We start from the raw sequence: 57247 nt of genomic DNA, 5'->3' as shown, positions 1-57247 counted from the left end.
TCCGAAGTGCTCTAAGCCGCTTCGACCGATCACCGCCTACGGAGTCACGCCATGTCCGCGCCCGCCAAAAGTGTTCTGAACGAATCCAAGCAAATCGAACGTGCTGCCATGCTCATCCAGATGGGTGCCCGCATGCAGGTGTTGGAGTCGGAAACCACGCTGTCCTACGAACGCCTGATCCGTCTGTACAAGGAGATCGCCGGCAAGTCGCCCTCCAAAGGCCAGCTGCCTTTCTCGACCGACTGGTTCCTGACCTGGCAGGAAAACATCCACAGCTCGCTGTTCCTGAACATCTATGAATACCTGTCCAAGGGCGTGGATGCCGACCCTGTCGAGGTGCTGACCAAGGCCTACCGCCTGTACACCGAGCAGGTCACGGCCTCGCAACTGGACTGCCTGCTGTCCTTCACCCGCGCCTGGCGCCTGGTGAAGTTCGTGGACGCCAACATGCTGACCCGCACCAAGTGCAGCAAGTGCGGTGGCATGTTTGTCTCCGAACTGTATGAAAACGCCCGCCATTTCGAGTGTGGCCTGTGCAACCCACCCGCCCGCGCTGGCAAGAGCAAGAGCGCAGGCGCCCTGATGCTGCACTGATCCGCAGCCGCAATCCTTTCCCCTTCTTTGACAGCCCGGCCATGCCGGGCTTTTTTTGCGCCATCGCCCCCGCAGGCTGTCGGCTTTTTGCGGGGGCATGCCCGCCGCCCGTGACGCGCGCCAGGCGCATACGGGACAATAGCGCCAGTGTCCATTCCCCAATCCTTCATCCAAGAGCTGTTGTCCCGCGTCGATGTCGTCGACGTGGTGGGTCGCTACGTGCAGCTCAAAAAAGGCGGCGCCAACTTCATGGGGCTGTGCCCCTTCCACGGCGAAAAGTCCCCCTCCTTCAGCGTCAGCCCGTCCAAGCAGTTCTACCACTGCTTCGGCTGCGGCAAGAACGGCAATGCCATCGGCTTTCTGATGGAGCATGCGGGCATGGGTTTCGTGGAAGCCGTGAATGACCTGGCTGGCCAGGTCGGCATGGTCGTGCCACAGGAGGACATCAGCCCGCAGGAGCGCGAACGCCAAGCCGCCGCCAAGCTCAAGCAGGCCACCCTGAACGACGTGCTGGAACGCGCCGGCAACGCCTACCGCCACCAGCTCAAGGAGCACGCGCACGCGGTGCAGTACCTCAAGCAGCGCGGGGTCTCGGGCGCCATCTCCAGCAAGTACGGACTGGGCTATGCCCCGCCGGGCTGGCGCAACCTGGCCAGCGTGTTCCCGGAATATGACGACCCGCAGTTGCAGGAAAGCGGCCTGGTCATCGTCGGCGAGGACGACGACAAGCGCTACGACCGCTTCCGCGACCGCATCATGTTCCCCATCCGCAACGTCAAGGGCGAATGCATCGGCTTTGGCGGGCGCGTGCTGGGTGATGAGAAACCCAAATACCTGAACTCGCCCGAAACCCCGCTGTTCCACAAGGGGCGCGAGCTGTACGGCCTGTTCGAGGCGCGTGATGCCCTGCGCAGCATGGGCTACGTGCTGGTCACCGAAGGCTACATGGACGTGGTCGCCCTGGCGCAGCTGGGCTTTCCGAATGCCGTGGCCACCCTGGGCACGGCCTGCACCAACGACCACGTGCAGAAACTGTTCCGCTTCACCGACTCCGTGGTCTTCAGCTTTGACGGCGATGCCGCCGGCCGCCGCGCCGCGCACAAAGCGCTGGAAGCCGCCCTGCCCTACGCCAACGACACGCGCAGCGTGAAGTTCCTGTTCCTGCCGGCCGAGCACGACCCCGACAGCTTCATCCGCGAGCACGGCAGCGACGCCTTCGCCCGCCATGTCGCCAATGCCCTGCCACTGAGCCAGTTCCTGCTCGAGGCGGCCAGTGCCGAGTGCGACCTGGGCCAGGCCCAGGGCCGCGCCAAGCTGTCCAGCCAGGCCCGTCCGCTGTGGAACCTGCTGCCCGACGGCGCCTTCAAGCGCCTGGTGCTGGGCGAGCTGGCCGCCAAGATCCAGATCGACACGCGCGAGCTGTCGGAGCTGTGGGCCCAGGCCGAAGCCCAGGACAAGCGCTTCCAGCGCGGCGGCTCCCGGCCCGCACCCAACCACAGCCCGTACGACGCGCCACCCCATGCCCCTGCCGCGCCCGACTGGGTGCAGGAATTCGCCCCCAGCGGCCATGCCAATTCGTATGGTGACCGCTGGCGCGGCACGGGCAACGGCAACCGCAACGGTGCTCCCCGTGGCGAATGGAAGCGTGGCAGCAAGTTCGGCCGCCCGCAGGACAGCTGGCCCGCGCCCTCCCTGGGCCCGCGCGTGGCCCCGTCCACCGCCCCCGACCAGGCGGTGCGCCTGCTGCTGTCGCAGATGAAGTTCCTCGAGCAGCTGGACAACGACGACCTGGACACCCTGGCCCACCAGCCCGCGCCGCACGGTCCGCTGTTCGCCTGGATCGAAAGCCAGTTCCAGGAACATGGCCCCCAGCCTTGGGCCGTGCTGCAGGAGCGCCTGCGCGACAGCGTGCATGGCACCTTCGCGCTGCAGCTGATGCAAGGGCCGCACGGCCACCCCGAGGGCGAGGAAGCGGAACAACTGCAGGAGCTGCGCAACATCCTGGCACCGCTGCTGGCCAAGCGCATTGAAATCCTGGAGACCGAAGCCCTGAAGGCCTACGCCGCCAACCCGTCGGACAGCGCCATCAAGGCCCACTACCTGGCCCTGGTGGAGCGCCGCAAGCTGCTGCGGGATCGTGTCACTTCCAGGCCTGAGTAAGGACACTCGGTCCTTCTGACTTCCAAAAGCAGAGCTGTTAGCGCTTGTGAAAGCTTCACTTCCAATTGATTTCATAAGGAAACGATGAATTGGCAAGCGCTGGCAGCTCTTATTTTTGAAAAACAGTTTTGATTTGCCCTACATCTCCCTCTGACAGCCACCGATTTGGCCGGGGTACGAAAAATATTTACAGAAAACACGCGCCAACCTCTTGCAATTTGGCGCAAACGCTATAATTAGGCATTCATCGGCAAGAGCGACAGCAGCACCTCCGGTCCGGGCCCCGTGATAGACGTCACGTGTCAGCAGCAACTGCATGGCCCAATTCCCGCAAGGACTGCACACCAAATGATCGCCCAGACATCTTGCCTTGGGAGCTGTTCGCTCCCGGCATGCCCCAGGCATGCTTGTGCGCCGGGTTAGGTGGCGCTTGCATTTTTCCTTTGTGTGTCCGCTTTTCACCAAGAGGTTTTCATGCCCGTTGCAAAGTCCGCGAAGATGTCCAAGCAGGCGCCCGACGCTACCGCGAAGCCCAAAACTTCCAAAACCACGGCCGCTGCCAGCACGGCAGCCACCGTGAAGAAGTCTGCTGCCACCTCCACCCAGGCAGCCGCTTCCAAGAAAGATTCCGATATGGCGACTTTGTCCCAAGCTGAACTGAAAGCCATGGCCGACGCCCTGCTGGCCGAAAGCACTCCGAAACGCGGTCGCAAGAAAGCGGCCGAAGGCGACGAGGCCCCCGCCGCCAAGAAGCCTGCGGCCAAGAAAGCAGCCGCCCCCAAGGCCGAGGCCGTAGAAGCCAAGCCCGTGGCCGCCAAGAAGGCCCCGGCCAAGGCAGCCAAGGCCCCCGCCGAAGCCAAGGTGCCCGCCAAGCGCGGCCGCAAGCCCAAGGCCAAGGAAGAGTCCGAGATCGACGAAGATCTGGGTGACTTCGACGCCGATGCCGACATCGAAGCGGATGCCGAGACCGAAGTGGAAGTCGAAGCCGAAGTGGTCGAGACAGGCACCACCGAGAAGGCCAAGCCCCTGCGCATGAAGATCAGCAAGGCGAAGGAACGCGCCTTGATGAAGGAATTCGGCCTGGACGAAACCGTCCTGACCGAAGAGGAAATGAACACCCGCCGTCAGCGTCTGAAGATGCTGATCAAGCTGGGCAAGACCCGCGGCTACCTGACCCACGCAGAAATCAACGACCACCTGCCCGACAAGCTGGTCGATGCGGAGACGCTGGAAGTCGTGGTCTCCATGCTCAACGACATGGGCGTGGCGGTGTACGAGCAAACGCCCGACGCCGAAACCCTGCTGCTGAACAACACCGGCCAGTCCGCCACCACCGAAGAGGAAGCGGAAGAGGAAGCCGAAGCCGCCCTGTCCACCGTGGACTCGGAATTCGGCCGCACTACCGACCCCGTGCGCATGTACATGCGTGAAATGGGTACGGTGGAACTGCTGACCCGTGAAGGCGAAATCGAGATTGCGAAGCGCATCGAAGGCGGCCTGATGGACATGATGGAGGCAATCTCCGCTTCCCCCGCCACCATCGCTGAAGTGCTGGGCATGGCCGCCGAAATCCGCGAAGGCAAGGTCGTGATCTCGGCCATCGTTGACGGCTTCGTGAACGCCGACGAAAACGACGACTACGTGGCCGAAGAAGACTTCGACGAATACGACGAAGAGGACGACGACGACGGCAAGGGCGGCTCCAAGGCCATGACCCGGCGCCTCGAAGAGCTGAAGAACGAAGCCCTGTCGCGCTTCGACAAGATCGCCGAGCATTTCGAGAAGCTGCGCAAGGCCTACGACAAGGACGGCTGGGGTTCGCCCGCGTACAACAAGGTGCAGAAGGCCATCACCGACGAGCTGATGACCATCCGCTTCACGGCCAAGACCATCGAGAAGCTGTGCGACCTGGTGCGCGCCCAGGTGGACGATGTGCGCAAGAAGGAACGCGAGCTGCGCAAGATCATCGTCGACAAGTGCCGCATGCCGCAGGAAATCTTCATCAAGGAATTCCCGCCGAACCTGCTGAACCTGAAGTGGGTGGAAGAGCACGCCTCGGCCGGCAAGGCCTGGAGCAATGTGCTGTCGCGCAACATCCCACCCGTGCAGGAGCTGCAGCAGAACCTGATCGATCTGCAGGCCCGCGTGGTCGTGCCGCTGGAAGAGCTCAAGAGCATCAACAAGCGCATGAACGAAGGCGAGCGCAACAGCCGCTTCGCCAAGAAGGAGATGATCGAGGCCAACCTGCGCCTGGTGATCTCGATTGCCAAGAAGTACACCAACCGCGGTCTGCAGTTCCTGGACCTGATCCAGGAAGGCAACATCGGTCTGATGAAGGCCGTGGACAAGTTCGAATACCGCCGCGGCTACAAGTTCTCGACCTACGCCACCTGGTGGATCCGCCAGGCCATCACGCGCTCGATCGCCGACCAGGCCCGCACCATCCGTATCCCGGTGCACATGATCGAGACCATCAACAAGATGAACCGCATCAGCCGCCAACACTTGCAAGAGTTTGGTTTTGAGCCCGATGCGTCCATCCTGGCCGAGAAGATGGAGATTCCCGAGGACAAGATCCGCAAGATCATGAAGATCGCCAAGGAACCCATCTCGATGGAAACCCCTATCGGCGACGATGACGACAGCCACCTGGGCGACTTCATCGAAGACCAGGCCAACACCGCGCCGATCGACGCGGCCATGCAGGCCGGCCTGCGCGACGTGGTCAAGGACATCCTGGATGGCCTGACCCCGCGCGAAGCCAAGGTGCTGCGCATGCGCTTCGGCATCGAGATGTCCACCGACCACACGCTGGAAGAAGTGGGCAAGCAGTTCGACGTGACCCGCGAACGCATCCGCCAGATCGAGGCCAAGGCGCTGCGCAAGCTCAAGCACCCCAGCCGTTCGGACAAGCTGCGCAGCTTCATCGATTCGCTGTAAGCGCGTACGGCCCAAACGGCGCCACCCACCTGTCCTCGCGGCAGGTGGCGCCCAAACCAAAGGAGACCCGCGGGTCTCCTTTTTTCATGCCTGCTCACTCAAACCATAGCAGCCAGCGCTGGCTGCATAGGCGCTGCAGGCCGATTTCGTTCACATGCCCAACACGGGCATCAGGCCACGGCCTGCTGCTGGCGCATCACCTCGATCTCTACTGCGCTGTAGCCCAGGCTGGCCAGCAGCTCGGCCGTGTGCTCGCCCGCCTTGGGCGGGTTGCTGCGCACCGGCAGGCGCTCGCCATCCATGCGCAGCGGCAGCAAGGTGGTCTTGGCCGTCTGGCCCGCCTTGTCGCCATCGCTCAGCACCACCTCGGCCAGGCCACCCGTGGCCAGCAGGTGCGGGTCGTCAAACAGCTGCTCGGGCCGCGAGATCGGGGCATAGGGCAGTTGGTGATCTTCAAACACCTGGGCCAGGTGCGCCGCGCTGTGCTGCGCCAGGCGTTGGCGCAAATCGGGCATCAGCGTGGCACGCGCCCGCACGCGGTCGTTGTTGGTCTGCAGCGCCGGATCGGCCAGCAGGTCGTCAAAGCCCATGGCCGTGCAGAAGGTGCGCCACTGCGCATCGCTCACGGCCGCCAGGAAGATCTGCGCCCCGTCCTGGACGCTGAACACGTCGTACAGGCCCCAGGACGAGATGCGCTCGGGCATGGGCGCTGCCGGCTGGCCAGTCACCGCGTACTGCATCATGTGCTGGCCGACCAGGAAGACGTTGTTCTCGAACAGCGCCGCATCGATCTCCTGGCCTTGGCCGGTTTGCGCGCGCTGCATCAGCGCTGCCATGGCGCCGATGGCACCGAACATGCCGCCCATGATGTCGTTCACGCTGCTGCCCGCGCGCAGCGGATCGCCCGGGCGGCCGGTCATGTAGGCCAGCCCACCCATCATCTGCACCACCTCGTCCAGCGCGGTGCGGTGCTCGTAGGGGCCAGGCAGAAAGCCGGTGTGGTTCACATAGATCAGGCCCGGGTTGAGCCGCGACAGGCTGGCATGGTCCAGGCCGTACTTCTTCATCACCCCGGGCTTGAAGTTCTGCAGCACCACGTCGGCACTTGCGGCCAATCGGATGGCGGCCTGCACGCCCTCGGGCTGGCGCAGGTCGATGGCCACGCTCTTCTTGTTGCGGTTGAACATGGGAAAGAAACCCGCTCCGGCGCCCAGCAGGTGGCGCGTGCGGTCGCCGCCCACCGGCTCCACCTTGATCACCTCGGCCCCCAGATCCGCCAGCACCATGCCGCACGCCGGCCCCATCACCATGTGGCTGAACTCCACCACGCGAATGCCTTGCAACGGCAGGGGTTTCGACGGTGCGGGGATGGCGCCGTGGGGCGCTAGGTCGGAGGGGGTGGTGTCGGTCATGTTCACAAAAAAATAGCAGAGATGGACGCAGTACGGCCGCGCCTAGGGTTTCCCCTGGAATCCGGGCATTCTAGAAAGCCCCCCTGGGCCCTTCACCCATGTTTTGGGCAATCCGGGCATCCCGGAACGTGATTCCCCCGGTGTGGGAACGTGGCAGCGCTACAACAAAAGCAGCGTTTTTGCGCACTTTTGGGCTTTACAGCCTAGCGATTCTTTGTCCCGAGCTACTAAACTTGTAGCAGACAGCATTCACAGCTATAGTCGATTCACGTTGGTTCGGGGCCAGCCTACCGCCCGGCCCATCCCCCATCTCAGCGCAAGGAGAAGCGTCCATGAGCTCTAAGGAAAACGCCGCCATCAACCAGTTGCTCGAAAAACTCGAGCGCCGCTACGCATTGCGCGTGCTGTGGGCACTGCGTGATGGGCATCCGCAAACCTTCCGTTTGCTGCAGGACAGCGTGGGCGGCATCACGCCCAACACCTTGAACACCCGCATCAAGGAACTGCGCGAAGAAGGCTTGATGGAGCATGGCAACGACGGCTACACCGTCACCGCGTCGGGCCAGGACCTGCTCAAGCGCCTGAGCGATCTGCAGGCTTTTGCCACACGCTGGGCAGCCGCACGCGCGAAGAAGTAATCTACGCGCTGCCGCTGCGGCAACCGCGACAGGCACCCGAGGTTTTGGACCGCCGGTGCCTTTTGTTTTTCTGTTTCGTCCACACAAGGAATTTTTCATGGCACTGACCACCACTGCCTCTGGCCTGCAATACGAAGACACCGTTGTCGGTCAGGGCGCCGAAGCCATCAGCGGCGCTGACGTCAAGGTACATTACACCGGCTGGCTGTACCTGGATGGTGAGCAAGGTGCCAAGTTCGACTCCAGCAAGGACCGCCGCGAGCCTTTCGAGTTCACCCTGGACGACGGCATGGTGATCCGTGGCTGGGACGAAGGCGTGCAAGGCATGAAGGTGGGCGGCAAGCGCACCCTGATCATCCCCGCCGAGCTGGGCTATGGCGCGCATGGCGCCGGCGGCGTGATCCCACCCCACGCCACACTGAAGTTCGAGGTCGAGCTGCTCTCCACCAAGGCGGCCCCCGTGCTGCAGATCGAGGACACCGTGGTCGGCGAAGGTGCCGAAGCCACCCGCGGCAAGCGCGTGACCGTGCACTACACCGGCTGGCTGTACAAGGACGGCCAGCAAGGCGCCAAGTTCGACTCCAGCAAGGACCGCAACGACCCCTTCGTGTTCCAACTGGGCGCGGGCATGGTTATCAAGGGCTGGGACAAGGGCGTGGAAGGCATGAAGGTCGGCGGCAAGCGCACCCTGATCATCCCCCCGGAAATGGGCTATGGCGCCCGCGGCGCCGGCGGCGTGATCCCGCCCAACGCCACGCTGAAGTTTGACGTGGAACTGCTGGCCGTCTGAGCCCGCACACACCCCGCACAACACGGCCTGTCATCGACAGGCCGTTTTTTATGCCCCAGAGAGAGATGCCGTGGCCGCCACGGCCTCAGGCAAACAACGCCTGCTCCAGCGGCACATAGGCCTGGGGGCCGACCGCGTCGCGGATCTTGGGGGCCACAGCGGCCAGCTGGTCAAAGCTGGTGGCGGCCTCCACCGACAGGTTCAGACGAAAGCCCGACAGGCCCAGCTTGCCCGTCAGCGCCACGGCCACCGGGTAGGCGTCGCGGTAGCGCTCCTGGGCAGAACGCGCCGAAGGGCTGGCGGCAGGCGCTGCTGCCGGCGAACTGTCCGGGGCCTCGGCCAGCAGGCCGGCCTGCACCAGGGTGTCGATGTCCGCCGCTCCCAGTCCCAGGCCTTGTGTGGCCTGCAGCACCTCGTCGACCGTGCGCACGCCATCGAACAGCAGAAAGGCCGAGCGCAGCTTGCCGGCCAGCTGTGCGCTGCGCGCCTTGAACGCCTGCTGGCCTGCCTCGGTCTTGATCAAACGCCGTCCCATCGCGCATCCCTCCGTTGCCCTTGTGGGAGACAGCATGGCACAGGCCTGCAGCGGGCCCCATTGGGGCAATCCAGGGACTGGGCACAGCAGGCGCTCATGGAAACATGAGCGTGCTGCGCGCGACAGCTCTTGGTTTTCAGCCATTTTTATTCCGAAAACCGCACCAGGCAAGCGCCAGCAGCTATCGTTGCAGCGATTCGCGCGGCCCCACCCAGCTCCACAGCAGGGTCACAGCCATGCCTGCCGCCACACCGAACACGCCGGAGGACACCGGCTGGATGCCCCACCACAGGCCATCGGCCAGCAGCACGGACGGCAACCAGTGCTGGACCATGGCGGTGTGCGACAGCATGTAGTACAGCGCCACGCCCAGCCCGGCCAGCATGCCGGCCAGCGCCGCATAGCGGGTGACGCCACGCCAGAAGATGCCCAGCACCATGGCCGGCACAAAGGCCGAGGCCGCCAGCGAGAACGACGCCGCCACCATGGGCAGGATGTCGGACGGCCGCTGCCCCGCCACCAGCGCCGCCAGCAGCGCCACCGCCATCAGCACGAACTTGGAGACGATGACCCGCTGCTCGGGCGAGGTCTTGCGTGGCCGGTCCTGGAAGTACAGGTCGCGCACCAGGGCGTTGCTGATGGTCAGCAGCAGGCCGTCGGCCGTGGACAACGCCGCCGCCAGCCCGCCGGCGGCCACCAGGCCCGCCACCACATACGGCAGGCCGCCGATTTCCGGTGTCGCCAGCATGATCAGGTCGGCGCCCAGGCGCAGCTCGCCAAACTGCAGCACCCCGTCGCCATTGACATCCTCCACCGACAGCAGCGAGGCATCGACCCGCGCCCACTGCGCGATCCAGTTCGGCAGCTCGTCAAAGCGCACGCCCACCAGGTTGTTCATCACCTCCAGCTTGATCAGCGCCGCCAGCGCCGGGGCCGTCAGGTACAGCAGGGCGATGAAGAACAGGGTCCACGCCACCGAGGTGCGCGCCGCCGACACCGAGGGCACGGTGTAGTAGCGCACCAGCAGGTGGGGCAAGCCGGCCGTGCCCACCATCAGGCAGAACATCAGCGCCAGGAAGTTGTTACGCTCGTCGTTGAACTGCGCGCGCTCCTCGGGCGTGCCGTCCGGGTCGCCGCCAAACGGCTGGCTGTGGCGCGGCAGGCCGGACAGTGGCCGCGCGCGTTCGCGGTACTCCTCCAGCTGCTGGCGCCAGCGCAGCTCGGCCTCCTGGGCGTTGCGCGGCAGGTTGGCGTATTCGCGGCTGGTGGCCACGATCTGGCCCACATCGCTGTTGACCGAGCGCAGGTAGCGGATGCGTTCGTGCAGCACCAGCCGGTCACGCTCCAGCGACAGCGGCACATCCACCAGCTTGGCCTCCAGGGCCTCGACCCGCGCCTGATAGGCCTGGCGCACCGCCAGCTCCTGCGGCGACTGCAGCAGGGCATCCTCCAGTTCGGTGATCTTCTGCAGCTGGCTGGCATAGGCCACAGCCGCCACCGGATTGCCCAGCTGCTTGTACGCCAGCCAGGACACGGGAATCAGGAAGGCCAGCAGGATCACCACGTACTGCGCGACCTGGGTCCAGGTCACGGCGCGCATGCCGCCCAGGAACGAGCACAGCAGCACCCCGCCCAGGCCCAGCATGATGCCGATCTCGAACTGCACCCCGGTCAGGCGCGAGGCAATCAGCCCGACGCCGTAAATCTGCGCCACCACATAGGTGAACGAGCACAGCACCGATGCCAGGGCCGCCACCGTGCGCGGCCAGCGACCACCAAAGCGGGCCTGGAAGAAATCCGGCAGGGTGTACAGCTGCATGGCGCGCAGGTGCGGGGCCACCAGCATGGCCACCAGGCAAAAGCCCCCGGTCCAGCCCAGCAGATAGGCCAGGCCGCCCGGCTGGCCGGCGGTGCCGCCAAAGCCCTGCAGGTACAGCGCGCCCGACAGGCTGATGAAGGAGGCCGCGCTCATCCAGTCGGCGGCGGCGGCCATGCCGTTGTAGACCGGGGGAATGCGGCGGCCGGCGACATAGTATTCGTCGGCATCGCTGGTGCGCCCCCAGATGCCGATGGCGGCATACACCATGACCGGGACGAACAGGAAGATGGGGCCGATCCAGTGGCGCGACAGGCCGTGCTCTTCGGCCCAGGCCATCAGCAGCAGAAAGCCGATCACGGCCAGGCTGTACAAGGCGACCCAGCGATGGACACGCCACCGGTAGGCGCGGGCACGCGAGGAGGAGGAAGTGGCGCTAACGCCGGAGGGGGTGGGCATGGGTGGTACGGGCAGCTGGCAAGGTGGCATCAGGTGCCGAGGCGCTGTGGCACTCGAACCTGTCCATGACCACACAGTAAACCAGCGCGATCAGCATGAACATCAGGACAGCCCCTTGGGCGGCCATCCAGTAGCCCAGCTGCCAGCCTTGCACCCATGCCTGCAAGTCCCGCGCAAAAAAGCACACGCCAAACGAAAACACCACCCAGACCGCCAGCAAGATTGCCTTGAGCCACAGGTGGTGGGTGTCGTGCAGGTCGGGCGGCATCTGCCCCCCGCCTGCCGCCGGCCTGTCATGCACATCGTCGTGAGAAAACTGCATCACAGGCCTTTCGCGGTCTTAGCCCGCCAGTTGCTGCCAGGTGTCGATCACGGTGTCGGGGTTCAGGGAAATCGACACGATGCCCTTGTCCGCCAGCCACTGGGCGAAGTCGGGGTGGTCCGAAGGGCCCTGACCGCAAATGCCGACGTACTTGCCCTGCTTCAGGCAGGCGTCGATGGCGCGCTCCAGCATCTTCTTGACGGCGGGGTCGCGTTCGTCGAAGTCGGCGGCCAGCAGCTCCAGGCCGGAGTCGCGGTCCAGGCCCAGGGTCAGCTGTGTCAGGTCGTTCGAACCGATGGAGAAGCCGTCGAAGTACTCCAGGAACTCCTCGGCCAGGATGGCGTTGGAAGGCACCTCGCACATCATGATCAGCTTGAGCTCGTTCTCACCGCGCTTGAGGCCGTTGTCGCCCAGCATGGTGGTCACGCGCTCGGCCTGCTTCAGGGTGCGCACGAAGGGGATCATGATCTGCACGTTGGTCAGGCCCATGTCCTCACGCACGCGGCGCAGTGCTTCGCATTCCATCTTGAAGGCTTCGCCGAAGTCTTCGGAGATGTAACGCGCGGCACCGCGGAAGCCCAGCATCGGGTTCTCTTCCTCGGGCTCGTAGCGGCTGCCACCGATCAGCTTGCGGTATTCGTTGGACTTGAAGTCCGACATGCGCACGATCACGGGCTTGGGCCAGAAGGCGGCGGCAATCGTGGCCACGCCTTCGGCGACCTTGTCGACGTAGAAGGCGCGGGGCGAGGCGTGGCCACGCGCCACGGATTCCACGGCCTTCTTCAGGTCGGGATCCACGGCGGGGTAGTCCAGAATGGCCTTGGGGTGCACGCCGATGTTGTTGTTGATGATGAATTCCAGGCGGGCCAGACCCACGCCGGCGTTGGGCAGCTGGGCGAAGTCAAAGGCCAGCTGGGGGTTGCCCACGTTCATCATGATCTTGGTCTTGATCTCGGGCATTTCGCCGCGGGTGACTTCGGTCACTTCGGTCTCGATCAGGCCGTCATAGATCTTGCCAGTGTCGCCTTCCGAGCAGGACACGGTCACCAGGGTGCCATCCTTCAGTCGGGCGGTGGCGTCGCCGCAGCCGACCACGGCAGGAATACCCAGTTCACGCGCGATGATGGCGGCGTGGCAGGTGCGGCCGCCACGGTTGGTCACGATGGCGGAGGCGCGCTTCATGACGGGTTCCCAGTTGGGATCGGTCATGTCGGTCACCAGCACGTCGCCAGGCTGGACCTGGTCCATCTGCGAAATGTCGGACACCAGACGCACGGGGCCGGTACCGATCTTCTGGCCAATCGCGCGACCTTCGGCCAGCACATTGCCGGTGCCCTTGAGCTTGTAGCGCAGTTCGGCCTGGCCCTTGGACTGGCTCTTCACGGTTTCGGGACGTGCCTGCAGGATGTACAGCTGGCCGTCGGTGCCGTCCTTGCCCCATTCGATGTCCATGGGGCGGCCATAGTGCTGCTCGATCACCAGCGCGTACTTGGCCAGTTCCTGCACTTCGGTGTCGGTCAGCGAGTAGCGGTTGCGCAGCTCGGGGGCCACGTCGGTGGTCTTGACCAGCTTGCCGGAGGCAGCCTTCTCTTCGGGCGAGGAGAACACCATCTGGATCAGCTTGGAGCCCAGGTTGCGGCGGATCAGCGCGCTCTTGCCAGCCTTGAGCATGGGCTTGTGCACGTAGAACTCGTCGGGGTTCACGGCGCCTTGCACCACGGTTTCGCCCAGGCCATAGCTGGAGGTGATGAAAACCACCTCTTCAAAGCCAGACTCGGTGTCGATGGTGAACATCACGCCGGCCGCGCCCAGGTCGGAGCGCACCATACGCTGCACGCCGGCGGACAGGGCCACCACGTCGTGGGCAAAGCCCTTGTGCACGCGGTAGGAGATGGCGCGGTCGTTGTACAGCGACGCGAACACTTCCTTCATCTTGTGCAGCACGTCGTCGATGCCCACCACGTTCAGGAAGGTTTCCTGCTGGCCGGCGAACGAGGCGTCGGGCAGGTCTTCCGCGGTGGCGGAAGAGCGCACGGCGAACGAAGCGGCGTCGTTACCGCCTTGCAGCGTGATGAAGGCCGCACGGATGGCGGCTTCCAGATCGGCCGGGAAAGGCTGGGCTTCCACCAGGGCACGGATTTCGGCACCCACCTGGGCCAGGGCGCGCACGTCTTCCACGTCCAGCGCCGCCAGCTTGGCGGAAATCTTGTCGGCCAGGCCTTCGTAGGCCAGGAATTCGCGGAAGGCGTGGGCCGTGGTGGCAAAGCCCGTGGGCACGCGCACGCCCTGGGGCAGCTGGGAAATCATTTCGCCGAGCGAGGCGTTCTTGCCGCCTACGACTTCGACGTCGCTCATACGCAGTTGTTCGAAAGGCACGACCAGAGCGGTCGCTTCGAAACGGTTAGACATGGGGAGGCTCCAAAGTTAAAAACCGGTATGTCCCGCATGCCTGCCCACCACATCTTGGATGTTCTGGTTGTCGGCGGTCGACCTGCATGCGAGCGAAATTTGGGAATAATGGGCGCCATTGTAGGCCCGGGGCACGATTTCCGCCGTGACCCCGGGTGTTTGATCTGATTGGATAAGCCTGCCCATGCACACGCGCACCGTATTCGTTATTTCGGATGGCACAGGGATCACTGCCGAGACCTTTGGCACCGCCCTGATGACCCAGTTCGACATCAAGCCCCGCATCGTGCGCATCCCCTTTGTTGACACCGTGGACAAGGCCCACCAGGCGGTACGCCAGATCAACCACACGGGGGATGTGGAAGGCAAGAAGCCGATCGTGTTCAGCACCCTGGTCAACCAGGAGGTGGTCACCATCATCAACGCCCATTGCAAGGGCCTGCTGATGGACATGTTCGGTACCTTTGTGCAGCCGCTGGAAGACGAGCTGGGCATGAAGAGCCAGCACCGCGTGGGGCGCTTCTCGGACATCAGCCAGAGCAAGGAATACCTGGACCGCATGGAGGCCATCAACTACACGCTGGCCCACGACGACGGCCAGACCAACCACGACCTCAGCGGCGCCGACGTGGTGCTGGTGGGCGTGAGCCGCTCGGGCAAGACCCCGACCAGCCTGTACCTGGCCATGCAGTTCGGCCTGAAGGTGGCCAACTACCCGCTGATCCCCGAGGACTTCGAGCGCAAGAAGCTGCCTCCGGCGCTGGAGCCCATCCGCAAGAAGCTGTTCGGCCTGACGATCGACCCCGTGCGCCTGTCCAGCATCCGCAACGAGCGCCGCCCCAACTCGCGCTACGCCAGCCTGGAGAACTGCCGCCACGAAGTGCACGAGGCCGAGGCCATGATGCGCCGCGCCGGCGTGAGCTGGCTGTCGACCACCACCAAGTCGATCGAGGAAATCTCGACCACCATCCTGCAGGAAGTGCTGCCCCACCGCCTGGGCATGGGACACGGCCACGGCTGAGGCCCGCAGGCGGCGCCCTGCCCAGCCCCGCCGCCTTCACATTCCGCATAAAAACAGCTGCCAGCGCGCATACAGCAAGCGCTGGCAGCTATTTTTTTACAAGCAGACCTCGGCCCCAGGACGGGATGCCGGGGCAAACAGGTACTGCAGTGCCCCATCCTGCATGTGCACCGCTTCGCTGTGGATGCCCCAGACCCGGGCCATGCAGTCCGGCGTCAGGATGTCGGCCACGGCGCCCAGCTCGGCCGCACGGCCCTGGCCGGGCACCAGCAGCACCTCGTGCGCATAGCGCAGCGCCAGGTTCAGGTCGTGCAGCACCGCCACCACCCCCAGGCCCTGGGTCTGCGCACGGATGCGCAGCAAGGCCATCACCTGGTGCTGGTGCTGCAGGTCCAGCGCGGCGGTCGGCTCATCCAGCAGCAGCCACTGGCTGCCCAGGCCGTGGGGTTGCCACAGCTGGGCCAGCACCCGTGCCAGCTGCACGCGCGCGCGCTCGCCGCCGGACAAGGTGGTGACTTCGCGCCGTGCCAGGTGGGCCACGCCCATGCTGTCCATGGCGGACTGCACGATCTGCGCCTCCTGGTGCGAAGGCTGCTGGCGGTGGGGGTAGCGCCCCATCTCCACCACTTCCTGGGCAGAAAAGGCAAAGGCCACCTGGGTTTCCTGTGCCATGAAGGCCATGCGCCGCGCCAGTTGGGCCGCCGGCAGCCGGTGCAGGGGCTCCGCCCCCAGGCACACCCGGCCCGCCGCCGGCGGGCGCAAGCCGGCCATCACCGCCATCAGGGTGCTTTTGCCGGCCCCATTCGGACCGACGATGGCCGTCAGCCGCCCCGGTGCCAGCGCAGCCTGCACAGTCGCTAGCAGCGGACCGTGGGCCGAGGCCCGCACCTGCAGTCCGGCGCACACCAGCGCCTGCGATGCCGCCGGCCCGCTCATACCCGCCCCCGGAACTGGCGCAGCATCCACAGGAACAGCGGCACGCCGATGCAGGCCGTCAGCACGCCCAGCGGCATCTCGGCCGGCTGCACCAGGGTGCGCGCCAGGGCATCGGCCGCCAGCACCAGGGCCGCCCCCAGCAAGGCCGAACACGGCAGCACCACCCGGTGGTCCGGCCCGGCCAGCAGCCGCACCCCGTGCGGGGCCACCAGGCCGATGAATCCGATCACGCCGGTCGCCGTGGTCACCACGCCCACGGCCAGCGCCGCGACCACGATGGCCCAGCGCTTGGTGCGCTCCACCGCGACGCCCATCAGCTGGGCCTGCGCCTCGCCCAGCGCCAGGGCATTGAGCGCCCGGGCCAGCAGCAGCGCTGCCGCCAGGCACACCGCCACGGCACCGCCGACCAGCAGCACCGTGGGCCAGCGCGACTGGCCCAGGCTGCCCATCAGCCACAGCTGCACATTGCGCAACTGCTCATCGTTGGAGACATAGCTCAGCCACCCCAGGCCCGCCCCGGCCAGGGCGTTGATGGCAATCCCGGCCAGCAGCATCAACGCGATGCGCGTGCTGCCCTGGGTCTGCGCCAGCCCGTAGATCAGCCCGGTCACCAGCATGCCGCCCGCAAAGGCGCTGCATGCCAGGGTCCAGCTGCCCAGCTTGAACCCCAGGTCGGGCCACCATTGCGGCCCCAGCACGATGGCCCCGGCCGCCGCCAGGGCCGCGCCGCTGCTCACGCCGATCAGGCCGGGGTCGGCCAGCGGGTTGCGAAACAGGCCCTGCATCAGCGCGCCGGCCACCCCCAAACCTGCGCCTGCGGCCGCACCCAGCAGCAAGCGGGGCAGGCGGATGTTCAGGAACACCAGGTGCTCCGGTCCCTGTGCGGCGTGCCCGCCCAGGGCGTCGCGCAACACCACCAGGATCTGCAGTGGGCTGATGGCATACGCCCCCTGCGCGCCGCTCCACAACAAGGCAAGCATGGCCAGCACCACGCCACCGCCCACCGCCAGCGCGGGCGGCAGGCGCCCGGCCACGCCCGCATGCGGCCTCATGCCGTCACCTGCAGCATCTGGCGGTGCAAGGCCTGCACGGCAGAAGGCAGGCGCGGGCCGAAGCCCAGCAGATGGCTGGCCTCCATCGTCACCAGGGCCTTGCGGGCAAACGCCGGGGTCAGGGCCAGCTCCGGCCGCTGCCAGAACGCCGCCACCCCGCCCAGGGCTTCAATCCCCTGGGTGCTGTTGATGAGGACCTGCGGCGCCGCGGCGGCCATGGCCTCGGCCGTCAGGGGGCGGTAGCCGGCGAATGCCGTCACCACGTTGTCGGCGCCGGCCAGTGTCAGCAGGGCATGGGCGGCGGTGTCCGTGCCCGCCACCATGGGTGATCCATTGTGCGAAAGGATGAACAGGGCGCGCGGACGCCGCGTGGCCTGGGCCACCTGCCGGCTCACCTGGGCCCACTCCTGCTGCAGGCGCTGGGCCAGTTGCACAGCCTGGGCCTCGCGCCCGGTCACCCGGCCAACGGTCTCGACCTTGCGCAGCACCTCCTCGAAGCTGTGCTGCGCAGGCACCAGTTCCACCCGCACGCCGGCCGCGCGCACCTGCTCCAGCACCACGGCCGGCCCGGCATCGGCCGCGCCCACCAGGGCGTCCGGCTGCAGGGACAGCAGCCCCTCGGCGGACAGCTGGCGCAAATACCCCACCTTGGGCGTGCGGGTGGCGGCCTCGGGGTACAGGCTGGTGGTGTCCGTGGCCACCAGCAGCGATTGCGCCCCCAGGGCATAGACCACTTCGGTCAGGGCGCCGCCCACGCTGATCAGACGGCGCACGGGCCGGCCACGCGGCTGCGCCCACGCCGGCCAGGCCGCCGCCATGCCCGAGGCGGCCAGGGCTGCCAGCCACTGGCGGCGCGGCCAGGTCTGCGGTGCGAACTGTGGGTGCATTTCCCGTCTCCCCTCAGGCACGTGGCAGGCTTTCAGCCAGATCACGCCAGGCGGGCAGCTCCAGCTCGCCCGGATGGCGCACCCCGAAGAACATGGCCACCACATCGCCGGAGGCATCGAACAGCTCCACCGAGGTCACCACGCCGTCGCTGGTGGGCTTGCGCACCAGCCAGGCCGCCGTGATCAGGTCGCGGCGCAAGTGCAGGTTGAAGCCAGGGTCCAGCACATTGATCCAGTCCGCGCCACCGGGTGTCTGCATGGGCTTGATGTGGTGCACGGTCCCGGAGTGGATCTGGATGCAGCCCTTGCTGCCGACGAACACCATGATGGGCACGGCCGCCGCCGCGGCCTGCTGCAGCAGCGGGGTCACGGCCCCCAGGTGCAGCGGTTCGCAGAACTCCCCCCGGGTCAGGCGAAAGCTCTGCTGGCGCTCGCACTCAAAGTGGCGCAGCATGCCGAAGAACTCGTGCGTGTCCTGCATGTTCGCCCAGGCCTGGCGCAGGCCTGCGGCGTCGATGCTGGCATCGTCCTTGACCACGGCCCGCGGCTTGGCCGGCACGAAGCCATAGTCCTGCTGTGCATCGGCAAAGCGCTGCACCACGGCCTCCCAGGCCTGCAGGTCGGTGCTGGGGCGCACATAGATCTTGTGCACCGCTACGCCATGCTGGTTGAAGAACTGCAGGCTGCGCTGCGCTGCCCCGCCCTGGCCCGGCTCGGTCACGGCGAAACCGGCATGCCACTGGAAGAACAAGAGGCGCAGATCGATGTCGTCGTTGTTGCACAGGGCCACCTGCCCCTCGCGGCTGAAGCCCTGGTAGATGCCATCCTTTTCGTGGACGACGGACTCGTTGCGCGTCAAGGCCATCAGCGTGCCGCAAGGCGCCAGCGCCGACAGGATTTCGAACCACTGCGGCGCCAGCGCCAGGGCTTTGAGGGGCTGCGCATGCGTCCCCACGTGGGCGGCGACCACCGCCCCCTCACTCAGGCCCACGGATTGGGCGGCATCCTTGGCGCGCAGCCCCTGGGCGCGCGCCTGGGCAAAGGCCTGGCGTATCGCGGCGTGATCGGCCAACTGTTGTTCCACTACGGCATTCATGGTGTTGCTCCTGGTTTGGAAAAAACGGGCGCCATGCCGACCGTGCGGCATGGCGAGGGGGCTGGCGGAACCGGCCTCAGAAGTCAGCGACCAGCGAGACGCGCAGGTTGCGCCCCGGGTTGCTGTAGGCGTCGATGGCGGCACGCTCGGTGGCCGTCGTCACACCGCGCACATCGGACCAGTTCCAGTACTTCTTGTCGGTGAGGTTGAACAGGCCCAGGTTCAGGCGCACGCCCTTGCGCAGCTCCACCTGGCCGCTCAGGTCCAGCACCTTGGACGCAGGGCTCAGGAACAGGGCCGTGCTGCTGGACGGCACATCGCGCGGCTTCTTGGCTGCGGTGTAGGTGGCCGCCAGCTCCCAGTTCCAGCGCGCCGCCTTCTGGCTCAGGCCCAGCTTCAGCTGGTGGGGCGAGATGCTTTCCAGGCCTTGGCCGTCCTCGCCAGTGCCCTTGGTGTAGCCATAGCCGCCGCGCAGATGCCAGGCCCCGCCCCAGGCCCGACCCAGCTCGGCCTTGGCCTTCAGCTCCACGCCCTTGATCGTGGCCTGCGCCTGGTTGCGCGACTGCTGCAGGCTGATCACCGGGGCGGTGCCCACCGAGCCGGCGTTGGCATAGCGTTCGATGAAGTTGCGGTAGCGCCCGTAGAACGCCGCAGCCTCCCACTGGAAGGCGCCCTCGGTCTGGCGCAGGCCCAGGTCGAAGTTGTTGCTGGTTTCCGCCTGGAGGTTGGGATTCGGCAAGATGTAGTAGCCATAGAACGGCGTCACATTGCCAAAGAAGTTGTTCAGCTCGCCCGCCGTGGGTGCACGGAAGCCGCGCGCATAGTTGGCATACAGCTGCAGGCCCCCGGCCAGGTTCCACTGCGTGCCCAGCTGCGGCAGCCAGGCATCGAAGCGCTTGGACACCGGTGTGGCCCCCGTGGCCCCCATGTTGATGCTGCCGGCGTCGGCGTCGATATCGACCGATTCGTAGCGCAGGCCCGGTTTGACCAGGAAGGCACCCAGCTCGATGTTGTCCTGCACGAAGGCGCCCCAGCGCGTGGTGCGGGTGTCCGGCCCCTTGGGCACCGAGGTGGTCACACCGTTGTCGGTGGACAGGCTGTCGAAATCGTTGTCCAGGCGGCTCAGGTCCAGCCCATAGTGCAGCGCATGCGCCCCCCACTGCTTGCGCGCCTGCACGCCGGCCTGCAGCATGCGTTCGTCGTAATGGTGGTCGCGCACACGCATGCCATTCGCCGTGCTGGTGTCCAGCCGCAGCTGCTGGCGGCTGCTGCTGCCCTGCCAGGCCAGGTAGCTGCTCAGCAGGTCGGCGGCCGCGCTGCGCACCCGGAAGTCCGACTTCAGCGACACCCGGCTGCGCGTGCTGTCGTTGTCGTCGATGTGGCTGCGGGTGGTGCCGTTGGCAAAGTCGTGCAGGTTGTTGACATGCACGTCCTGGCGGCGGTGTTCGGCCGTGAAGACATGGGTCTGGTCGGCATCGGGCTGGAAGACCAGCTTGGCCAGCACCGACTGGCGGCGGTTGTCTTCCGGATTGGGCTGGGTGCGCTGCAGGCCCGTGCCGCCCACGGTGCCCATGTTGTCGATCTCGTCGCTCCACTCGCCGTTGACGGACAGCAGCCACTGCCATTGCTCCGAGGCCCTGCCCGCCAGCGCGGCGCCAGCGGTCAGGCCCTGGTTTTCGCTGCGCCAGCCCAGCAGGGCCCGTCCGCCTAGGGTCTTGCCGTCCTTGAGCAGGTCGGCCGGCAGCAGGGTGCGCATATGGACCACCCCGGCAATCCCGCCGGCCGGCAGGCTGACCGGCGACACACCCTTGTGCACCTCGATGGCCGACAGGGTCAGCGGGTCGACATGGTCGCGGCCGAAGCTGTGGCTGTTCATGAAACTGTCGGCCTCGGGCTGGGCAATGCCGTCGATCAGCATCTGCACCCGGTTGCCACCCAGGCCGCGGATTTCAAACCCGGTATTGCCCTCGCGCCCGGTGGTGCCCGAGATGCCGGTGCCACGCTTGGGCTGGCGTGGCACCTCCACGTTCACCATGTCCCGGGTCGCGTCGCGGATGTCCAGCACCTGCTGGCGCTCCAGATCCGCCTGGTTCAGGGCCTCCACCCCATAGGTGGTGGACAGCTCCGAGGCTTGCTCGGTCACCACCGTCGTTGGCAACTGCGGCTCGGCCGCTTGCGCTGCTGCACACACCCCAGCCCACATGGCCGCGCACGCCACTGGGCGCAGGCCTCCCCACAACTGTGTCATAGCTCGTTCTCTCTTCCTTCATTTGGTGATATCCAAACGCTGGCGAACCTCGGAAGAACGAAAACGACCTGGGGGTGGCTGGCTGTGCGCGCATTATATGAGAATAATTCTCATTAATTGACGCAAGACAACCGTTGGTCCCTTGGACTGGATTAAGGATTAATGCCTGCCCGACCAGCGCCGCTGCGACCAGACACACCACACCAGCCCCAGCGTGGCCAGTGCACCGCCGACCCAGCCGATGTGCTGCATGCCGGCATGCAGGCTCACCTGGCTGCCCAGCAGCGCCCCGGCGCCGATGCCGATGTTGAAGATGCCCGAGAACAGCGACATCCCCACGTCCGTGGCATCGTGGGCCAGGCTCAGCACCTTGGCCTGCATGGCCAGGGCCATGCACATCATGGCGATGCCCCAGACCACACAGACTGCGTACAGCAGCGGCACCTGGGCGCTGGCAGGGCCCAGCAGGCCCAGGCTGAGCGCCATGCCGGCAATCGCCAGCGGCAGGAAGCTGCGCGCCAAGCGCAGGCCATAGGCGCTGAACAGCAGGCTGCCGACAATGCCCATGCCGCCAAACAGCAGCAGCACCACCGTGGTCACATGCGCATCCAGGCCCGCCACGACCTGCACAAAAGGCTCGATGTAGCTGTAGACCGTGAACTGCGCCGTCACCACACACACCAGCAGCAGGTACAGGGCCATCAGCGCAGGACGGCGCAGCAGCACCGGGATGCTGGAGGCCGAGCCAGCGTTCTCGCTGGGCAGTTGCGGCAGGTTGCGCGCCAGCGCCAGCATGACGACCACCGCCAGTGCGCCAATCGCCCAGAAGGTGGTGCGCCAGCCCAGCCAGTCCCCCACCACACGCCCCAGCGGAATGCCCATGACCATGGCCAGCGTGGTGCCCGTGGCCAGCAGGCCCAGGGCCTGGGCCTTTTTGCCCGGCGGTGCCACGCGCACCGCCAGGGCCGCCGTGATCGACCAGAACACCGCGTGCGAGAAGGCCACGCCCGCGCGGCTGAGGACCAGCATGGCAAAGCTGTTCGCCAGCCCCGACACCACATGGCTGGCGATGAACACGGCGAACACCCCCATCAGCAGCTTGCGCCGCTCCATGTGCCGCGTCAGCAGCATGCAGGGCAGCGAGGCCAGGGCCACGATCCAGGCATAGATGGTCAGCATCAGGCCCACGTGCTCGGCCGGCATGCCAAAGCTGGCGCCGATGTCGCCGAGCATGCCGACCGGCACAAACTCGCTGGTGTTGAAAATGAAGGCACCCAAGGCCAGCGCGCACACGCTCAGCCAGGCGCGCAGGTTGGAAGCGGGGGAAACAGGGGAAGACATGCGCAAGACAGAAATGAAAATGCACCCCGCAGGGTGCTTGATGGTCAACACGCGGCGGCCTTGTGCACAAGGCCGCCCGGTCCCGCAGTCTAGCCCTTGTGCCGGGCGCCGGGTGCGCTGGCCTGCGCACCCCCTGTTCAGCCCCAGGCCATTTCCCCCAGGACCACCTTGGCGCCGATCTCCAGCGAGACCTTGCCCTGCAGCTGCGGGTAGCGCTGCAGCATGTGGGCGATCAGCTGGGCACTGCCGGAGGACTGGGCCAGCGCTTCTTCGAACGCCAGCAGATAGTCCCGCGTGAAGCGCAGGGCCCCGGCATCCAGCACGCCCTGGGGACCCATGTGGCCAGGCACCAACCGTTGCGGCTGGCGCGCCAGCATGGCGTCCAGGTTGTCACGCCAGGCCCGGCGTGCCGCAGCGCTGGGGGTGTCGGCCGTCCAGACATGCAGGTCCGAAAACACCAGCACCCCACCCACGATGGCCTGCAGCGACGGCACCCACAGGTAGCGCCGGTTGGCCAGGCCCTGCGCGGCCACGATCTCGATGCGCTGGCCTTCCAGCATCAGCACCGACTCATCGAACGGCTGGGCAAAGACCACGTCGGCGCGGGTCTGCGGGCCGTTGTCCTTGAGCTGCGGCCCCCAGATGGCCAGCTTCTTATCGACATTCGCCGCAATCGCCGCGATGGTCTCGGAGGCCGCCAGAATCCGTGCCTGGGGAAAGGCGTCGCGGATGGGCGCCAGACCAAAGTAATAGTCGGGATCGCTCTGGCTGATGTAGATGGCCTGGAGCGTCTTGCCCGTCGCCGCGATGGCCTGGGCCACGGCCCGGCCATCGGAGAGGGTGAAGCCACCGTCCACCAGGATGGCATCCCGGGCCCCGCTGAGCAGCACGGGCGCCCGCGAGAAGCCGTGTTCATCGGCGGGGAAGTGGGTCCACTGCAGGGCGGCCGGCTGGGCCGCCTGCACCGCCAGCGACGGGGCCGCCAGGCCCACAGCGGTCATTTGCAGGAAATGGCGACGTTGCAACATGGAGAGATTCATGGTTTCAAACAGGGGGCGCGCACCCGCGCACGGCCACAGGGTGCGGGTCGCTGCGGTGCGCCAAACACAGGGACCGGCCCGCGCGGTGGCCGGCAGCGATCATCAATAGGCCACTGTGAAGCGCTGGCGCACATGCGCCTGCTGCTCCAACGCATCCACCAGGGCCACGGCCAGGTCGGCGGCCGAGATGTCGCCCGGTGTGCCATCGGCCTGCATCAGCGGGGCATCCTGGCCAGTGCGGTACTGGCCGGTGCGGCCCTGGGACTGGGCGGCCGAGCCACCGTGGAAGCCGATGGGGGGGCTCAGGAAGCTCCAGTCCAGGCCCGTGTCCTGGGTCTGCAGCAGGGTCAGCACATCGCGGGCCGCCGTGGCACCGGCCTTGATGGGGGCGGGGAATTCCGGCGTATCGACCAGTTGCACGCCAGGCGCCACAAACAGGCTGCCCGCGCCGCCCACGACCAGAAAGCGCGACACGCCCGCGTCCTTGACGCCCTGCAGCGTGGCACGGCTGGCGCGCATGAAATCCTCGTAGATGTTCGGGTTGGTCCAGCCCGCGTTGTAGGCGCTGAGCACGGCCTGCGTGCCACGCACGGCCTCGCGCACGGCGGCGGCGTCCAGCACATCGGCCTGCACCACCTTCAGGTGCGGGCGCGGTGCCAGCTTGGCGGGGTCACGCACCAGGGCCACCACGTCGTGGCCACGCTGCAGCAATTCTTCCAGCAGGGCCGAGCCCACGAAACCGGTGGCACCAATCAGAGCAACTTGCATGTGCTATCTCCTAGCAATTGAACAATGGCTAAAGCTTAAAGGCCTGAAACCGGCAAAAACCACGCAGATTGCACCAACACTTTGAAGCACAGCTTCACAATAACGGCATGGAAGACCTCAAACGCATGGCCGTGTTCGCCGCCGTGGTGCAGGCGGGCAGCATGACGGCCGCCGCCCGGCAGCTGGGCATGACGCCCTCGGCCGTGAGCCAGCACATCCGCCAGCTGGAGCGCCAGGCCGGCGTCACCCTGCTGCACCGCTCCACCCGCCAGATCGCCCTGAGCGATGCCGGCCAGCGCTTTTACGTGCAGTGCGCCACCCTGGCCGATGCCGCGCAGCGCGCACGGGCCGAGCTGGTGGCCGAACGCCAGCAGCCCAGCGGCGAGCTGCGCCTGTCCGCCCCGGTCGGCTTTGCCCGGCATGCGGCCCCGGCCCTGGGCGCCTGGCTGGCGCGCTTTCCGCAACTGCGCCTGGGCCTGCTGCTGGACGATGCCACCATCGACCTGATCCAGGCGCGGGTGGACGTGGCCCTGCGCTTTGGCCACCTGCCCGACTCGACCTGGGTGGCGCGCAAGCTGGCCAGCACCCCCAACTGGCTGTGCGCCGCACCGCGCTGGGTGGCCGCGCAGCCACAGCCGCTGCAGCACCCGGAACAGCTGAGCAGCGCGCACTGGCTGGCCCTGTACCGCTCCGGCGATGCCCTGCGCACCCTGCAGTGGCGCCACCGCGGCACCCAGGCGCTGTACAGCCTGCAGTTGCTGCCGCACCTGCACAGCAACCACCAGATGGCCGTGCAGGAGCTGTGCGAGGCCGGCCTGGGCGTGGCCCTGCTGTCCGCCATCGACGTGGCCGACCGCGTGCGCGACGGGCACCTGGTGCGCCTGCTGCCCAACTGGGAGATGGGCCTGCTCGACATCTGGGCCGTGACGCCGCAGCGCGATGCCCAACCCGCCAAGGTGCGCCAGGCGATCGCCGAGCTGCAGGCCTACTTTGCGCAGCTGGACGGCACGCTGCGCTGAGCCTGCACCGCTGCGCACCAAAACAAACAGCACCGTGGCCGGTGCTGTGGGTGAATTGCAAAAATTGATAGCTGACAGCGCTTGACCCGCGTGCACTTCAAAGGCTTAACCCATTGAAATGCTTGTAGAGCATGCGCCAGCCGCTCTTGTTTTCGCAGTCTCTCAGTTCGTGGCCTTCTCGCCGCGCTCGTACACGGCCGAGGCACGGCCGACGATCAGCGAGTCCAGCTTGCCCACCTTCTCCAGGTCGCGGTTCTTGTAGGCCAGCTTGTGCAGCACATAGCGCATGGCGTTCAGGCGCGCGCGCTTCTTGCAGTCGCTCTTGATCACCGTCCAGGGCGCATCGGCGGTGTCGGTTTCGAAGAACATCGCCTCCTTGGCGCGCGTGTAGTCGTCCCACTTGTCCAGCGAGGCCTGGTCGATGGGACTGAGCTTCCACTGCTTGAGCGGGTGCGTCTCGCGCTCCTTGAAGCGGCGACGCTGCTCCTTGCGGCTGACGCTGAACCAGAACTTGATCACATGCACGCCACTGTTGACCAGCATGCGCTCGAACTGCGGCGCATCTTGCATGAACTGGCGGTACTGCGCGTCCGTGCAAAAGCCCATCACGCGCTCCACGCCGGCGCGGTTGTACCAGCTGCGGTCCAGCAGCACGATCTCGCCCGCCGTGGGCAGGTGCTGCACGTAGCGCTGGAAGTACCACTGGCCCTGCTCGGTCGGCGAGGGTTTTTCCAGCGCCACCACGCGCGCACCGCGGGGGTTCAGGTGCTCCATGAAACGCTTGATGCTGCCGCCCTTGCCGGCCGCGTCGCGCCCTTCGAAGACGATGACCACGCGCTGGCCGGTTTCCTTGACCCAGGCCTGCAGCTTCAGCAGTTCCACCTGCAGGCGGAATTTTTCCTTTTCGTAGACCGAACGGCGCAGCAGGTTGGCATACGGATAGCCGCCCTCCTTCCAGTCCTTGGCCAGCTCCTCGTCCGGGTTGGGGCGCGGCTCCTTCTTGCCGGTGCCGTCCAGCTTGTTCAAGGCCTTGCGCAGCGCCTTCTGGTCGTCGGGGTCGGAGCCTTCCAGCAGCGCGCGCAGCGCCTTGGCGCGTTCCTTGTCGGTGCCCGGCGCGTCCAGCACGCTCAGCACCGCGGCCACCCGGCGCTTTTGCGCCGCCTGCGTGGCCTGGCCGGCCACGAACTGCTCGATCGACTTGGCATCCTGGCCCACCGCCACATCGCCGGCGGCGGCTTTGCGCTTGCCGTGCTCGGCCGGGGGTGCTTCGGATCGGGAATTGCTGGGGGTGGGCTTGTCGGCCATACGCGAAAACTCCTGCCCCTGCACGGCCGCGTGCCGTGCAGAGATTCATAAACAACATCACATCCAGCGCTTGACGATACCATTGACCGACACTCCTGCAAGGCATCGCACTGACAGCCGATGCCGTGCTTCTCTGTTGCCCACGCCGGGTTTCCAGGAGAAAGTTCGATCTATGTCAATGTGCCCCCCTGCCGCTTCGCTGTTCCGCCGCCCTGGCGTGGCACTGCTGTGCGCCCTGGCGGGCGCCTGGATCGCCGGGCCCGCCCAGGCCCAGGTGTTCCGCTGCACCGATGCCCAGGGGCGCGTCACCTACACCGGCACCCCCTGCGCGCCTAGCCAGAGTGGCAAGGAGGTGCTGCCCGCCCCGACCCAGGAAGAGCGCGCCCAGCAGGAAGCCCAGTACCAGCAGGCCCTGGAACGCCGCCGCGCCGAGCAGGCGCTGCAGGCCGAGCGCGAAGCCGCCCAGGCCCAAAGCGACGCCGCCCGCGCGGCCGAGCAGGCGGCCCAGCGGCCCCAGCCGCCGGTCATCGTGCAGGTGCCGCCCAGCAGCCCGCCGGTGGTGGTGCCCAGCTACGGGCCGTTCTACCCGCCGCGGCCACCGCATGGGCGGCCTCCGCCACCCCCACGGCCGCAGCCACCCGACACCAAGGCCGACGGCTACAACTGCAATGTGTTCCGTTGCTACGACGGCAAGGGCAACACCTACCCCCGTCCCTGACCGGCCGCCAGCCCCTCGGCCACCGTGGGCCAGGCCAGGCGCACACGCAACTCCCGCAGCATGCGCGTGTTGCGCAGCCGGCGTGATTCACTCATGAAGCTCAGCATCATCGGCGGCAGCACCTGCTGCGCCTCCTGGCGCGACAGGCGCGCAGGCTGCGGCAGGCCGTAGATCTGCGCCGCCAGGTCAAAGTAGTCGCCCATGCGCAGCTCGGTGTGGTCACAGACGTTGTAGACGCGCTGGGGCCGGCCACGCCACAGGGCGGCGCGCAGGGCCTGCGCCAGATCGTCGGCGTGGATGTGGTTGGTGAACACATCGTCCGCCTGGCGCAGCACCGGCAGCCCCTTGAGCAGGCGACCCTGCGGCGTGCCACCCTCGCGGTCCGGCGCGTAGATGCCGGGAATGCGCAGCACATTCACCCGCGCACCGCTGCGCTGCCCCCAGGCACGCAGTTGCTGCTCGGCATCCACGCGGCGGCCCGCGCGTTCGGTGCCCGGCTGCAGCGCCCGGGTTTCGTCCACCCAGGCCCCACCGCAATCGCCGTAAACCCCGGTGGTCGAGCCGTAGACCAGGGCCTGTGGCGCCGGGCCCAGCGCCCGCAGCAGGCGGGCCGTGCGCGCATCGCGCGCGCCCTGGCTGGCCGGGGGCGCCAGGTGGATCACGCGCTGCGCCACACCGCGCAGGCGGCGCAGGCTGCGCGCATCGTCCAGATTGCCCAGCAACGGCGTGATGCCCAGGGCCTGCAGGGCCGGCCGTTTGTCGGGCGACGACGTCAGCGCCAGCACCCGCGGCCCGTGCCGGCCGGTGCGCCCGGCCTGGGCCTGCAACTGGCGCGCCACGCGCTGGCCGACATCACCGCAGCCGACGATCAGCACGCGCGTGCGGCGAAAACGGGCAGGCAGTGCGCGCGGAGGAAATTGGTTTGGAGGCAAAATCGGGCATCCCCATAGATAAGCCATGCAGGGGCCGCAACCATTGCGGCCCCTTGCATTTGTAACGTCTGTCGTAGGCCAGCGCCCTGCTACGCAGGTGCTGGCGGAGCAACCACCAAGGATAGCCAGAAGATGACTGCCCCCGCCTTCCAGATCACCGTGCAGCCCAGCGGCCGCGCATTTGCAGCCACCGACAGCGAGACCATTCTGGCCGCCGCCATCAGTGCCGGCGTGGGCCTGCCCTATGGTTGCAAGGATGGTGCCTGCGGTTCGTGTAAGTGCAAGAAGCTCAGCGGCGAGGTCACGCACGACAGCCACTCCGACAAGGCGCTGTCCGCCCAGGAGCTGGCCGATGGCTATGTGCTGACCTGCCGCGCCACGGCACACAGCGACGTGGTGCTGGAGTCGCGCCAGGTGACTGACGTCAACGCCCCGCCCATCAAGAAGATGCCGGTGCGTGTGAGCGCCCTGGACAAGCTGTCGCACGACGTCATGCGCGTGCAGCTGCAACTGCCCGCCAACACCGTGTTCAAGTACTTTGCCGGCCAGTACCTGGAATTCATCTTGCGCGATGGCTCGCGCCGTGCCTACTCCATGGCCACCGCCCCCCACGTGCAGACCACCACGCCCGGCGTGGAACTGCACATCCGCCACATGCCCGGCGGCCTGTTCACCGACCATGTGTTCGGCGGCATGAAGGAAAAGGAAATCCTGCGCGTCGAAGGCCCGTTCGGCAGCTTCTTCCTGCGCGAAGACTCCGACAAGCCCCTGGTGTTCCTGGCTTCCGGCACCGGCTTTGCGCCGATCAAGGGACTGCTGGAACATATGCAGCACCAGGGTATCACCCGCCCCGTCAGCCTGTACTGGGGTGGCCGCCGCCCCGAGGACCTGTACATGCACAGCTGGCTGCTGGCCCTGCAGGGCAGCATGCCCCATCTGCGCTATGTGCCCGTGGTGTCCGACGCACTGCCCGAAGACCAATGGACTGGCCGCACCGGCTATGTACACCAGGCCGTGCTGGATGACTTTGCCGACCTCTCCGGCCACGAGGTCTATGCCTGCGGCGCCCCCGTGGTGGTGGATGCGGCGCGCACCAGCTACATCGGCCAGCGTGCCCTGCCCGAGGAGGCCTTCTTCGCCGACGCCTTCACCAGCGCTGCCGACCACTGATCCGGAGCCGCCACTGCACACCAAGGCCGCCCGGAGCGGCCTTTTTGCTGCACCTTACGATTACTTACAAAACCCCGTACTGGACAACGCAGGGCCTTGGTAGTAGCGCGCACCAAAAGTGCGCAGACCGTCGCATCACGCACAAAACGCGCGACTTCCTCGAATCGCTTGCAACAAAAAGCCAAAACCCGTTGCGCGCCATCACTGGACGACATGAATCCTGCACAATGTCCGACATGAACCGTCGAAACATCCTGCTGTCCTCCGTGGCCCTTGCCGCAGCAATGGCCTCTCCTTTGACCCAAGCAACTGAGCAGCCCATCCGCCTGATCGTGCCTTATGCGCCTGGCGGTCCGCTGGATGTCACCTCGCGGGCCCTGGCCGAACGCGTGCGCGACAGCCTGGGCACCGTGATCGTGGAAAACAAGCCCGGCGCCGGCGGCAACATCGGCGTGGACGCCATTGCCAAGGCCGCCCCCGATGGCAAGACCATCGGTCTGGCTGCCACCGCCACCCACGGCGTGAACCCCTGGCTGTACAAAAAGCTGCCCTTCGACGCCGCCAAGGACTTTGCCCCCATCACCCAGATGGTGCGCGTGCCCAATGTGCTGGTGATGAACGCCGAACGCGCCAAGGAACTGAACATCAACTCTGTCGCCGAACTGGTCGCCTACGCCAAGTCGCACCCTGGCAAGCTCAGCTACGGCAGCGGCGGCAATGGCAGCTCGGGCCACCTGGCCGGTGAAATGTTCAAGCAGGGCCTGGGCTTTACCGCCGTGCACATTCCCTACCGTGGCGCCAACCCCGCGCAGCTGGCCCTGCTGGCGCGCGAGGTGGACTTCAACATCGACAACCTGGCTGCGGCCTCGGCCAACATCAAGTCCGGCAAGCTCAAGGCCCTGGCCGTGACCACCGCCGCCGAAAGCCCGCTGCTGCCCGGCGTGCCCGCGCTGTCCAAGAGCATCCCCGGCTTCGCCATCGACACCTGGTGGGGCCTGGTGGCACCGGCCGGCACCCCGGCCGACGTGATCGACAAGCTGAACAAGGCCTTCACCGAAGCCCTGAAGGACCCCGAAACCCAGAAGCGCTTCGCCACCCTGATGGCCGAGCCCGTGCCCACCACGGCCAAGCAGTTCGGTGACTTCATGGCCGCCGAGCGCGCCAAGTACGAACCCGTGGTCAAGGCCTCGGGCGCCAGCGTCGACTGACGCCGTCGTCAGCACATGTGACCAAGGCACCTGAGGGTGCCTTTTTCTTGGGCCCGGGCGGAAGCACCCAGGTGCCGGCAGGCCTGCGGCGCACGGTCGTGCGCAAACACAAGCACAAGCGCCCGCAGCGTGCACAAGGCCGCGCCAAACCCCAGCACACCAGCAGCCAGTACTTACCCGCAGTCGCCACCGGCCTTGCATGCCTGGGGTACAACCAACACACGGGCAAGGCCGCAGCACCGCCGCCACGCCCCAGGAGGAGAGGACCATGCCCAAAATACGCCACAGCTACCAACTGCACATCCAGCTGTGCGACATCAAACCCGCCATCTGGCGCCGCTTGGTGGTCAGCGACTGCACCAACCTGGCGCAACTGCACCGGCTGATCCAGGCCGCCATGGGCTGGAGCCCGCGCCACGATTACCTGTTCGAGATCGCCGACCAGCGCTACGGCCAGCCCAACCCCGACTGGCCCGAAGATCCGACCATGGATGCCCGCCGCTACAGCCTGGGCCAGCTGCTGCAAGGCCAGGCCTTGCCCATGCGCTACGTCTACAACCTGGCCGACGAATGGCTGCACCGCATCAAGCTGGAAGCCTGCACCCCGCTGCCCAGCCCCGAGTCGCTGGGCAACCTGCCGCTGTGCCTGGACGGCCGCAATGCCTGCCAGCCCGACCACGGCAGCGATGGCGCCAATGCCCTGCCCTTCGACCTGGCCTCCACCCAGGCGCGCATCCAGGCCCTGGCCCGTGCCCGCACCACCCCGGAGGCCCGTGCAGAAACTGCATTGGCATAAAGGCTATTAAAAAGATGAGCATTTAGCCCATTCAAAACCTAGGTTTCACAGATAAAACACTGTCAAACCTTGAATGAATCAGCGCAGCACGCTCACTTATCAATACCCCACATCGGCGATTCGGCACCCTGGGGTCGGCATTTATTGATCCGCGTCATGTCCCGGGGTAAAAATCGACCCGATCTAAGTCTGCAGGCGGCTATTTCACCCAAACCTGTAAATTCAGCATCAAAATAAGTGTTGACTGGACAGCTGGAGCCCTGGCTTCAGGTCTGCCGAGCACCTCTCACTTCACTGATTGATTCGGAAGGATTCGCGCTATGAAAAAGACTCTGATGACGCTGGCCCTGCTGGCCGCTGGTGGCATTGCTGCACCTGCCATGGCTGCCGACTGCGCCGTGACCGTCGAAGGTAACGACCAAATGCAATTCAATGTGAAGAACATTGAAGTGCCCAAGTCCTGCAAGAGCTACACCGTGACCCTGAAGCACGTGGGCAAGATGCCCAAGTCCTCCATGGGCCACAACATGGTGCTGACCACCACCGCCGATGCCACCGCCACGGCCGCCGACGGCATGAAGGCCGGCGCTGCAGCCGACTACGTGAAGGCCGGTGACACCCGCGTGATCGCCCACACCAAGGTGATCGGCGGCGGCGAGACCACCAGCATGACCATCGACGTGGCCAAGCTGAAGGCCGGTACCGACTACACCTACTTCTGCTCCTTCCCTGGCCACTCCTTCATCATGAAGGGTGCCCTGAAGCTGGGCGCCTAAGCGTCAGCCGCTTCCGAGCCCAGGCCACCAGCCTGGGCCACCCCACAGCCCCGTGCGCTTGCGCCGGGGCTGTGTGCTTTGTGGACCTAGCAATTTCACGCCAATCAGGCTGCAGCGCACATTCAGTGCACACACAATGCACTTTTTTTCATAGCATCTGATTGCCTCCATGACCACGCAAAGCTTTGAACTGGCGTTCTTCACCATTGGCGAACTCGAAGGCCTCAGCGGTGACGCCACCACCCGCACCGCCCACATCGACATCCCTGCCGACTGCTTGCCCGTGGCTGCCACGCTGCAATCCGCCCGCCAATGGCTGGCCGGGCAGCATGCCCAGGTCGACATGGAGTGCGCCGCCGACCTGCCGCTGCGCGGCCACTTCACGTTCCAAAGCGCCCAGGGCCGCCAGGGCTTCCACGTCGAGAGCGCACAGCTGGTGGCCATCGACGAAGGCTTCGTCGTGCGCGCCAGCCTGGACAACGGTGTCTGCGTGGAAAGCGATGTGCTGGCCCTCAGCCTCTGAGACCTGCATCCGCCACTGACACGGCCCGCGCCCTGCACGGGCTTTTTTGCGCAGCTGTCATGCCTGAGCTGCCAAACGCCCCCGGCCAGGCGCTGACAGTGCGATGGCCCCTTGCCCGGCTTGCATTTCTGGCGCACGCCGCCAAGATGGCAGGCATGTACCCCGGAGAACGCTTCAACGCCTGGTCCCACCTGGTCGGTGCCGTGTTTGCGCTGACGGGGGCGACGTGGCTGATCATCACCGCCAGCCTGCGCGCCGACGCCCAGGCCATCACCAGCGTGGCCATCTACGGCACGGCCATGGTGCTGCTGTATGCGATCTCCACCATCTACCACAGCGTGCGCGGGCGGGCCAAGCGCATCCTGCGCAAGTGCGACCACCTGAGCATCTACCTGATGATTGCCGGCAGCTACACGCCGTTTTGCCTCATCAGCTTGCGCGGGGCATGGGGTTGGAGCCTGTTTGGCGTGGTCTGGGGCCTGGCCGTGCTGGGCATGCTGCAGGAAATCAAGCCCCGCAACGCGGCACGCGTGCGCTCCCTGGTGATCTATGCAGTGATGGGCTGGGTCGCCCTGGTGGCCACCGGCCCGCTGCTGCAGGCGCTGGGCCCTGCGGGCTTTGCCTGGCTGGCCGCTGGCGGGGCGCTGTACAGCGTCGGCGTGGTGTTCTTCGTGCTGGATGGGCGCGTGCGCCATTTCCATGGCATCTGGCACCTGTTCGTGATTGCCGGCAGCCTGGCCCACTACGTCGCGGTGCTGGGCTACGTCGTGCCATGACGCCCAAGCCTGCGGCTGAGGTCGCAGCGCAGGCGGCGGTTGGTTCCTCAGGGGTTTTCGTCGAACAACAGGTTCTGCTGCCGGTGCAGATCGCCCGGCCCGGCCTGCGGGGCGCTGTCCGCCTCGGGCAGCAGCGGGAAGGCCAGCACCTCGTCCCACAGCACATGTGGCAGTGGCTCCCAGTGCGCCACCAGCACCCAGCGCGGGGGCTGTGCCGGATCGGCCAGGCGGTCTTCCAGCGCGTCCAGGGCCTGGCACAGGTAGTGGATGCCGTCGCTGTCCAGACCGGCGATCGGCTCCTCGATCAGGGTCAGGCGTGCGCCCGAACACAGGGCCGCCACCAGCCCCAGCTTGCGCAGGCTGCCGGTCGACAGGTGCCACAGCGGCTTGGACAGGTGGGCTTGCAGGGCAAAGCCTTCGCAATACTGGAGGCAGTCTGCATCGCTCCAGCTGGGCCAGTGGCTGGCCTGGGTCTGCAGCCATTGCTGGGCGGACATCTCACGGTCGTGCAGCGGCTGGCGCGGGTTGTGCCAGTAGACCTGGTCGGTGTAGGCCTGGGGGTCTTCCTGGCTGCAGACGCCGGCACAGCGCACCTGGCCGTGGGCGGGCAGCGCATGGCCGGCCAGCACCGGCATCCAGCGCGCGGCCTCGTCGCCGGTGTCGTCCACCACCACGCACAGCCCCGGGGGCAGTGTTTCGCTCCAGCCCGTGGCCCTGGCAGGCGCATTCACGGGCCACAGGTCGGTCCAGGCCATTTCGGGCTGGACATGGTGTTCATGTTGCTTGTGCATGCACGGCCTCCCTTCCCCCCTCTAGCGAGGTTTGAAAGCAATGTATGTCAGCGCATTGCCCGCCGTCAAACCGATTCCCTGCGCCACCGAGGCCCATCCAACCCCTGGTCAATCCGCGGTTTTTTCTTATTGGCTCGAAGTGAATTGCTATACATTTTGATTCTTCGATTTTGTAACAGGGAGAAATACATTGCGAAATACCACCGCTGCCGTTCTGGCCTTGGCCACCGCCGTCGCGCTGACCGGGTGTGAAACCATGACCGACACCCAGCGCAACACCGCACTGGGCGTGGGCATTGGCGCGCTGGCCGGCGCCGGCATCGCCAAGGCCACGGGCGGCAAGGCCGGTACGGGCGCACTGATCGGCGCGGCCGTGGGGGGCGTGGGCACCTACATCTGGTCGGCCAACATGGAACGCCAGCGCCAGGAACTGGAAGACGCCACGCGCGGCACCGGCGTGACGGTGTCGCGCACGGCGGACAACCAGCTGCAACTGGCCATTCCCAGCGACATCTCGTTCGACAGCAACAGCGCCACCATCAAGAGCCAGTTCCGCCCGGTGCTCAACAGCTTTACCGACAGCCTGCGGCGCAATCCCGGCACCCACGTCGTCATCGTCGGCCACACCGACAGCACGGGCGGCGCGCACATCAACGACCCGCTGTCCCTGAACCGCGCCAACGCCGCCCGCGACTACATCTTCAACCAAGGCGTGCGCGGCCCGCGCATCCAAACCGAAGGCCGCGGCGCCCGCGAGCCTGTGGCCTCCAACGAATCCGCCTGGGGCCGGGCCAAAAACCGCCGCATCGACATCTTTGTGGCCCAGGCACAGTAAACCAGGCTGCGGCCCACGACAGCGCGGGCCACAGCCTGGTCACCCCGCCACGGTCCGTGCCCGCCGGTGCACAGACCGTGACCGGGCACTGCAGGTCAACGCCACAGAGGCAGATCACTGTGCCGGCTGATACGAAGTCAGGACTTTTCACTACACCGCGTCAATTGACACATTTCGAAACAAAATCTAATTTGAAAACATTGCGTAGTGCGTGTTCACATTCGGTTTCTGAATTGCGCAGGCTGTGGTGAAAGGCATTCAGCACCTGCCGTCACCGGGATGAAGGGCCCGGCGACCGCCGCCGCCCCCTGAACACGCGGTACGCAATCCCAGACCGGGCCGTGAAGGTGCTGGCAGTTCCCTGGCGCAGCCGGTAGGCCGGACCGGCAACGCCCTGACCCTGGATATGGCCGGAACACGCGTGTCACCCCACCCTTGCTGGCGTCTGCGGCGCCAGGGAGTTGCAAATGCCGGATCTGATGACCATTGCCTTCATGATCGCCTTGTCCTCGGTGACTGCGGCCGGCATGGTGGCATTCGTGGGGCGCACCCACCGGCACGAGGGCGCTCCGCAGACGGCCGCCACCCTGGTGTGCTACGGCATGACCTATCTGTCGATCAGCCTGATGGCGTCGGCCGGGCACGTGCGCTGGTTTCTGGCGGCCTACGGCTTCTTTGCCTGCGGGCAAAGCTGCTGGATCTGGGCCCTGCACCGCTTCCACCAACTGCGCCCACCGTACGCGCTGCTGGTGGTGCTGCCCATCGTTTCCGTGCTGGGGTTGTCCTTGGACAGCATCTCCGCGTCGCTGCGCGTGCAGCTCATCAGCAGCCTGTTCCTGGGCTACGAAGTCTGGGCCCTGTACCTACTGACCCTGCGCCGCGCCGAAGCCATGAACCGCGGCACCATGGTGCTGATCGTGGGCACCCTGATGTTTGCCGCAGCCCTGCTGCTGCGCCTGCACACCCCGGTGGTGTCGCTCACGCTGCGCGACACGGCAGCCTCCACCCCGCCGCTGCTGCTGTCCTTCGTCATCCTCAGCATCGCCATGCACTTCAAGTCCACCGGCTTTCTGATGATGTGCCACGAGCGCAAGCAGGTGCTGCTGGACCGCATGGCCAACGTGGACGTGCTGACCGAGCTGCCCAACCGCCGGGCCCTGATGCACAGCCTGGAGCATGTCTGGCAGCAATGCCAGCGCTGCCACACGCCACTGAGCGTGCTGATGGTGGACGTGGACCACTTCAAGCGCGTCAACGACGCCTGCGGCCACCCCGAGGGCGACAAGGTGCTGGCCCAGATCAGCCGCGTGCTGCAGTCCCATGTGCGCCCCAGCGACATCGTCGGCCGCTACGGTGGCGAAGAGTTCGTGATTGCCTGCCCGCACACCGCCAGCGCCGAGGCCCAGGTGCTGGCCGAGCGCCTGTGCGCCCAGGTGCGCAGCGCCGTCTCGGCCCACCACGACACCAGTGCCTGGCCCATCACCATCAGCGTCGGCCTGCATGTCTGCCTGCCGGGCGACGGGCAGACGCTGGAGGACATCGTGCTGCAGGCCGACCAAGCGCTCTACCACGCCAAGGCCGACGGCCGCAACCGCGTGCACCTGCTGACCCCTAGTCCTGGCACGCGCTTCGGCACCTGACGAGCCCCCTCGCATCTGCGCCATACCCCCATCGCGACGCGGCGCGCTTGCCCAAACCAGGGTCCACTGGAGACAATGTCCCATCCCTGGTATTGATGAGAGAGAACCACACCATGATCGTTTTAATCACCGGCGCTTCGGCCGGTTTCGGCGCCGCCATGGCCCGCAGCTTCGTGCAGGCCGGTCACCGCGTCATCGCCACCGCCCGCCGCAAGTCCAAGCTGGACAGCCTGGCGGCCGAGCTGGGCGCGCAGCTGCTGCCCATCGAGCTGGACGTCACCGATGCCGCCGCCGTGGCCGCCCTGCCCGCCCAACTGCCCGCCGACTGGGCGCAGGTGGACGTGCTGGTCAACAACGCCGGTCTGGCCCTGGGCCTGGGCCCCGCACAGCAGGCCGATCTGGCGCAGTGGGACACCATGATCGACACCAACTGCAAGGGCCTGGTCCACATGACCCGCGCCTTCCTGCCCGGCATGGTCGAGCGCAAGCGTGGTCACGTCATCAACATCGGCTCCACCGCCGGCAACTGGCCCTATGCCGGGGGCAACGTCTACGGCGCCAGCAAGGCCTTTGTGCAGCAGTTCAGCCGCAACCTGCGCACCGACCTGTTCGGCACCCCAGTGCGCGTGACCAACATCGAGCCCGGCCTGTGCGGCGGCACCGAGTTCTCCAACGTGCGCTTTGGCGACGATGCCAAGGCCGCCAAGGTCTATGAGGGCGTGGACTTCATCACCCCCGAAGACATCGCCAACACCGTGCTGTGGGTGGCCCAGGCGCCCAAGCACATGAATGTGAATGCCATCGAGATCATGCCGGTGCAACAGTCCTTTGGCGGGCTGGCCGTGCACCGCGGCAGCTTCTGATCCAGGTTTTTGCCCAAAAATGCTGCCAGCCCTTGTCCTGCAAGCGCTGGCAGCTCTGCTTTTAAAACCTCTGGCGCGCCCACCAGCGCGGGTTGCAGCACCAGTGCTTCAGATTACGAACCGGGCATTGTTAAATGCGGCGCATTCTGCGGACGTTTTGCGCGCTAGCGCCCGGGTCGCCCGTGACCAAGCGGCACGCCCACCGCACGGCCCGCAGCACCCAGCCAGAGGCGGGCCTAGCCACCAAGAACACACAGAGCATGCCGTGGTGAGCCTGAGGCGCGCCCCGTCCGGCAGTTGGTGCCCCACCGCCAAGGCCGCCGGCACTCAGCCCGCGTCCGACGTCAATCCGTGCGAGGACACCCACAGCACCTGGGCCTCGCCCTCGCTGCCTGCCACGCAGGCATGGCCCAGCCGGCTGTCGAAGTAGCAGGAATCGCCCGGCTGCAGCACCAACGGCGCTTCGCCCTCGGTGTGCAGGTGCACCGTGCCGCGCAGCACATAGACCATCTCCTCGCCCGTGTGGCGCAGCAGCTGCGGGAACTGCGCCACCTCCCGCGCCCGCAGGGTGGCCAGCAGGGGCACAAAGCGCTTGTCCGCCAGGTCGGTGTGCAGCAGCTCGTAGACATACGGATCGGTGCGGTGCACCACCCCCTGGCCGGCCCGGGTCACGCTGCGGCGCGGGCCGCCAGCGTCCGGCGGGCTGGGCCTGAACAGCTCGCCCACCTCCACCTGCAGCGCCTGGGCCAGGGCGGCAATCTTTTCGTAGGTGGGCGAGAGTTGGCCGTTCTCGATCTTCGACAGGGTCGAGGTGGCGATGCCGCTGCGCGCGCCCAGCTGCTGCAAGGTCAGGTGCGCCGCACGCCGCAGCAGGCGCAGCTTGTGCGCCAGCACCTCGGTGGTGGTCGTGCCGGCAGGGGCGGCTTCGGGGTGGGGTGAGGTCATGGCAGGACGGCGGCAGCAACCCGGCGCGGGCGCTCCCAGTGTAGGGCCAAGCCCGCCGTGCGCACCGGGTAAGTCCCCTGCCCCCAGCGCGCCGTGCCGCCTAATATTTCGTAAACGAAAATTTACCGTGCCGCAGCCATGCAGATCCTCACACAGCCTCAGACCGAGCACCACCTGCCCTTCGCCGCCCTGCTGCCGGCGCTGGAGCAGATGTTTACCACCGGCTGCGAAGTGCCGCTGCGCCACCACCACGCCATCCCCGGGCGCAGTACCGACGAAGACGGCATCCTGCTGCTGATGCCCGCCTGGCAGACCGGCCAGCGCCTGGGCGTCAAGACCGTGTCCATCTTCCCCGGCAACGCCCGCCAGGGGCTGCCCGGCCTGCACTCGGTCTACATCCTGTACGACGCGCGCACCGGCCAGCCGCTGGCCGTGCTGGATGGCGACACCATCACCTCACGCCGCACGGCCGCGGCCTCGGCCCTGGCGGCGCGCTGGCTCAGCCGCCCGGATGCGCGCCGCCTGCTGGTGGTGGGCAGCGGCCGCGTTGCCCGCCTGCTGCCGGCGGCCTACCGCTGCGTGCGTGCGCTGGACACAGTGGAGGTCTGGAGCCGCAGCCCCGCCAGCGCCCAGGCCCTGGTCGACGACCTGCGGGCCCAGGGCCTGCCGGCGCAGCACGCACCCGACCTGGAAGCCGCCGTGCGCCGCGCCGACATCGTCAGCTGCGCCACCCTGTCCACCGCACCGCTGATTCAGGGCGCCTGGCTGCAGCCGGGCACGCACCTGGATCTGATCGGCAGCTTCACCCCCGCCATGCGCGAAAGCGATGGCGAGTGCCTGCGCCGCGCCACCGTGTTCACCGACACCACCGAGGCCCTGCTCAAGGCCGGCGACCTGCTGGGTGCTATCGCCGAAGGCGCCTGGTCAACAGACCGGCTGGCCGCCACGCTGGAGCAGCTGTGCCGCCAGCAACACCCCGGCCGCCGCAGCGCGGACGAGATCACCCTGTTCAAATCCGTGGGCAGCGCGCTGGAGGACCTGGCCGCCGCCTGCCTGGCCTACGACGGTTTCTGCGCCGGCTGAGCCAGCGCCAAGCCGCCCCAGCCCAACGCTCCAGCACTGCGCGCCCTAGCTTCAGTGCACAGGGCGAAGTCCCCTGGCCCCCAGCCTCGCCGCGCCAGTGCCTGGGTGAACCTTGGCAGGCGCGCCAGAAGCCATCAAACATCCCAAGTTTGACCATCTGGCGGCTTCCCTTTATGTGAAGCCTCCAACCCGGCTGGCGGGCATGCCGCACCGCTGGCGATGGGTTCCACGCACCAAGGCGTGGTGCTGCCACCTGGCATGCTACCCGGCGGTTGGCATGACTCCACAGCGAACGACGGCCCCAAGCACCCGGGGGCGCAGCACTGTCGCCTTCAAGCGCATCTCGGCTGCACCACCACGCCGAGACCTGCATCGTGTGCGGGCAAGCTGCTGCCGAGCACGCAGCGGGCCATCCCTCTGCCTCCGCCGCTGTGCCTGCCGCGATGCCATAGCAGCAGTCCCCATGCAGACAGACGCCGTGCGCTCTGCGTTGTGCGTTGTGCGTTGGGCGTTCTGCCCAGCACCACCGCACCACCCATCTTTTCGTGGCCTAGCCCAGCAACGACGGGCGTGAACAGCTCTGTTTTTGCGCATACCGCATGTCCGCATTTCCGCATTTCCGCAGGTTGGCTCTGGCTCTGGCTCTGGCTCTGGCTCTGGCTCTGGCTCTGGCTCTGGCTCTGGCTCTGGCTCTGGCTCTGGCTCTGGCTCTGGCTCTGGCTCAAGCGCAGATTCCAGGCTGCGGCAGCCCATCAGCGCGGCCACCGTGCCAACCCATCGCCGCCGTGCGAAAGCCCAGCCTCTCACCCTGTCCCCGTGTGTACCGGCGCGCGCCCTCGCAACGGCTACCATGCGGTCACCGCTTGCCCGCACCCGCCATGGCCCCGCCCTCCCAACACCGCGTCGTCCTCACCCTCGGTCTGGCCCAAACCCTGGCCTGGGCCTCCACCTACTACCTGCCTGCCATGCTGGCCGCCCCCATGGCGGCCGACCTGGGGCTGGCCACGCCCACGGTGTTTGCCGCTTTTTCCCTGGCGCTGTGGGTGGCTGCGCTGGTGGGGCCGCGCGTCGGCCAGGCCATGGACCGCTGGGGCGGGCGCGCCATCCTGGCGGCCACCAGCGTGCTGTTTGCCGCCAGCCTGGTGGCCCTGGGCCATGCGCAGGGCCTGTGGTCGCTGCTGCTGGCCTGGTGCGGACTGGGCCTGGGGATTGCCAGCGGCCTGTACGAAGCGGCCTTTGCCACCGTGGTGCGCCTGTACGGCCAGCAGGCGCGCAAGGCCATCACCGGCATCACCTTGCTGGCCGGCTTTGCCAGCACCGTCGGCTGGCCGCTGACGCATTGGATGCAACTGCACTGGGGCTGGCGCAGCACCTGCTGGGTCTGGGCCGGCGTGCACCTGGTCCTCTGCCTGCCGCTGTACCTGTCCCTGCCCAGCGACCGGCAGGTGCCCACGCACACCCCGGCGCCCACAGAGGGCCCTGACGGCACACCACGCCCCCGGCTCGATCTGCGCACCGGCCTGCTGGCCCTGGTGTTTGCGGCCTCGGGCTTCATCAGCAGCGCCATGGCTGCGCACCTGCCGGCGCTGCTGCAGGCCTGTGGCATCGCGGCCGGGCTGGCCCTGACGGTGGGCATGCTGATGGGCCCGGCCCAGGTGGCCGCGCGCCTGCTGGAGTTCAGCCTGCTGCGCCACCTGCCGCCGCTGGTCAACGCCCGGCTGGCGACCGTGCTGCACCCCGTGGGTGCCGCCTTGCTGTTGCTGCTGGGGCCCCCCGGGGCGCTGCTGTTTGGCGTGCTGCACGGCGCGGGCAACGGCATGCTGACGATTGCCCGGGGCACACTGCCGCTGCAACTGTTTGGCCCCCAGGGCTACGGCCACCGCCAGGGCCTGCTGCAAGGCCCGGCGCGCGTGGCCCAGGCACTGGCCCCGTGGCTGTTTGGCGTGGCGCTGGCGCAGTGGCAGGGCCAGGCATTGTGGTTGTCGGCCGCGCTGGGCCTGCTGTCCGTGGCCGCCCTGTTGGTGCTGTCGCGCCACATGGCCAAGGGCTGAGGGCACCGCCCCCGCTGCGCACCGCCTGCGCCGCCAGGGCTTTCAAATCCATAGCTGGTCGCGCTTGCTGGGCCTGCGCACAAGCCCGTTTTTATGCCGAATTCAGTCCGCGGCGATTTGCGCGGCCGTGACGATGACCTCGATGCGGTAGTCCGGGTTGATGGCCGGCGCAATCACCGTCGCACGCGGCGGCGTGTGGCCGGGCACGATCCAGGCATCCCACACCGCGTTCATTGCTGCAATGTCCTGCGCCTCGCGGATGAAGATCTGGCACATCAGGATGTGGGCCTTGCTGCTGCCGGCCTCGTTCAGCAGGCGCTCCACGTGGCCCAGCACCTCCTCGGTCTGCACGCGCATGTCGGCGCCGGGATTGTTCTCGGGGATCTGCCCCGCCAGATAGACGGTGCCGTGGTGGATGGCGATTTCAGACAGACGGGCGCCGACATGGTGGCGGGTGACGGGGCCGGAGGTGGAAATGCTCATAGGGGAGAAAAAAATTGGCTGCCAAAAGCCCTAGGTTAAAGCGCTTTGGGTGGTGTTGAGACTTTGTGCCCATGCATGGCTGCCACGCAGACCTGACAAGCACTGCACGCTACGATTTCTAATCAAGCCTTGCCAACCGGCGACTGGCCAGATATGGAGCGCAGTCACCCCAGCACGGTACGGCTACCACGTCACCGGCGCGCTGGCAAGCACTCAGGGCTGGCGCCCTGGAACGGCGGTCACCGCAGGCGGCGGCCCAGGCCGCGCCAGCACCACCAGCGCAATCCCACCCAGGATGGCCGCCCCCGCCCCCGCCAGCGACAACCGCAGCGTCCAGCTTTCCCCCAGCAGCTACACGGCCCCGATGGCCGCCAGCAGCGGCATGCTCAGTTGCACCGACGCCGCCGTGCCCGCCTTCAACTGCGGCAGCGCCGCATACCAGGCCACATAGCCCAGCCCGGACGTCAGTGCGCCAGAGCACAGCGCAGAGGCCAGCCCCGCCGCGCTGACGGAGGCCTGGCCCACCATCAGCCCCCACATGAGCAGCGCCAGCGGCGCAGCCCGCAGAAAGTTGCCCGCCGTCACCCCCACCGGGTCTTTCGCCCCCTTGCCGCGCAGCGAATACGCGCCCCAGGCCACACCGGCCAGCAGCATCAGCCCCGCCGCGCCCCAGGGTGGGGCCGACAGCCCGGGCCGCAGCAGCACCACCAGCCCGCCCAGGGCCAGCACCAACCCGGCCCATTGGTGCAGCGCCAGCCACTCGCCCCGCCACAGGCCCACGCCCACCATCGTGGCCTGCACCGCCCCAAACAGCAGCAGCGCGCCCACGCCCGCCGGCAACTGCAGGTAGGCCAGCGAAAACGCCGCCGCATACACAAACAGCCACGCCGCCGAACCCCAGCGGCCACGGCCCGCCGCCGCAGGCAGGGCCCGCAGCCGCACCACCAGCGCCAGCACCAGTGCGCCCGACACCAGCCGCACCGCCGTGAAGCTGGCCGCATCGATGGCATTGGACTGCAGCGCCAACCGGCACAACAAGGAATTGGCCGCAAACGCCAGCATGGCCAACACGGTCAGCACTGCGGTGTGAAAGCCTGGCATGTCCGTCCTCCTGGCTGGGTGGGAACGACTGGTGCGGCGCACGCAGCGCAGCGGGCATTGCGCACCACGCGCCGTTCCCTGCGCACACCGGCATCTTGGCGCGGACGGAAGGCCGCGACAAGCGGCGACCGGGCAACGCCCTGCCGGTGGGGTGGATGCTGGATAGATGCATTGCCATGCATGGCTTGCCGCGCCTGCGGCGCGATCGCGAATCACCGCGAGTGGCCGTGCTGCCCTGCAGGGCCAGAGGCCGGGATTTCACCCCGACGGGCGCACCGCCTGGGTTTGGCTTCGCACCAAGCAAGTACCCCCAAACAAGGCGAGCCTGGCCGGCGGCTGTCCGGCTCGCTGCATAGCTAGGTCACTCTGCTCAGCCAGCAATGCGCAGGGAGTTAGCTTTCCATTGGTGAGCACACCTCTTTAGCAAACACAGTGGCCCACTTTCGCCAGCTAAAAAATGCGCTGGGATGGCGGATAAACACAAGTTTCAGGACTTTCCCATTTGGCCATTCGTACTTGGCAATTCGCCCCTTGGAACGGCCTTGGACTTCCACAAGTTGGCGACTGAGCAGCTTCAATCCTTTGGCCCGTGCAACTTCGCGCAAAGCCAGTCGCTTCGGTAGTTCGACACCATAGATCACACATTGATCAATCGCCAATGTCTCGCACAAACGCAATGCCTCATGCCAACCCGCGATGTACTGATTCATCGATGGACGATGTTTTGGGTTGTCCAACAAGTCCAATACAAGGTTGTGATAAACCACTGAATGCCACAGCGCCATTTTTTGCGCGTCACTGGGCGTTGCTGTATCAAAGAACGCACGCTCGACATTCCGGACATATGCAGAGTCACGATCCAAGCGCAATGCATGGTTCACATGCGAGATGCGCAGGCCTGTCGTTTGGGCATAACGGCTTCGGCAGGTCTCTTTGCCAGGGCTCCAGTCGTACACACTCTCACCCAACAGCATGGTCCGAACCGGCGACACAGCAAATTTTCTCCCGACCCATGGCCACCATCGCAGTTGCATTTGCTGAGCAAAGGCTTGGTCAAAGCTTGAATCCAAAGACTCATGGACAAATTGCTCGGCCATCCCCCAACCCCTTTCACTTGATGAATCACATCCAGCGTGTCAGCCATATCTGGAGCCTGGCTCAAATTGCAGAACTCGCGCAGCCATTGCTTGTTTTGCCGAAAACAAATCATTTCATATCACCAACAGCTGTCGACAAAACTCACCTTCCTCGCCCCAATTTTGCAAGCAAGGTCACGGCTACAACCAACAAACAGCACCCCAAACGAAAAGTCTGCTAACCCCGCAAAGAGTTAACAGCCTTTTTAGCCTCCAGCGCTGATCCGGCAAGCGCCACCAGCTATCAAAATAAATAAAACTTACTCCGCCCGGAAAATCCCCGTGGGCTTGAACGTCCACCCCGTGGTCTTGCCCTTGGCACCGCGCTTGCCCAGTGCGGCATTCAGCGAACGAATCTCCAGCGACTCCTCCCGCTCCTTGCCGCCGCGGCCCACACCGCTGATACGCACGGAGCGGGTGTAGGCGGCGGCGCCGACCAGGGCGTCCTGGTCTTCGACCTTCATCAGTTGCAGGCCGCGCCCGCCGGTCATGAGCTTGAGTTCGGACAGGGCATAGGTCAGCACGTTGCCGCTGGCCGTCAGGCAGGCGACGTGGGTGGCATCGGGCAGTTCCACGCTGCCGTTGGTGCCGCCGATGACGGAGGGCTGGCACAGGGTTTCGCCGTCCTGGATGGTGACAAAGCCCTTGCCGCCCTTGTTGCGGGCGCACATGGATTCGACCTTGGCGATGAAGCCATAGCCGCCGCTGCCGCTGATCAGCAGTTGCGCGCTGACCGGGCCGGCGAAGTAGCTGGCGATTTTGCTGCCGGCTTCCAGGTCGATCAGGGTGTTGATGGGCTGGCCGTCGCCGCGCCCGCCCGGCAGGGTGGCCACGGGAACGCTGTAGACGCGGCCGTTGGTGCCGAAGACGATGAGCTGGTCCACGGTGCGGCATTCAAAGGTGCCCCACAGCTGGTCGCCGGCCTTGAAGCTGAAGTTGCCGGCCTCGTGGCCGTGGCCCTTGTGGGTGCGCACCCAGCCCTTGTCCGAGACGATGACGGTGACGGGTTCGTCCGGCACCTTGATCTCGGCGGTGACCTTCTTCTCTTCCTGGATGAGGGTGCGGCGCTCGTCGGCAAAGGTTTTGGCGTCGGCCTCGATCTCCTTGACCATCAGGCGCTGCAGGCTCTTGGGGTTGGCCAGGATGTCCTGCAGCTTGCCTTCGTCCTCGCGCAGCTCGTTCAGTTCCTTTTCGATCTTGATGGCTTCCAGCCGCGCCAACTGGCGCAGGCGGATTTCGAGGATGTCCTCGGCCTGGCGGTCGCTGAGGTCAAAGCGGGCGATCAGCGCGGCCTTGGGCTCGTCGCTCTCGCGGATGATGGCGATCACCTCGTCGATGTTGAGCAGCACGATCTGCCGCCCTTCGAGAATGTGGATGCGGGCCTGTACCTTCTCCAGCCGGTGCGTGGAGCGGCGGGTGATGGTGGTCTGGCGGAACTCCACCCACTCCTGCAGCATCTGGCGCAGCGATTTCTGCACCGGACGGCCATCCAGGCCGATCATGGTGAGGTTGATGCTGGCGTTGCTCTCCAAGCTGGTGTGGGCCAGCAAGGTGGTGATCAGGTCCTGCTGCGGGGTCTTGCCGGTCTTGGGCTCGATCACCAGGCGCACGGGGGCGTCCTTGCTGGACTCGTCGCGCACGCCGTCCAGCACGGACAGCACGGTGGCCTTGAGCTGCTGCTGCTCCTGCGTCAGCGCCTTCTTGCCGGTCTTGACCTTGGGGTTGGAGAGTTCCTCGATCTCTTCCAGGATCTTCTGTGCCGACACGCCGGGGGGCAGCTCGTTGACCACCATCTGCCACTGGCCGCGCGCCAGCTCCTCGATGCTCCAGCGAGCGCGCACCTTGAGGCTGCCGCGCCCGGTGCTGTAGGCGTTGCGGATGTCCTGCTCGCTGCTGATGATCTGGCCGCCACCGGGATAGTCGGGGCCGGGGATCAGGGCGTACAGCTCGTCGTCCGACAGGCCGGGCTGCTTGAGCAGGGCCACGCAGGCGCTGGCCACTTCGCGCAGGTTGTGGCTGGGGATTTCGGTGGCCAGGCCCACGGCAATGCCGCTGGCGCCGTTGAGCAGGGCAAACGGCAGGCGTGCGGGCAGTTGGCTGGGCTCCTGCGTGCTGCCGTCGTAGTTGGGCACGAAGTCGACCGTGCCCTCGTCGATCTCGTCGAGCAGCAGCGTGGTGATCTTGGACAGGCGCGCCTCGGTGTAGCGCATGGCGGCGGCGCCGTCACCGTCGCGGCTGCCGAAATTGCCCTGGCCGTCGATCAGCGGGTAGCGCTGGTTGAAGTCCTGGGCCATGCGCACCAGGGCGTCGTAGGCGGACTGGTCACCGTGCGGGTGGAAGCGGCCCAGCACATCGCCCACCACGCGGGCGGATTTGACGGGCTTGGCGGCGGTGTTGTTGTTGGGGCCGCCATAGCTCAGGCCCATGCGCTCCATCGCATACAGGATGCGGCGCTGCACGGGCTTCATGCCGTCGGCCACGTCGGGCAGGGCACGGCCCTTGACCACGCTCAGCGCGTATTCCAGGTAGGCGCGCTGGGCGTACTGGCCCAGCTCCAGGGCATCACCCGAAGCCTGGGTGGAGAGGTCCAACAATGGGGTGTGTTCGCTCATGGTTTCTTCGTTGTGGCTGCGGGCACTCGGCATCTCCTCCAATGCCGGGGCCCTGCATCTGAATCAGGGACGTGGGTGCGGGCGGTGCGCAACGCGGCGCCGCATCACCGGACGGTGCGCCCTCGGCGGGCCGGCAGGCTGGTGCGCAGGCGCGCGCTGCGGGCCACGCTGCACACCTGCTGGGCAGGCATGTTGCACAGGGTGGAGACGCTGTCGCCGCCCCAGCGGGGCTGCAGGCTCTGGTAGAGGGTCATCACGGTTTTCACGTAATTTTGTGTTTCTTGGTAGGGCGGAATCCGGTTGCCATAGCGCTGCACGGCCCCCTCCCCGGCGTTGTAGGCGGCCACCACCAGGTCGGTGCGGCCCGGAAACAGGGTCTGCAGGTGGCGCAGGTAGCGCGCGCCCAGCGGCACGTTGATGGCGGGGTCCTTGAGCTTTTGCTCCAGCGAGCGCTTCTTGTCGCCCTCCACGCCAAAGCGCAGGGCCGTGTCCGGAATGACCTGCATCAGCCCGATGGCCCCCTTGGGCGAGACCGCCTGGGCGTTGAAGCCCGACTCCGCCGTGGCGATGGCCTTGAGCAATTGCTCGTCCACACCATGCTGGTCGGCGGCAGCACGCAGCTGGCCGGCATGGCGCTGGTAGCCACTGCTTTCGGCAAAGTAGCGCGCAGCGGCTTCGGGGTCGGTGTGCGTCGCTTCGGCCAGGGCACTGGCGGCCGCGCGCACGTCGACAAACAGCGGGCCGTCACCCGGGGGCAGCGGGCTGATGGAGAAGCGGTGGTAGCGCTCGTCCACCTGCTCGGTGGCGTAGTGCAGCTCGCCCTGGAGGTCGACGAAAAACCAGGTGTCCCCTGCGGACGGCGCCGAGGTCTGGACCTGGGCCTGCACGCTGGCCACCATGCCCAGGCTGGCCAGCGCCAGCTGGCGCAGCGCACAGCGCGCACGCGCCAAGCGGGCGCTGGCGCACAGGGTGGTCGAGAGGGCGGCGTTAGTCATCACTCACATTTAAGCACTGTGTGCGCCGTTGGCAAGCCGGACAAATCAGATATCCACCTCCACCGCGTCGCCGTGCAGCTCCATCAGCTCGCGGCGTGCGGCGGCTTCACCCTTGCCCATCAGCTGGCCAAAGATGTGGGCCGAAGCGGCCGCATCCAGGCTGCTGACCTGCACGGGCAGCAGGCGGCGGGTGTCGGGGTTGAGCGTGGTTTCCCACAGCTGCTCGGCATTCATCTCGCCCAGGCCCTTGAAGCGGCTGATCTGGCACTTCTCGCGCGCCACGCCTTCCTTGGCGGCCTTGTCGAGGATGGCGTTCAGTTCGCCCTCGTCCAGGGCATAGACCTTGGCGGCGGGCTTCTTGCCACGCGCCGGCACGTCCACGCGGAACAGCGGCGGCAGTGCGATGTGCACATGACCGGCTTCGATCAGCTTGGGAAAGTGCTTGAAGAACAGGGTCAGCAGCAGCACCTGGATGTGCGAGCCGTCCACGTCCGCATCGCTCAGGATGCAGATCTTGCCGTAGCGCAGGCCGGACAGGTCGGGCGTGTCCTCGGGGCCGTGGGGGTCGACGCCGATGGCCACGGAGATGTCGTGCACCTCGTTGTTGGCGAACAGGCGGTCGCGGTCCACCTCCCAGGTGTTGAGCACCTTGCCGCGCAGCGGCAGCACGGCCTGGGTGGCCTTGTCGCGGCCCATCTTGGCCGAGCCGCCGGCGGAATCGCCCTCGACCAGGAACACCTCGTTGTCGGCAATGTCGCGGCTTTCGCAGTCGGTCAGCTTGCCGGGCAGCACGGCCACGCCGGAGCCCTTGCGCTTTTCAACCTTCTGCCCGGCCTTCTGGCGGATTTGCGCGGCCTTGATGGCCAGTTCGGCCAGCTTCTTGCCGAATTCCACATGGGCGTTGAGCCACAGCTCCATGGCGGGCTTCACGAAGCCCGAGACCAGGCGCACGGCATCGCGGCTGTTGAGCTTTTCCTTGACCTGACCCTGGAACTGCGGGTCCAGCACCTTGGCCGAGAGCACGAAACTGGCGCGCGCGAAAACGTCGTCGGGCATCAGCTTAACGCCCTTGGGCAGCAGGGCATGCAGCTCGATGAAGCTTTTGACGGCCTGGAACAGGCCATCGCGCAGGCCGCTTTCGTGCGTGCCGCCGGCGGTGGTGGGAATCAGGTTGACGTAGCTCTCGCGCATGGGCGCGCCCTGCTCGGTGAAGGCCAGGCACCAGGCGGCGCCTTCGCCTTCGCTGAAGGTGTCGCTGTGCTTGTCGGCATAGCCTTCGCCTTCGAGCAACGGGATGACGGCGTCGGCGGTCAGCGTCTGCTCCAGGTAGTCCTTGAGGCCGCCCTTGTACTGCCACTGCTGGACGTCCTTGGTCTTTTCATTCGTCAGCGTGACGCTGACGCCGGGCATGAGCACGGCCTTGGAGCGCAGCAGGTGCACCAGCTCGCCCATGGGAAGGTGGGGGCTGTCGAAGTATTTGGCGTCGGGCCAGACGCGCACCGTGGTGCCCTGCTTGCGGTCGCCGGCCACCATGGCACGGCGGGCCAGGGGTTCGACCACATCGCCACCGGAAAACGCCAGCGTGGCAACTTCGCCGTCGCGGTGCACGGTCACTTCCAGGCGCGTGGCCAGGGCATTGGTCACGGACACGCCCACGCCGTGCAGGCCACCGGAGAAGCTGTAGGCCCCGCCGTTGCCCTTGTCGAACTTGCCGCCGGCGTGCAGGCGGGTGAAGACCAGCTCTACCACGGGGGCTTTTTCCTCGGGGTGCAGGCCAAACGGAATGCCGCGGCCATCGTCTTCCACACTGACCGAACCGTCGGTGTGCAGGGTGAGCTTGATTTTCTTGCCGAAACCGGCCAGCGCTTCGTCGGCGGCGTTGTCGATCACCTCCTGCAGGATGTGCAGGGGGTTGTCGGTGCGGGTGTACATGCCCGGACGTTGCTTGACGGGCTCCAGGCCCTTGAGCACGCGGATCGAGCCTTCGGAATACGCGGATGCAGAAGTAGAGGGTTTAGCTGCCATGGGGGCGGATTGTAGTTCCGGCCACAGCTCAGTGCTGGATAAATTCACAGTAACCAAGACCAGACTCCGAGTCGCAAAGGCGGCATCGTGCCACCTGATGGCGGGAATATGCAATGCCTATCCCGCAGGTTGCAGCAGCTGGCGAAGCAATTCGCTACATTGCTTTCCATGCAAAACCAATCACAACAATCCATGCAGCGCCTGCCCATGCTCCAGGTGCTGCTGTGCGGGGGCATGGTCGTGACACTGGCCATGGGCATTCGGCATGGCTTCGGTCTGTGGCTGCTGCCCATCACCCAGGAGATGGACTGGACGCGCGAGAGCTTCTCGCTGGCGATTGCCATCCAGAACCTGTCCTGGGGGGTGTTCGGCATCTTCGTCGGCATGATCGCTGACCGCATCGGCGCCTTCAAGGTGCTGATTGGCGGCGCCATCCTGTACGCGCTGGGGCTGGTGGGCATGGCGCTGTCGCCGACCACGCTGCTGTTCACCCTGACCACGGGGCTGATGATTGGGGCGGCCCAGGCCGGCACCACCTATGCCGTGATCTACGGTGTGCTGGGGCGCCAGATTCCGGTGGAACGGCGCAGCTGGGCCATGGGGGTGACGGCCGCAGCCGGCTCGTTCGGCCAGTTCTTCATGGTGCCGGTGGAAGGCACGCTGATTGCCCAGTTCGGCTGGAGCAATGCGCTGCTGATCCTGGCGCTGATGGCGCTGATCATCGCCGTGCTGGCCTTCGGCCTGCGCGAGCCAGGCTTTGGCAAGGGCGCGGTGCTGCGCCGCGAACAGACGGTGGGCCAGGCCCTGAAGGAAGCCTGGACCAACCCCAGCTTCGTGCTGCTGCTGTCGGGCTATTTCGTCTGCGGCTTCCAGGTGATGTTCATCGGCGTGCACATGCCCAGCTACCTCAAGGACTTCGGCATGGCCCCACACGTGGCCAGCATCGGCCTGGCGCTGGTGGGGCTGTTCAACATCTTCGGCACCTACCTGGCGGGCAACCTGGGCCAAAAGTACCCCATGCGCAAGCGCTACGTGCTGTCGGGCATCTACGGCCTGCGCTCGGTGGTGACGGTACTGTTCCTGCTGGCGCCGCTGTCGCCGTGGTCGGTCTATTGCTTCACCGCCGCCATGGGCTTTCTGTGGCTGTCCACGGTGCCGCTGACGAATGCCACCATCGCGCAGATCTTTGGCGTGCAGCACCTGTCAATGCTGGGCGGCTTCGTGTTCTTCAGCCACCAGATCGGCAGCTTCATGGGCGTGTGGCTGGGCGGCTACCTGTACGACCAGAACGGCAATTACGACATGGTCTGGTATGTGTCGATCGCCCTGGGCATTTTTGCGGCGCTGGTGAACCTGCCCATCCGCGAGGCCAGCCTGGTGCGCCGGCCGGCCTCCGCGTAAGATGGCCGGCATGACAAGCGCCGCCCCCTCCTCCCTGCCCCTGGCGCTGCCCTGGTGGCAGCGTGCACTGATCTGGGCCTGCGTGCTGGCCCTGCTGCTGGGGGTGTTTGCCCTGTACACGCTGCCGGACTTCATGGTCACACTGGCCGGCTACATCTGGGCCTGCTTCTGAGCCTGGGCTCCCCGGCCCAGGGGGTGGGCAGGGAGTCGCCTTGTGCCCTGCTTTGTGATCACCGGTGCCTCGGAGGGCGCATCGGCGCTGAACTGGCCCGCCAGCTGGCCCACACCCACCAATCCCAAGTCCAACTGGTGCTGGCCGCCCGCACGGCGGCCAACCTGGCCAGCGTGGCCCAGGCCTGCCGCGAGGCCCAGGCCCAGGTGCTGGTCGTCCCCACCGACGTGTCCGACCCCGCGCAATGCCGCGCCCTGATCGAGCAGGCCGTGCAGCAGTTTGGCGGTATCGACACCCTGATCAACAACGCCGGTGTCTCGGCCCATGCCCTGTTCTCGGACGTGCGCAGCGAAGACCTGCACTGGTACGAGAGCGTGATGCGCACCAACTTCTGGGGCAGCGTGTGGTGCACCCACGCGGCCCTGCCCCACCTGCAGGCACGGCGCGGGCAGATTGTGGCGGTGTCATCGCTGGCCGGCCTGGTGGGGGTGCCGGGGCGCACGGCCTACAGCGCCAGCAAGTTTGCGATGAACGGTTTTTTCGAGGCGCTGCGCGCGGAACTCAAGCCCCAGGGCGTCAGTGTCACCCTGGCCTACCCGGGCGTGGTGGACACCCGCATCCGTTACCACGGCTACAACGCCCGCGGGGAGGCCGCGGGCCGCAGCGGCCTGAAGGAAGACGGTGCGATGCCGGTGGCCGAGTGCGCGCGCCTGATCCTGGCGGGCGTGCAGCACCGCCAGCGCGAGGTAGTGATGACCACGCGCGGCAAGCTGGGGCGCTGGCTCAAGCTGCTGGCGCCCGGCGTGGTCGAGCGCATGGCGCTGGCCGCACTGCAGGACGACATGCAGCCGCACTGAGCCCTGACCAGGGCCGCGTATATTGGCGGCCTATGACTTGCTCTTCCCACGCGGCGGCCGTGACCGCTGCACCTTCCGCATGGGTCCAACGCTTTGCCCACCTGCTGCCCAATGGCGCACAGGTGCTGGATCTGGCCTGTGGCAGCGGCCGCCACGCCCGCTGGCTGGCCGCCCAGGGCCATGCTGTGACCGGCGTGGACCGCGATGCGCACGCGCTGGCCGCTCTGCCCCCGGAAGTGGACACCCTGGTCGCCGACCTGGAAAACGCCCCCTGGCCCCTGCCGGACCGCCGCTTTGACGCCGTGGTGGTGACCAACTACCTGTGGCGCCCACTGTGGCCGCAGGTGCTGGCCAGCGTCCGGCCCGGTGGGGTGCTGCTGTACGAAACCTTTGCCCAGGGCAACGCTGCCTACGGCAAGCCCTCACGCCCCGATTTCCTGCTGGCACCCGGTGAACTGCTGCAGGTCTGCGCTGGCTGGACCGTCGTGGCCTACGAGCACGGTCTGCTGCGCCAGCCCGAGCGCGTGGTGCAGCGCGTGGCAGCCATCGCGCCCGGTCTGACCGCATCGCCCCCCGTGGCGCTGTCTGCCTGATTGTTTGCCGCTCTGGCGCCTTTTCCGCAATTGCCCCCATGCCCAATTACGCCCTGCTGCTGGCCCACGACGAACGCCCGACCGCCACCACCCTCTGGCCCACCGAACCCGGCCTCCCCGGTGCGGTCTGCGAGGGCTGGGCCGAATGGTTCAACCATATGCCGCTGCTGTTCAGCCTGCTGATGGGCGATGCACTGCACTTGCCTGAGCGGGTGCCCTGCAGCTTCTATCAAGAGGCGGACAGCCTCTCGGCCCTGGCCGCGCCCATGGCCCAGGTGCAGGCCCGCTGGGCATGGCTCAAGCACCTGCTGGGCGCCGCGCCCGGCAACTGGCCCGCCGCGCTCGCTCAGCAATGGCAGGCGATTGACCACACCATCACCACCAGCCAGCGCCAATGGCTGCTGCTGGACTGCGCCACGCTGTGCCCGCACGAGCTGAGCACCCCCGAATTTGCCGCCTTCCTGCAGGCCCAGCGCGATCAATGCCTTTTATGGGATTGCAGCGCTTCCAGCCTGCCGCAAGCGCTACAAGCTTTGCAGCAGCACCCGGACCACCAGCTGGGCTGGTGGAGCCCCGCCGTGGTGGCACGCACCGCCACCATCGAGCGCGCCGACAGCGACGACTGGCCCAGTTGGCTGGCCGACGCCTACGAAGAGCGCTATTACGCGGCCTGGGAAGAGGAGATCGATGCCTACCAGGTCATGCCCCGGCGGCACCCGCGCACCGGCCTGCCTTGCCGCACCGAGGACGAGCGCGAGCACTGGCCCGTCGGTCTGGTCACCCCCTATGGCCGCTGGCTGCTGCCGCCGGAGACCGGCGCCCACAGCGCCTTCGCCAGTGGCGGCTGCATCAACCTCAGCTTCCCGCCGAAGACCCCAGGGCAGGATGAACACTGCGGCATTCAGGATGCGAACGGCCTGTGGCTGGTGCACCCCGACCTGGGCCACCGCGAAGCCTGGGCGTTGACCCCGCAGCTGATGCAGTCGCACACCGCGGAGGGCCACTACGCGCTGCACCGCCTGCCCGATCTGGCCTTGCTGCACAGCGGCCTGACGGCCATCGACCTGTTCCCCGACGACCAGTTGATCCGCGCCCGCCGCAGCGACGACACCGTGATGGTGCTGGATGCCGCGGGCCAGCCCTTGTTCGACAGCCCCTACGAGCATGTGCTGAACTTCAACCCCAAGAACGGACTGGCCGTGGCCTTTCAGCGCCAGCGCCCGGGTGACCGCAGCAGCCCCCTGCTGGAAGGTGTGCTGCACCGCAGCGGCACGCTGCGCGTGCCCTGCGCGCTCGCCCAGATCGAGCGGGGCTTCAACGACTCGCCCCCCAAGGTCTTCCCCGGCGGCAAGCTGCTGGCCTACAGCCCCGAAGGTCAGCCCCGCGTGTTCAACACCCAGGGCCAGTTGCTGAGCGCACCGGACCTGTGGTGCCCGCCGCTGGCCCGTACGGTCAAGAAAAACCTGCTGCTGGCCGGCGTTGGCAGCGGGCCCGAGGCCGCCATGGGCTGGTTCTCGCTCAAGGACTTCAGCTTCACCCCCACCGGGGAAACCTGGGGCGACATCACCCAGGCCTTGCGTCGCGGCCTGGAGGGAGACACCGACGTCGAAGTGCGCGTACTGCGCCGCAGCGACTTGGTCGATGCCGAAGACACGGATTGGATGCAGGACGTGGCGCGCACCCTGTGCCTGGGTGATGCCGAGGCGGCCACCGCCCTGGTCGCCACCTGGCGCGCGGCGGTCGCACAGCCGGACCCCGATGACTTCGGCTGGGACACCGAGGACCCGGACTTCGACCCCGACCTGCTGGAGTTGTGCGGCGAGGACAACGATCTGACGCTGTACTGGCAGCACCTGCTGGCCGTGGGGCCACAATTCGCCCGCCTGGACTGGAAGGACGCCGACGGCCTGGCCAGCAGTCGCTGGCTGCCCGGCGCCCACGACTGGCACTGGGACACCAGCACCCAGGGCCACGGCATGGAAGACGGCTTTGACAGCCTGGCGCAGCACCTGGCGCCGCAGCAACTGGCCCTGGTGCGCCTGCGCACCAGCGATGACTCGCTGCGCTTTTTTGTGGTGCGGCAGTCCGATGCCGCGGATCTGCTGGACCGCCTGTCGCACGCCGCCGTCGATGCCTGGGTGCATGCCGCGTGAGCTGCCGCACATGCCTGGCCCACGGACGGCCCTCGGTGTCAGGACCCTTGGCCCATGCGCCGCGCTTGGCTGCGGGTGCCCAGGGGGCAAACGCCCCCAGCAAAGGTCGATTGTTTTTCGCCAGGGCGGCAGAGATTTACATCAAAATAGCTAAAAACAGGGGCCCACACGTTGCCTCTGTGTCTGGCCTGTGTCCGCACTCCGAAAGCGGCTGGGTAGAATGCTTTTTTTCCCGTTTCACTTTGCGGACATGACCACTTCTTCCGTCGCCCTGCAGGGCAGCATCGTTGCCCTTGTCACACCCATGCACGCCGACGGTAGCGTCGACTACCCCAGCCTGCGCAAACTGATCGACTGGCACATTGCCGAAGGCACGAACTGTATCGGCGTGGTCGGCACCACGGGCGAGTCCCCCACGGTCAACGTGGAGGAACACTGCGAGATCATTCGCGTGGCCGTGGAGCAGGCGCAAGGTCGCGTGCCCGTGATGGCCGGCTGCGGTGCCAACAGCACCCACGAGGCGATCGAACTGGCCAAGTACGCAAAGAAGGTGGGCGCCGACAGCCAACTGCAGGTCGTGCCCTACTACAACAAGCCGACCCAGGAAGGCCAGTACCAGCACTTCAAGGCGATTGCCGAAGCCGTGGGCGACCTGCCCATGATGCTGTACAACGTGCCCGGCCGCTCCGGGGCCGACATGCTGCACGACACCGTACTGCGCCTGGCACAGATCGACAGCATCTTCGGTATCAAGGAAGCCACGGGCAACATCGAGCGCGCACAATGGCTGATCCGCGATGTGCCCCAGGGCTTTGGCGTGTACTCGGGCGATGACCCGACCGCTGTGGCCCTGATGCTGTGCGGTGGTCACGGCAACGTGTCGGTCACCGCCAACGTGGCCCCACGCCTGATGAGCGCACTGTGCGCGGCCGCGCTGGCTGGCAACATCCAGCGTGCCATGGAGATCCAGTTCCAGCTCATGCCCCTGCACAAGCACCTGTTCGTGGAAGCCAACCCCATTCCCGTCAAATGGGCCGTGGCGCGCATGGGCCATTGCGGCGGCACGCTGCGCCTGCCCATGACCGAATTGTCGGCCGCCAACCAGCCTGTGGTAGAAACCGCGCTGCGCAACGCCGGTTTGATCTGACCGGTCCTGCCTTTTGCTTTTTGCATCACCCAAGGAATTCCGCGTGAAAGTGACACAACACACCGCCCGTTTGAGCCTGATCGGCTTGGCCGTCGCACTGTCTGCCTGCTCCGTCATTGAAGAGGGCAAGATCGACTACAAGAGTGCCAAGAAGGGCAGCACGCTGGAAGTGCCGCCCGACCTGACCCAGCTCACCAAAGACACCCGCTACACCGCCAGCCCCGACCGCTCGGTCTCGGCCGTGGCGCTGCAGGCCGGTCAGGCCCAGGTGCCGACCGTGGAACGCGCGGCCCCGCTGCAAGTGGGCGACGTCGAAATCATGCGCGATGGCGACAAGCGCTGGCTGGTCGTGAACCGTCCCGTGGACCAGCTGTGGGAACCCACCCGCGAGTTCTGGCTGGACCATGGCTTCAACCTGGCGCAGGAAAAGTCCGATCTGGGCATCATCGAGACCGAATGGGCCGAGAACCGCGCTAAGCTGCCGCAGGACATCATCCGCTCCACGCTGGGCAAGGTGTTCGACTCCCTGTACTCCACCAGCGAGCGTGACCGCTTCCGCACCCGCCTGGAACGCCGCGCCGACGGCAAGACCGAGATCTACATCACCCACCGTGGCATGGAAGAGGTCTACAGCAACACCAACAAGGACTCGACCATCTGGCAGCCCCGCCCGGCCG

48 protein-coding genes and 3 pseudogenes (1 of these 51 cut by a window edge) are annotated in these 57247 nt (G+C 66.6%); 27 read left to right on the top strand and 24 right to left on the bottom strand.

Going from position 1 to position 57247, the window contains the following annotated elements:
* Positions 1-51: 51 nt before the first annotated feature.
* Both flhC and dnaG read left to right on the top strand, forming a co-directional pair.
* The gene (flhC, locus tag CA2_RS08930; protein ID WP_042415514.1) at positions 52-594 is read left to right on the top strand and encodes a flagellar transcriptional regulator FlhC; all 543 of its coding nucleotides are present in this window, start codon (positions 52-54) and stop codon (positions 592-594) included.
* 147 nt (positions 595-741) lie between these two features.
* Positions 742-2754, top strand: coding sequence for a DNA primase (gene dnaG, locus CA2_RS08925; protein WP_042415511.1), 2013 nt, complete (start codon positions 742-744; stop codon positions 2752-2754).
* A gap of 458 nt (positions 2755-3212) precedes the next feature.
* Here dnaG and CA2_RS18535 read toward each other — a convergent pair whose 3' ends face one another.
* A complete protein-coding gene (locus tag CA2_RS18535; protein WP_225890490.1) occupies positions 3213-3374 on the bottom strand; it encodes a hypothetical protein in 162 nt (53 codons plus the stop codon).
* A 13-nt stretch (positions 3375-3387) separates the two neighbouring features.
* Between CA2_RS18535 and rpoD the strand changes: the two genes are divergently transcribed.
* The gene (gene rpoD / locus CA2_RS08920) at positions 3388-5694 is read left to right on the top strand and encodes an RNA polymerase sigma factor RpoD (protein WP_245620917.1); all 2307 of its coding nucleotides are present in this window, start codon (positions 3388-3390) and stop codon (positions 5692-5694) included.
* Positions 5695-5864: 170 nt separating this feature from the next.
* Here rpoD and CA2_RS08915 read toward each other — a convergent pair whose 3' ends face one another.
* Positions 5865-7106 (bottom strand): CaiB/BaiF CoA transferase family protein, encoded by a 1242-nt coding sequence (locus CA2_RS08915; protein ID WP_081888926.1) that lies wholly within the window; start codon positions 7104-7106, stop codon positions 5865-5867.
* A 332-nt stretch (positions 7107-7438) separates the two neighbouring features.
* Between CA2_RS08915 and CA2_RS08910 the strand changes: the two genes are divergently transcribed.
* The 3 genes and pseudogenes from CA2_RS08910 (at position 7439) to CA2_RS18525 (ending at position 8534) form a co-directional block, all read left to right on the top strand.
* The gene (locus CA2_RS08910; protein ID WP_042415506.1) at positions 7439-7744 is read left to right on the top strand and encodes a winged helix-turn-helix transcriptional regulator; all 306 of its coding nucleotides are present in this window, start codon (positions 7439-7441) and stop codon (positions 7742-7744) included.
* A 97-nt stretch (positions 7745-7841) separates the two neighbouring features.
* Positions 7842-8189 (top strand): annotated as a pseudogene (locus CA2_RS18530) (FKBP-type peptidyl-prolyl cis-trans isomerase); the annotation flags it as partial.
* Positions 8181-8534: an FKBP-type peptidyl-prolyl cis-trans isomerase gene (locus CA2_RS18525; protein ID WP_225890510.1), complete on the top strand. Its 354-nt coding sequence runs from the start codon at positions 8181-8183 to the stop codon at positions 8532-8534. The pseudogene CA2_RS18530 and the gene CA2_RS18525, both read left to right, overlap by 9 nt.
* An 85-nt stretch (positions 8535-8619) precedes the next feature.
* On the opposite strand, the gene CA2_RS08900 is transcribed toward CA2_RS18525, so the two are convergent.
* From CA2_RS08900 to ppsA, 4 genes are all read right to left on the bottom strand, one after another.
* Positions 8620-9069: a hypothetical protein gene (locus CA2_RS08900; protein WP_042415500.1), complete on the bottom strand. Its 450-nt coding sequence runs from the start codon at positions 9067-9069 to the stop codon at positions 8620-8622.
* 181 nt (positions 9070-9250) lie between these two features.
* The gene (locus CA2_RS08895; RefSeq protein WP_042415496.1) at positions 9251-11344 is read right to left on the bottom strand and encodes a VC_2705 family sodium/solute symporter; all 2094 of its coding nucleotides are present in this window, start codon (positions 11342-11344) and stop codon (positions 9251-9253) included.
* Positions 11322-11666, bottom strand: coding sequence for a DUF4212 domain-containing protein (locus CA2_RS08890; RefSeq protein ID WP_042415493.1), 345 nt, complete (start codon positions 11664-11666; stop codon positions 11322-11324). Before CA2_RS08890 ends, CA2_RS08895 begins: the two co-directional genes overlap by 23 nt.
* Before the next feature lie 18 nt (positions 11667-11684).
* On the bottom strand, positions 11685-14075 hold the full coding sequence (ppsA, locus tag CA2_RS08885; protein WP_042415490.1) for a phosphoenolpyruvate synthase: 2391 nt from the start codon (positions 14073-14075) through the stop codon (positions 11685-11687).
* 184 nt (positions 14076-14259) lie between these two features.
* On the opposite strand from ppsA, the gene ppsR reads away from it, so the two are divergent.
* A complete protein-coding gene (ppsR, locus tag CA2_RS08880; RefSeq protein WP_042415487.1) occupies positions 14260-15096 on the top strand; it encodes a posphoenolpyruvate synthetase regulatory kinase/phosphorylase PpsR in 837 nt (278 codons plus the stop codon).
* A 96-nt stretch (positions 15097-15192) separates the two neighbouring features.
* On the opposite strand, the gene CA2_RS08875 is transcribed toward ppsR, so the two are convergent.
* The 8 genes from CA2_RS08875 to CA2_RS08840 form a co-directional block, all read right to left on the bottom strand.
* The gene (locus CA2_RS08875; RefSeq protein WP_042415484.1) at positions 15193-16032 is read right to left on the bottom strand and encodes a heme ABC transporter ATP-binding protein; all 840 of its coding nucleotides are present in this window, start codon (positions 16030-16032) and stop codon (positions 15193-15195) included.
* On the bottom strand, positions 16029-17084 hold the full coding sequence (locus tag CA2_RS08870; RefSeq protein WP_042415481.1) for a FecCD family ABC transporter permease: 1056 nt from the start codon (positions 17082-17084) through the stop codon (positions 16029-16031). Before CA2_RS08870 ends, CA2_RS08875 begins: the two co-directional genes overlap by 4 nt.
* Positions 17081-17971 carry a heme/hemin ABC transporter substrate-binding protein gene (locus CA2_RS08865; protein ID WP_042415478.1) on the bottom strand — a complete coding sequence of 297 codons (891 nt, stop codon included), beginning with the start codon at positions 17969-17971 and terminating at the stop codon, positions 17081-17083. Before CA2_RS08865 ends, CA2_RS08870 begins: the two co-directional genes overlap by 4 nt.
* 13 nt (positions 17972-17984) lie before the next feature.
* Entirely contained in the window at positions 17985-19067 is a 1083-nt protein-coding gene (locus CA2_RS08860) for a hemin-degrading factor (protein ID WP_042415476.1), read from the bottom strand.
* A gap of 76 nt (positions 19068-19143) precedes the next feature.
* Positions 19144-21315 (bottom strand): TonB-dependent hemoglobin/transferrin/lactoferrin family receptor, encoded by a 2172-nt coding sequence (locus CA2_RS08855; protein ID WP_081888925.1) that lies wholly within the window; start codon positions 21313-21315, stop codon positions 19144-19146.
* A gap of 159 nt (positions 21316-21474) precedes the next feature.
* Positions 21475-22656, bottom strand: coding sequence for a sugar transporter (locus CA2_RS08850; RefSeq protein ID WP_042415578.1), 1182 nt, complete (start codon positions 22654-22656; stop codon positions 21475-21477).
* A gap of 137 nt (positions 22657-22793) precedes the next feature.
* Positions 22794-23684 (bottom strand): MBL fold metallo-hydrolase, encoded by an 891-nt coding sequence (locus CA2_RS08845; RefSeq protein ID WP_042415469.1) that lies wholly within the window; start codon positions 23682-23684, stop codon positions 22794-22796.
* A 114-nt stretch (positions 23685-23798) separates the two neighbouring features.
* Positions 23799-24464 (bottom strand): NAD(P)-dependent oxidoreductase, encoded by a 666-nt coding sequence (locus CA2_RS08840; protein WP_042415466.1) that lies wholly within the window; start codon positions 24462-24464, stop codon positions 23799-23801.
* Positions 24465-24571: 107 nt separating this feature from the next.
* Here CA2_RS08840 and CA2_RS08835 point away from each other — a divergent pair, with 107 nt between their 5' ends.
* Positions 24572-25483, top strand: a complete 912-nt coding sequence (locus tag CA2_RS08835; RefSeq protein ID WP_042415463.1) for a LysR family transcriptional regulator — start codon at positions 24572-24574, stop codon at positions 25481-25483.
* Positions 25484-25645: 162 nt separating this feature from the next.
* On the opposite strand, the gene ppk2 is transcribed toward CA2_RS08835, so the two are convergent.
* Complete coding sequence (gene ppk2 / locus CA2_RS08830; RefSeq protein WP_042415460.1) at positions 25646-26788, bottom strand: polyphosphate kinase 2; 1143 nt, start codon at positions 26786-26788, stop codon at positions 25646-25648.
* 172 nt (positions 26789-26960) lie between these two features.
* On the opposite strand from ppk2, the gene CA2_RS08825 reads away from it, so the two are divergent.
* Entirely contained in the window at positions 26961-27506 is a 546-nt protein-coding gene (locus tag CA2_RS08825) for a DUF4124 domain-containing protein (RefSeq protein WP_245620916.1), read from the top strand.
* Here CA2_RS08825 and CA2_RS08820 read toward each other — a convergent pair.
* Positions 27491-28438: an SDR family oxidoreductase gene (locus CA2_RS08820; RefSeq protein ID WP_042415455.1), complete on the bottom strand. Its 948-nt coding sequence runs from the start codon at positions 28436-28438 to the stop codon at positions 27491-27493. The two genes, CA2_RS08825 and CA2_RS08820, sit on opposite strands and share 16 nt — an antisense overlap.
* A 132-nt stretch (positions 28439-28570) precedes the next feature.
* On the opposite strand from CA2_RS08820, the gene CA2_RS08815 reads away from it, so the two are divergent.
* The 6 genes from CA2_RS08815 to trhA all read left to right on the top strand — a co-directional run bounded on the left by CA2_RS08815 (position 28571) and on the right by trhA (position 33687).
* Positions 28571-29608, top strand: coding sequence for a CDP-6-deoxy-delta-3,4-glucoseen reductase (locus tag CA2_RS08815; protein WP_042415449.1), 1038 nt, complete (start codon positions 28571-28573; stop codon positions 29606-29608).
* A gap of 236 nt (positions 29609-29844) precedes the next feature.
* A complete protein-coding gene (locus CA2_RS08810; protein WP_042415575.1) occupies positions 29845-30816 on the top strand; it encodes a Bug family tripartite tricarboxylate transporter substrate binding protein in 972 nt (323 codons plus the stop codon).
* A gap of 268 nt (positions 30817-31084) precedes the next feature.
* Positions 31085-31612: a plasmid pRiA4b ORF-3 family protein gene (locus CA2_RS08805; RefSeq protein ID WP_052369883.1), complete on the top strand. Its 528-nt coding sequence runs from the start codon at positions 31085-31087 to the stop codon at positions 31610-31612.
* Between the two features lie 320 nt (positions 31613-31932).
* Positions 31933-32388 (top strand): azurin, encoded by a 456-nt coding sequence (azu, locus tag CA2_RS08800; protein ID WP_042415445.1) that lies wholly within the window; start codon positions 31933-31935, stop codon positions 32386-32388.
* A gap of 169 nt (positions 32389-32557) precedes the next feature.
* Positions 32558-32911 (top strand): hypothetical protein, encoded by a 354-nt coding sequence (locus CA2_RS08795; RefSeq protein WP_042415442.1) that lies wholly within the window; start codon positions 32558-32560, stop codon positions 32909-32911.
* A 155-nt stretch (positions 32912-33066) separates the two neighbouring features.
* The gene (trhA, locus tag CA2_RS08790; RefSeq protein WP_042415569.1) at positions 33067-33687 is read left to right on the top strand and encodes a PAQR family membrane homeostasis protein TrhA; all 621 of its coding nucleotides are present in this window, start codon (positions 33067-33069) and stop codon (positions 33685-33687) included.
* A 47-nt stretch (positions 33688-33734) separates the two neighbouring features.
* Here the strand turns inward: trhA and CA2_RS17175 are convergent, their stop codons facing one another.
* The gene (locus CA2_RS17175; protein ID WP_052369882.1) at positions 33735-34478 is read right to left on the bottom strand and encodes an ATP-binding cassette domain-containing protein; all 744 of its coding nucleotides are present in this window, start codon (positions 34476-34478) and stop codon (positions 33735-33737) included.
* Between the two features lie 190 nt (positions 34479-34668).
* On the opposite strand from CA2_RS17175, the gene CA2_RS08780 reads away from it, so the two are divergent.
* From CA2_RS08780 to CA2_RS08770, 3 genes are all read left to right on the top strand, one after another.
* On the top strand, positions 34669-35313 hold the full coding sequence (locus CA2_RS08780) for a YiaD family glycine zipper/OmpA-like lipoprotein (RefSeq protein WP_042415441.1): 645 nt from the start codon (positions 34669-34671) through the stop codon (positions 35311-35313).
* A 467-nt stretch (positions 35314-35780) separates the two neighbouring features.
* A complete protein-coding gene (locus tag CA2_RS17170) occupies positions 35781-36953 on the top strand; it encodes a GGDEF domain-containing protein (RefSeq protein WP_052369881.1) in 1173 nt (390 codons plus the stop codon).
* A 113-nt stretch (positions 36954-37066) separates the two neighbouring features.
* Positions 37067-37816 (top strand): SDR family NAD(P)-dependent oxidoreductase, encoded by a 750-nt coding sequence (locus tag CA2_RS08770; RefSeq protein ID WP_042415438.1) that lies wholly within the window; start codon positions 37067-37069, stop codon positions 37814-37816.
* A gap of 327 nt (positions 37817-38143) precedes the next feature.
* Here CA2_RS08770 and CA2_RS08765 read toward each other — a convergent pair whose 3' ends face one another.
* The gene (locus CA2_RS08765) at positions 38144-38761 is read right to left on the bottom strand and encodes a helix-turn-helix domain-containing protein (RefSeq protein ID WP_042415435.1); all 618 of its coding nucleotides are present in this window, start codon (positions 38759-38761) and stop codon (positions 38144-38146) included.
* 138 nt (positions 38762-38899) lie between these two features.
* Here CA2_RS08765 and lhpI point away from each other — a divergent pair, with 138 nt between their 5' ends.
* Together lhpI and CA2_RS08750 are read left to right on the top strand one after the other, a co-directional pair.
* Positions 38900-39844: a bifunctional Delta(1)-pyrroline-2-carboxylate/Delta(1)-piperideine-2-carboxylate reductase gene (lhpI, locus tag CA2_RS08760; protein ID WP_042415433.1), complete on the top strand. Its 945-nt coding sequence runs from the start codon at positions 38900-38902 to the stop codon at positions 39842-39844.
* A gap of 878 nt (positions 39845-40722) precedes the next feature.
* Positions 40723-41895 (top strand): MFS transporter, encoded by a 1173-nt coding sequence (locus CA2_RS08750; RefSeq protein ID WP_042415426.1) that lies wholly within the window; start codon positions 40723-40725, stop codon positions 41893-41895.
* 102 nt (positions 41896-41997) lie between these two features.
* On the opposite strand, the gene CA2_RS08745 is transcribed toward CA2_RS08750, so the two are convergent.
* From CA2_RS08745 to CA2_RS08725, 6 genes and pseudogenes are all read right to left on the bottom strand, one after another.
* Positions 41998-42378 (bottom strand): RidA family protein, encoded by a 381-nt coding sequence (locus CA2_RS08745; protein WP_042415423.1) that lies wholly within the window; start codon positions 42376-42378, stop codon positions 41998-42000.
* 213 nt (positions 42379-42591) lie between these two features.
* Positions 42592-43479, bottom strand: a pseudogene (locus CA2_RS08740) (DMT family transporter).
* A gap of 392 nt (positions 43480-43871) precedes the next feature.
* Positions 43872-44576 (bottom strand): hypothetical protein, encoded by a 705-nt coding sequence (locus CA2_RS17995; RefSeq protein WP_156105998.1) that lies wholly within the window; start codon positions 44574-44576, stop codon positions 43872-43874.
* A 299-nt stretch (positions 44577-44875) separates the two neighbouring features.
* Entirely contained in the window at positions 44876-47227 is a 2352-nt protein-coding gene (gene parC, locus CA2_RS08735; protein ID WP_042415562.1) for a DNA topoisomerase IV subunit A, read from the bottom strand.
* Between the two features lie 104 nt (positions 47228-47331).
* Entirely contained in the window at positions 47332-48222 is an 891-nt protein-coding gene (locus tag CA2_RS08730; RefSeq protein ID WP_052369880.1) for a lytic transglycosylase domain-containing protein, read from the bottom strand.
* Between the two features lie 45 nt (positions 48223-48267).
* Complete coding sequence (locus CA2_RS08725; RefSeq protein WP_042415420.1) at positions 48268-50247, bottom strand: DNA topoisomerase IV subunit B; 1980 nt, start codon at positions 50245-50247, stop codon at positions 48268-48270.
* A gap of 207 nt (positions 50248-50454) precedes the next feature.
* On the opposite strand from CA2_RS08725, the gene CA2_RS08720 reads away from it, so the two are divergent.
* From CA2_RS08720 to bamC, 7 genes and pseudogenes are all read left to right on the top strand, one after another.
* Complete coding sequence (locus tag CA2_RS08720; protein WP_042415556.1) at positions 50455-51648, top strand: MFS transporter; 1194 nt, start codon at positions 50455-50457, stop codon at positions 51646-51648.
* 10 nt (positions 51649-51658) lie between these two features.
* Positions 51659-51820 (top strand): hypothetical protein, encoded by a 162-nt coding sequence (locus tag CA2_RS18255; RefSeq protein WP_169741461.1) that lies wholly within the window; start codon positions 51659-51661, stop codon positions 51818-51820.
* A 42-nt stretch (positions 51821-51862) separates the two neighbouring features.
* A pseudogene (locus CA2_RS08715) lies at positions 51863-52677 on the top strand (SDR family oxidoreductase).
* A gap of 32 nt (positions 52678-52709) precedes the next feature.
* A complete protein-coding gene (locus CA2_RS08710) occupies positions 52710-53270 on the top strand; it encodes a class I SAM-dependent methyltransferase (RefSeq protein WP_042415417.1) in 561 nt (186 codons plus the stop codon).
* A 38-nt stretch (positions 53271-53308) separates the two neighbouring features.
* The gene (locus CA2_RS08705; protein WP_042415414.1) at positions 53309-55423 is read left to right on the top strand and encodes a DUF7822 domain-containing protein; all 2115 of its coding nucleotides are present in this window, start codon (positions 53309-53311) and stop codon (positions 55421-55423) included.
* Between the two features lie 250 nt (positions 55424-55673).
* Positions 55674-56570, top strand: a complete 897-nt coding sequence (gene dapA / locus CA2_RS08700) for a 4-hydroxy-tetrahydrodipicolinate synthase (RefSeq protein ID WP_042415411.1) — start codon at positions 55674-55676, stop codon at positions 56568-56570.
* A gap of 49 nt (positions 56571-56619) precedes the next feature.
* Positions 56620-57247: the 5' portion of an NlpB/DapX family lipoprotein gene (bamC, locus tag CA2_RS08695; RefSeq protein WP_042415552.1), read on the top strand. Its footprint extends 482 nt past the window's final position; 628 of the gene's 1110 nt are visible here — the first part of the coding sequence; its start codon is at positions 56620-56622; its stop codon lies beyond the right edge, outside the window.

This window comes from Comamonas aquatica NBRC 14918, from assembly GCF_000739875.1.
Classification (GTDB): Bacteria; Pseudomonadota; Gammaproteobacteria; order Burkholderiales; family Burkholderiaceae_C; genus Comamonas; species Comamonas aquatica.
This window is presented reverse-complemented; position numbering and strand designations above follow the sequence as displayed.

Bases quoted from the DNA above. Each gene is read 5' to 3' on its own strand.
- CA2_RS08865 (WP_042415478.1), bottom strand. From the start codon at position 17,971: ATGCACCCACAGTTCGCACCGCAGACCTGGCCGCGCCGCCAGTGGCTG.
- CA2_RS08750 (WP_042415426.1), top strand. From the start codon at position 40,723: ATGGCCCCGCCCTCCCAACACCGCGTCGTCCTCACCCTCGGTCTGGCC.
- dapA (WP_042415411.1), top strand. From the start codon at position 55,674: ATGACCACTTCTTCCGTCGCCCTGCAGGGCAGCATCGTTGCCCTTGTC.
- ppk2 (WP_042415460.1), bottom strand. From the start codon at position 26,788: ATGGCCGACAAGCCCACCCCCAGCAATTCCCGATCCGAAGCACCCCCG.
- ppsR (WP_042415487.1), top strand. From the start codon at position 14,260: ATGCACACGCGCACCGTATTCGTTATTTCGGATGGCACAGGGATCACT.
- CA2_RS08875 (WP_042415484.1), bottom strand. From the start codon at position 16,032: ATGAGCGGGCCGGCGGCATCGCAGGCGCTGGTGTGCGCCGGACTGCAG.
- CA2_RS08705 (WP_042415414.1), top strand. From the start codon at position 53,309: ATGCCCAATTACGCCCTGCTGCTGGCCCACGACGAACGCCCGACCGCC.
- rpoD (WP_245620917.1), top strand. From the start codon at position 3,388: ATGGCGACTTTGTCCCAAGCTGAACTGAAAGCCATGGCCGACGCCCTG.
- flhC (WP_042415514.1), top strand. From the start codon at position 52: ATGTCCGCGCCCGCCAAAAGTGTTCTGAACGAATCCAAGCAAATCGAA.
- CA2_RS08855 (WP_081888925.1), bottom strand. From the start codon at position 21,315: ATGACACAGTTGTGGGGAGGCCTGCGCCCAGTGGCGTGCGCGGCCATG.
- CA2_RS08850 (WP_042415578.1), bottom strand. From the start codon at position 22,656: ATGTCTTCCCCTGTTTCCCCCGCTTCCAACCTGCGCGCCTGGCTGAGC.
- CA2_RS08895 (WP_042415496.1), bottom strand. From the start codon at position 11,344: ATGCCCACCCCCTCCGGCGTTAGCGCCACTTCCTCCTCCTCGCGTGCC.
- CA2_RS17170 (WP_052369881.1), top strand. From the start codon at position 35,781: ATGCCGGATCTGATGACCATTGCCTTCATGATCGCCTTGTCCTCGGTG.
- CA2_RS08765 (WP_042415435.1), bottom strand. From the start codon at position 38,761: ATGACCTCACCCCACCCCGAAGCCGCCCCTGCCGGCACGACCACCACC.
- CA2_RS08900 (WP_042415500.1), bottom strand. From the start codon at position 9,069: ATGGGACGGCGTTTGATCAAGACCGAGGCAGGCCAGCAGGCGTTCAAG.
- CA2_RS08815 (WP_042415449.1), top strand. From the start codon at position 28,571: ATGACTGCCCCCGCCTTCCAGATCACCGTGCAGCCCAGCGGCCGCGCA.
- CA2_RS08910 (WP_042415506.1), top strand. From the start codon at position 7,439: ATGAGCTCTAAGGAAAACGCCGCCATCAACCAGTTGCTCGAAAAACTC.
- ppsA (WP_042415490.1), bottom strand. From the start codon at position 14,075: ATGTCTAACCGTTTCGAAGCGACCGCTCTGGTCGTGCCTTTCGAACAA.
- CA2_RS08805 (WP_052369883.1), top strand. From the start codon at position 31,085: ATGCCCAAAATACGCCACAGCTACCAACTGCACATCCAGCTGTGCGAC.
- CA2_RS08730 (WP_052369880.1), bottom strand. From the start codon at position 48,222: ATGACTAACGCCGCCCTCTCGACCACCCTGTGCGCCAGCGCCCGCTTG.
- trhA (WP_042415569.1), top strand. From the start codon at position 33,067: ATGTACCCCGGAGAACGCTTCAACGCCTGGTCCCACCTGGTCGGTGCC.
- CA2_RS17175 (WP_052369882.1), bottom strand. From the start codon at position 34,478: ATGCACAAGCAACATGAACACCATGTCCAGCCCGAAATGGCCTGGACC.
- CA2_RS08845 (WP_042415469.1), bottom strand. From the start codon at position 23,684: ATGTTGCAACGTCGCCATTTCCTGCAAATGACCGCTGTGGGCCTGGCG.
- CA2_RS08835 (WP_042415463.1), top strand. From the start codon at position 24,572: ATGGAAGACCTCAAACGCATGGCCGTGTTCGCCGCCGTGGTGCAGGCG.
- CA2_RS08770 (WP_042415438.1), top strand. From the start codon at position 37,067: ATGATCGTTTTAATCACCGGCGCTTCGGCCGGTTTCGGCGCCGCCATG.
- CA2_RS08710 (WP_042415417.1), top strand. From the start codon at position 52,710: ATGACTTGCTCTTCCCACGCGGCGGCCGTGACCGCTGCACCTTCCGCA.
- CA2_RS18255 (WP_169741461.1), top strand. From the start codon at position 51,659: ATGACAAGCGCCGCCCCCTCCTCCCTGCCCCTGGCGCTGCCCTGGTGG.
- parC (WP_042415562.1), bottom strand. From the start codon at position 47,227: ATGAGCGAACACACCCCATTGTTGGACCTCTCCACCCAGGCTTCGGGT.
- CA2_RS08860 (WP_042415476.1), bottom strand. From the start codon at position 19,067: ATGAATGCCGTAGTGGAACAACAGTTGGCCGATCACGCCGCGATACGC.
- CA2_RS08725 (WP_042415420.1), bottom strand. From the start codon at position 50,247: ATGGCAGCTAAACCCTCTACTTCTGCATCCGCGTATTCCGAAGGCTCG.
- CA2_RS08840 (WP_042415466.1), bottom strand. From the start codon at position 24,464: ATGCAAGTTGCTCTGATTGGTGCCACCGGTTTCGTGGGCTCGGCCCTG.
- CA2_RS08915 (WP_081888926.1), bottom strand. From the start codon at position 7,106: ATGACCGACACCACCCCCTCCGACCTAGCGCCCCACGGCGCCATCCCC.
- CA2_RS08810 (WP_042415575.1), top strand. From the start codon at position 29,845: ATGAACCGTCGAAACATCCTGCTGTCCTCCGTGGCCCTTGCCGCAGCA.
- CA2_RS08720 (WP_042415556.1), top strand. From the start codon at position 50,455: ATGCTCCAGGTGCTGCTGTGCGGGGGCATGGTCGTGACACTGGCCATG.
- CA2_RS08890 (WP_042415493.1), bottom strand. From the start codon at position 11,666: ATGCAGTTTTCTCACGACGATGTGCATGACAGGCCGGCGGCAGGCGGG.
- CA2_RS08870 (WP_042415481.1), bottom strand. From the start codon at position 17,084: ATGAGGCCGCATGCGGGCGTGGCCGGGCGCCTGCCGCCCGCGCTGGCG.
- CA2_RS17995 (WP_156105998.1), bottom strand. From the start codon at position 44,576: ATGGCCGAGCAATTTGTCCATGAGTCTTTGGATTCAAGCTTTGACCAA.
- CA2_RS08825 (WP_245620916.1), top strand. From the start codon at position 26,961: ATGTCAATGTGCCCCCCTGCCGCTTCGCTGTTCCGCCGCCCTGGCGTG.
- CA2_RS08745 (WP_042415423.1), bottom strand. From the start codon at position 42,378: ATGAGCATTTCCACCTCCGGCCCCGTCACCCGCCACCATGTCGGCGCC.
- lhpI (WP_042415433.1), top strand. From the start codon at position 38,900: ATGCAGATCCTCACACAGCCTCAGACCGAGCACCACCTGCCCTTCGCC.
- CA2_RS08795 (WP_042415442.1), top strand. From the start codon at position 32,558: ATGACCACGCAAAGCTTTGAACTGGCGTTCTTCACCATTGGCGAACTC.
- azu (WP_042415445.1), top strand. From the start codon at position 31,933: ATGAAAAAGACTCTGATGACGCTGGCCCTGCTGGCCGCTGGTGGCATT.